Origin of the sequence: Streptomyces yangpuensis, from assembly GCF_001005295.1 — a bacterium.
Classification (GTDB): domain Bacteria; phylum Actinomycetota; class Actinomycetes; order Streptomycetales; family Streptomycetaceae; genus Streptomyces; species Streptomyces yangpuensis.
In genome coordinates, this window is sequence record NZ_LBMK01000002.1 from 1,920,972 (window position 1) to 1,964,893 (window position 43,922).

General features: G+C 72.5%; 45 protein-coding genes and 3 pseudogenes. 22 read left to right on the forward strand and 26 right to left on the reverse strand.

What is annotated here, in order from left to right; translation table 11 throughout:
• The 7 genes and pseudogenes from AAT21_RS13895 to AAT21_RS13915 form a co-directional block, all read right to left on the reverse strand.
• Window positions 1–449, reverse strand: a 449-nt coding sequence (locus AAT21_RS13895; protein WP_046776879.1) for an ABC transporter ATP-binding protein, incomplete at its 3' end; no start/stop codon positions are given.
• A gap of 33 nt (window positions 450–482) precedes the next feature.
• Window positions 483–1,452: aliphatic sulfonate ABC transporter substrate-binding protein (locus AAT21_RS13900; RefSeq protein WP_235438782.1), on the reverse strand; the 970-nt coding region annotated here is incomplete at its 5' end.
• Window position 1,453: 1 nt separating this feature from the next.
• Window positions 1,454–1,677: pseudogene (locus AAT21_RS38915) on the reverse strand (sulfate ABC transporter substrate-binding protein); the annotation flags it as partial.
• A 297-nt stretch (window positions 1,678–1,974) separates the two neighbouring features.
• Window positions 1,975–2,076: a putative leader peptide gene (locus tag AAT21_RS39985; protein ID WP_412180319.1), complete on the reverse strand. Its 102-nt coding sequence runs from the start codon at window positions 2,074–2,076 to the stop codon at window positions 1,975–1,977.
• Window positions 2,077–2,243: 167 nt separating this feature from the next.
• Window positions 2,244–2,702 carry an RrF2 family transcriptional regulator gene (locus AAT21_RS13905; protein WP_046776880.1) on the reverse strand — a complete coding sequence of 153 codons (459 nt, stop codon included), beginning with the start codon at window positions 2,700–2,702 and terminating at the stop codon, window positions 2,244–2,246.
• A gap of 145 nt (window positions 2,703–2,847) precedes the next feature.
• Window positions 2,848–4,047 (reverse strand): acyl-CoA dehydrogenase family protein, encoded by a 1,200-nt coding sequence (locus AAT21_RS13910; RefSeq protein WP_046776881.1) that lies wholly within the window; start codon window positions 4,045–4,047, stop codon window positions 2,848–2,850.
• A 222-nt stretch (window positions 4,048–4,269) separates the two neighbouring features.
• Complete coding sequence (locus AAT21_RS13915) at window positions 4,270–4,620, reverse strand: hypothetical protein (RefSeq protein WP_046776882.1); 351 nt, start codon at window positions 4,618–4,620, stop codon at window positions 4,270–4,272.
• A gap of 155 nt (window positions 4,621–4,775) precedes the next feature.
• On the opposite strand from AAT21_RS13915, the gene AAT21_RS13920 reads away from it, so the two are divergent.
• Complete coding sequence (locus AAT21_RS13920) at window positions 4,776–5,099, forward strand: hypothetical protein (RefSeq protein WP_046776883.1); 324 nt, start codon at window positions 4,776–4,778, stop codon at window positions 5,097–5,099.
• A gap of 448 nt (window positions 5,100–5,547) precedes the next feature.
• Here the strand turns inward: AAT21_RS13920 and AAT21_RS13925 are convergent, their stop codons facing one another.
• Window positions 5,548–5,727: a CsbD family protein gene (locus AAT21_RS13925; protein ID WP_046776884.1), complete on the reverse strand. Its 180-nt coding sequence runs from the start codon at window positions 5,725–5,727 to the stop codon at window positions 5,548–5,550.
• A gap of 489 nt (window positions 5,728–6,216) precedes the next feature.
• Between AAT21_RS13925 and AAT21_RS38015 the strand changes: the two genes are divergently transcribed.
• Both AAT21_RS38015 and AAT21_RS39680 read left to right on the forward strand, forming a co-directional pair.
• Complete coding sequence (locus AAT21_RS38015) at window positions 6,217–6,372, forward strand: DUF6131 family protein (RefSeq protein ID WP_167350577.1); 156 nt, start codon at window positions 6,217–6,219, stop codon at window positions 6,370–6,372.
• Between the two features lie 526 nt (window positions 6,373–6,898).
• Window positions 6,899–7,252: a helix-turn-helix domain-containing protein gene (locus tag AAT21_RS39680; RefSeq protein WP_046776885.1), complete on the forward strand. Its 354-nt coding sequence runs from the start codon at window positions 6,899–6,901 to the stop codon at window positions 7,250–7,252.
• Here AAT21_RS39680 and AAT21_RS13935 read toward each other — a convergent pair.
• Window positions 7,147–8,532, reverse strand: coding sequence for an MFS transporter (locus tag AAT21_RS13935; RefSeq protein ID WP_046776886.1), 1,386 nt, complete (start codon window positions 8,530–8,532; stop codon window positions 7,147–7,149). The genes AAT21_RS39680 and AAT21_RS13935 overlap by 106 nt on opposite strands.
• A gap of 413 nt (window positions 8,533–8,945) precedes the next feature.
• The gene (locus tag AAT21_RS13940) at window positions 8,946–9,410 is read right to left on the reverse strand and encodes an anthrone oxygenase family protein (RefSeq protein ID WP_200904380.1); all 465 of its coding nucleotides are present in this window, start codon (window positions 9,408–9,410) and stop codon (window positions 8,946–8,948) included.
• Window positions 9,411–9,637: 227 nt separating this feature from the next.
• Here AAT21_RS13940 and AAT21_RS13945 point away from each other — a divergent pair, with 227 nt between their 5' ends.
• Both AAT21_RS13945 and AAT21_RS13950 read left to right on the forward strand, forming a co-directional pair.
• Window positions 9,638–11,002, forward strand: coding sequence for an acyl-CoA synthetase (locus tag AAT21_RS13945; RefSeq protein ID WP_046776888.1), 1,365 nt, complete (start codon window positions 9,638–9,640; stop codon window positions 11,000–11,002).
• Between the two features lie 339 nt (window positions 11,003–11,341).
• Entirely contained in the window at window positions 11,342–11,899 is a 558-nt protein-coding gene (locus tag AAT21_RS13950; RefSeq protein ID WP_046776889.1) for a pyridoxamine 5'-phosphate oxidase family protein, read from the forward strand.
• A 24-nt stretch (window positions 11,900–11,923) separates the two neighbouring features.
• Here the strand turns inward: AAT21_RS13950 and AAT21_RS35515 are convergent.
• Window positions 11,924–12,261 (reverse strand): annotated as a pseudogene (locus AAT21_RS35515) (DUF6596 domain-containing protein); the annotation flags it as partial.
• 88 nt (window positions 12,262–12,349) lie between these two features.
• Here AAT21_RS35515 and AAT21_RS13955 point away from each other — a divergent pair.
• A complete protein-coding gene (locus AAT21_RS13955; RefSeq protein WP_046777388.1) occupies window positions 12,350–12,622 on the forward strand; it encodes an SH3 domain-containing protein in 273 nt (90 codons plus the stop codon).
• Between the two features lie 217 nt (window positions 12,623–12,839).
• On the opposite strand, the gene AAT21_RS13960 is transcribed toward AAT21_RS13955, so the two are convergent.
• Window positions 12,840–13,307 carry a hypothetical protein gene (locus AAT21_RS13960; RefSeq protein WP_046776890.1) on the reverse strand — a complete coding sequence of 156 codons (468 nt, stop codon included), beginning with the start codon at window positions 13,305–13,307 and terminating at the stop codon, window positions 12,840–12,842.
• A 54-nt stretch (window positions 13,308–13,361) separates the two neighbouring features.
• Here AAT21_RS13960 and AAT21_RS13965 point away from each other — a divergent pair, with 54 nt between their 5' ends.
• The 4 genes from AAT21_RS13965 (at window position 13,362) to AAT21_RS13980 (ending at window position 19,047) form a co-directional block, all read left to right on the forward strand.
• A complete protein-coding gene (locus AAT21_RS13965; protein ID WP_157879680.1) occupies window positions 13,362–13,796 on the forward strand; it encodes a hypothetical protein in 435 nt (144 codons plus the stop codon).
• 117 nt (window positions 13,797–13,913) lie between these two features.
• Window positions 13,914–15,056: an ALF repeat-containing protein gene (locus tag AAT21_RS13970; RefSeq protein ID WP_157879681.1), complete on the forward strand. Its 1,143-nt coding sequence runs from the start codon at window positions 13,914–13,916 to the stop codon at window positions 15,054–15,056.
• Window positions 15,057–15,777: 721 nt separating this feature from the next.
• A complete protein-coding gene (locus tag AAT21_RS34450) occupies window positions 15,778–17,481 on the forward strand; it encodes a PKD domain-containing protein (RefSeq protein WP_052757768.1) in 1,704 nt (567 codons plus the stop codon).
• 117 nt (window positions 17,482–17,598) lie between these two features.
• Window positions 17,599–19,047 (forward strand): DUF7824 domain-containing protein, encoded by a 1,449-nt coding sequence (locus AAT21_RS13980; RefSeq protein WP_052757769.1) that lies wholly within the window; start codon window positions 17,599–17,601, stop codon window positions 19,045–19,047.
• A 58-nt stretch (window positions 19,048–19,105) separates the two neighbouring features.
• Here AAT21_RS13980 and AAT21_RS38925 read toward each other — a convergent pair.
• Window positions 19,106–19,285 (reverse strand): annotated as a pseudogene (locus tag AAT21_RS38925) (hypothetical protein); the annotation flags it as partial.
• Between the two features lie 468 nt (window positions 19,286–19,753).
• Here AAT21_RS38925 and AAT21_RS13985 point away from each other — a divergent pair.
• Genes AAT21_RS13985 through AAT21_RS37465 form a run of 4 tightly spaced genes read left to right on the forward strand, consistent with a single transcriptional unit; the run spans window position 19,754 to window position 22,655 of the window.
• Window positions 19,754–20,527, forward strand: coding sequence for a CPBP family intramembrane glutamic endopeptidase (locus tag AAT21_RS13985; RefSeq protein ID WP_046776893.1), 774 nt, complete (start codon window positions 19,754–19,756; stop codon window positions 20,525–20,527).
• A 1-nt stretch (window position 20,528) separates the two neighbouring features.
• Window positions 20,529–21,908: a sensor histidine kinase gene (locus AAT21_RS13990; protein ID WP_235438783.1), complete on the forward strand. Its 1,380-nt coding sequence runs from the start codon at window positions 20,529–20,531 to the stop codon at window positions 21,906–21,908.
• On the forward strand, window positions 21,860–22,504 hold the full coding sequence (locus AAT21_RS13995) for a response regulator transcription factor (RefSeq protein ID WP_046776894.1): 645 nt from the start codon (window positions 21,860–21,862) through the stop codon (window positions 22,502–22,504). Before AAT21_RS13990 ends, AAT21_RS13995 begins: the two co-directional genes overlap by 49 nt.
• Before the next feature lie 4 nt (window positions 22,505–22,508).
• Window positions 22,509–22,655 (forward strand): hypothetical protein, encoded by a 147-nt coding sequence (locus AAT21_RS37465; protein WP_157879682.1) that lies wholly within the window; start codon window positions 22,509–22,511, stop codon window positions 22,653–22,655.
• A gap of 24 nt (window positions 22,656–22,679) precedes the next feature.
• Here the strand turns inward: AAT21_RS37465 and AAT21_RS14000 are convergent, their stop codons facing one another.
• Complete coding sequence (locus tag AAT21_RS14000) at window positions 22,680–23,735, reverse strand: serine hydrolase domain-containing protein (protein WP_052757770.1); 1,056 nt, start codon at window positions 23,733–23,735, stop codon at window positions 22,680–22,682.
• A 266-nt stretch (window positions 23,736–24,001) separates the two neighbouring features.
• Window positions 24,002–24,634: a TetR/AcrR family transcriptional regulator gene (locus tag AAT21_RS14005; protein WP_046776895.1), complete on the reverse strand. Its 633-nt coding sequence runs from the start codon at window positions 24,632–24,634 to the stop codon at window positions 24,002–24,004.
• A gap of 107 nt (window positions 24,635–24,741) precedes the next feature.
• Here AAT21_RS14005 and AAT21_RS14010 point away from each other — a divergent pair, with 107 nt between their 5' ends.
• From AAT21_RS14010 to AAT21_RS14025, 4 genes are all read left to right on the forward strand, one after another.
• Entirely contained in the window at window positions 24,742–25,776 is a 1,035-nt protein-coding gene (locus AAT21_RS14010) for an ABC transporter permease (protein ID WP_046776896.1), read from the forward strand.
• Window positions 25,777–25,865: 89 nt separating this feature from the next.
• The gene (locus tag AAT21_RS14015; RefSeq protein ID WP_046776897.1) at window positions 25,866–26,111 is read left to right on the forward strand and encodes a hypothetical protein; all 246 of its coding nucleotides are present in this window, start codon (window positions 25,866–25,868) and stop codon (window positions 26,109–26,111) included.
• A gap of 2 nt (window positions 26,112–26,113) precedes the next feature.
• Window positions 26,114–26,494, forward strand: coding sequence for a hypothetical protein (locus AAT21_RS14020; protein ID WP_046776898.1), 381 nt, complete (start codon window positions 26,114–26,116; stop codon window positions 26,492–26,494).
• Window positions 26,495–26,602: 108 nt separating this feature from the next.
• Window positions 26,603–27,274 (forward strand): VOC family protein, encoded by a 672-nt coding sequence (locus tag AAT21_RS14025; RefSeq protein WP_046777393.1) that lies wholly within the window; start codon window positions 26,603–26,605, stop codon window positions 27,272–27,274.
• A 52-nt stretch (window positions 27,275–27,326) separates the two neighbouring features.
• Here the strand turns inward: AAT21_RS14025 and AAT21_RS14030 are convergent, their stop codons facing one another.
• Window positions 27,327–27,812, reverse strand: coding sequence for a hypothetical protein (locus tag AAT21_RS14030; protein WP_157879683.1), 486 nt, complete (start codon window positions 27,810–27,812; stop codon window positions 27,327–27,329).
• Between the two features lie 106 nt (window positions 27,813–27,918).
• Between AAT21_RS14030 and AAT21_RS14035 the strand changes: the two genes are divergently transcribed.
• From AAT21_RS14035 to AAT21_RS14045, 3 genes are all read left to right on the forward strand, one after another.
• Window positions 27,919–28,350: a GNAT family N-acetyltransferase gene (locus tag AAT21_RS14035; protein WP_046776900.1), complete on the forward strand. Its 432-nt coding sequence runs from the start codon at window positions 27,919–27,921 to the stop codon at window positions 28,348–28,350.
• A gap of 189 nt (window positions 28,351–28,539) precedes the next feature.
• On the forward strand, window positions 28,540–29,031 hold the full coding sequence (locus tag AAT21_RS14040; protein ID WP_046776901.1) for a zinc ribbon domain-containing protein: 492 nt from the start codon (window positions 28,540–28,542) through the stop codon (window positions 29,029–29,031).
• A gap of 471 nt (window positions 29,032–29,502) precedes the next feature.
• Window positions 29,503–29,910, forward strand: coding sequence for a PPOX class F420-dependent oxidoreductase (locus AAT21_RS14045; RefSeq protein ID WP_046776902.1), 408 nt, complete (start codon window positions 29,503–29,505; stop codon window positions 29,908–29,910).
• 75 nt (window positions 29,911–29,985) lie between these two features.
• Here the strand turns inward: AAT21_RS14045 and AAT21_RS34935 are convergent, their stop codons facing one another.
• The 8 genes from AAT21_RS34935 to AAT21_RS14080 form a co-directional block, all read right to left on the reverse strand.
• Entirely contained in the window at window positions 29,986–31,446 is a 1,461-nt protein-coding gene (locus tag AAT21_RS34935; RefSeq protein WP_046777394.1) for an eCIS core domain-containing protein, read from the reverse strand.
• A 355-nt stretch (window positions 31,447–31,801) separates the two neighbouring features.
• Window positions 31,802–34,915: a lantibiotic dehydratase gene (locus AAT21_RS14055; protein WP_046776903.1), complete on the reverse strand. Its 3,114-nt coding sequence runs from the start codon at window positions 34,913–34,915 to the stop codon at window positions 31,802–31,804.
• Complete coding sequence (locus tag AAT21_RS14060) at window positions 34,912–36,219, reverse strand: lanthionine synthetase C family protein (RefSeq protein WP_046776904.1); 1,308 nt, start codon at window positions 36,217–36,219, stop codon at window positions 34,912–34,914. Before AAT21_RS14060 ends, AAT21_RS14055 begins: the two co-directional genes overlap by 4 nt.
• On the reverse strand, window positions 36,219–36,590 hold the full coding sequence (locus AAT21_RS14065; protein WP_046776905.1) for a hypothetical protein: 372 nt from the start codon (window positions 36,588–36,590) through the stop codon (window positions 36,219–36,221). The genes AAT21_RS14060 and AAT21_RS14065 overlap by 1 nt, the downstream gene beginning before the upstream one ends.
• 22 nt (window positions 36,591–36,612) lie before the next feature.
• The gene (locus AAT21_RS36725; RefSeq protein WP_046776906.1) at window positions 36,613–37,413 is read right to left on the reverse strand and encodes a DUF6585 family protein; all 801 of its coding nucleotides are present in this window, start codon (window positions 37,411–37,413) and stop codon (window positions 36,613–36,615) included.
• On the reverse strand, window positions 37,407–37,571 hold the full coding sequence (locus AAT21_RS37470; RefSeq protein ID WP_157879684.1) for a hypothetical protein: 165 nt from the start codon (window positions 37,569–37,571) through the stop codon (window positions 37,407–37,409). Before AAT21_RS37470 ends, AAT21_RS36725 begins: the two co-directional genes overlap by 7 nt.
• 75 nt (window positions 37,572–37,646) lie before the next feature.
• Window positions 37,647–38,774 carry an alpha/beta hydrolase gene (locus tag AAT21_RS14075; protein WP_046776907.1) on the reverse strand — a complete coding sequence of 376 codons (1,128 nt, stop codon included), beginning with the start codon at window positions 38,772–38,774 and terminating at the stop codon, window positions 37,647–37,649.
• A gap of 164 nt (window positions 38,775–38,938) precedes the next feature.
• Window positions 38,939–41,548, reverse strand: coding sequence for a helix-turn-helix domain-containing protein (locus AAT21_RS14080; protein WP_063838091.1), 2,610 nt, complete (start codon window positions 41,546–41,548; stop codon window positions 38,939–38,941).
• A 332-nt stretch (window positions 41,549–41,880) separates the two neighbouring features.
• Between AAT21_RS14080 and AAT21_RS14085 the strand changes: the two genes are divergently transcribed.
• Window positions 41,881–42,297: a hypothetical protein gene (locus tag AAT21_RS14085; RefSeq protein ID WP_157879685.1), complete on the forward strand. Its 417-nt coding sequence runs from the start codon at window positions 41,881–41,883 to the stop codon at window positions 42,295–42,297.
• 60 nt (window positions 42,298–42,357) lie between these two features.
• Here AAT21_RS14085 and AAT21_RS14090 read toward each other — a convergent pair whose 3' ends face one another.
• Both AAT21_RS14090 and AAT21_RS14095 read right to left on the reverse strand, forming a co-directional pair.
• Entirely contained in the window at window positions 42,358–43,449 is a 1,092-nt protein-coding gene (locus AAT21_RS14090; RefSeq protein WP_167350578.1) for a sensor histidine kinase, read from the reverse strand.
• On the reverse strand, window positions 43,442–43,922 hold a 481-nt coding region (locus AAT21_RS14095; protein WP_046776910.1), incomplete at its 5' end, for a winged helix-turn-helix domain-containing protein. The genes AAT21_RS14095 and AAT21_RS14090, both read right to left, overlap by 8 nt.

Below are 43,922 nucleotides of genomic sequence, written 5' to 3' on the forward strand. Positions count from 1 at the left end.
TGGCGCATGCCGCCGGAGAGTTCGTGGACGCGTTTGCCGTGGGCGCCGCCGAGGCGGACCAGTTCCAGGAGGCGTTCGGCCTCGGACCTGCGGTCGGCCTTGGCCACGCCGCGCAGCCGCAGGGCGAGTTCGATGTTCTTGCCCGCGGTCAGCCACGGGAACAGGGCGTGTTCCTGGAACATGAGGGCGGGGCGGCCGCCGGGGGTCTGGATCGATCCGGTGGTGGGCCGGTCGAGGCCGGCGACCAGGTTGAGCAGGGTGGACTTTCCGCAGCCGGAGGCTCCCAGGAGGGTGACGAACTCGCCGGGGGCGACATCGAGGCTGATGTCGTCCAGGACGAGCTGTGTTCCGGCCGGGCCGGGGAAGGACTTCGAGACGTGCTCGATCCGGGCGGCGTGCGTGTGCTGTGCCACCGTGCCGTCGGCAGCCTTGGCAAGGGTCGTGGCCATGGTCGTCACCTCCTGGGTTTGCTGGACGGGGGGTTACTTGGTGCCGAGGCCGGCGTCGGAGACTTCGGGCTTGCCGGCGGCCTTGAGGACCTTGTTCAGGAGCGTCAGGTCGTAGATGCCGGCCAGGTCGGGCTGTTCGATGAGCTGGGCCTTGACGGCGTGGTCGGCCTGGGCCTTGAGGGTGGAGGCGAGCGGGTCGTCGGTGACGAGGATGCTCTGCCAGGCGGGGTCGATGACCTTCGCGTCCAGGGGCTTGCCGCCCTCGGCGGCGAGTTTGGTGTTGGCGGAGGCCTTGGCCCTCTCGGGGTTGGCGTTGATCCACTCGTTGGTCTTCACGGTGCCGCGGAGCACGGCCTCGACGACGTCGGGGTGGGCTGTGAGGAACTTCTGCGACACGATGATGTTCGTGATCACGAACTTCTTGTCGGGCCACAGTGCGGTCTCGTCGAGGAGGACCGCACCGCCGTCGGTGACGAGTTTGGAGGCGGTGGGCTCCGGCACCCAGGCGCCGTCGATGGAGCCCTGCCTGAACGCGTCGGGGGTGACCTTGTTGTCGGTGCGGACGACAAAGACGTCACCCTTGCCGGACTCCGGATCGACCGTCCAGCCTTTCTCCGCGATCCAGTTCAGGAACGCGACGTCCTGGGTGTTCCCCTTCTGCGGGGTGGCGATCCTGCTGCCCTTCAGATCGTCCAGCGTCTTGATCTTCTCCGGGTTCACCACCAGCTTCACGCCGCCCGAGGCGGAGCCGGAGACGATCCGCAGGTTCGAACCCCTGGACTTCACATAGGCGTTGATCGACGGCGAAGGCCCGATGAAACCGATGTCGAGAGAACCGCCGTTGAGCGCCTCGATCTCCGACGGGCCCGCGTTGAAGGACTGCGGCTTGACCTTCGTACCACCGAGCTCCCCCTGGATCAGGCCCTCCTGCAGGCCGACCAGCGCGGTGGCGTGCGTCAGGTTCGGGAAGTACCCGATCCGGACCTCGGACGCCGACAGCTTCNAGGCCCTCCTGCAGGCCGACCAGCGCGGTGGCGTGCGTCAGGTTCGGGAAGTACCCGATCCGGACCTCGGACGCCGACAGCTTCTTGCCGTCCGTTGCCGCGACGTTGGTCTTGTCGTCTTCCTTCTTCGCCTCGGAGCCGTAGCCGCAGGCCGTCAGGAGGAGGGGGAGCGTTGCGGTGACGGCGATGGTGCGCAGGCTGATGAGCGGTCTGGCGGCAGACACGGAGGTGTCCTTTCACGGGGAGGGTCTTCGGGAAGTGCGGAGCTGTTGGTGCTGCGGAGTTGCGAGGATGCGAAGTCGCTGAAGTGCGCGGTGCGCGGTCGTCGGCACGCGTGTGCCCGTCGCCGGCCGGCCGGACCGTCGTCGTGGGCGGGGAGGCGGGCCAGGTGTCGCGGATGCCGACGGGCGGATGTCGAGCCGCCGTCCATCCCACACAGCGCTCGAAGGTGCTGCGGGCGGCGAGGTCAGCCGAGAGCGTCCATCCGGCTGCACGAAGAGCGGACGGCGAAGCGCACCGGGTCAGACAGGCTGACAGATGGCGCTGGAGGTTCGGGCCAGATCGATGTGCCGACGGGTGGTGAGACGGGGCAGGAGGAGGCCCGCGTGATGCGGCATGCGCATGGTCACCTCACCCCTGAATCCCTAGTTTTCCTACCTGGCTGATAGGCATCTTGGCAGAACGGCGTCACTCACCCCAAGGGGTGGCTCATATGCTGGACGCGCGAGTCTCACATAACGAGAAACCGCAGGTGGGGAGGGGTGATGGGTGGTTCGATGGAAGGCCCGACTCAGGGGTTGGTCCAGGCATCCGGAACGTCGGCGAGCGCGGACACGTCGGTCGGCAGGTCGGATGTCGCCACATCGGCGATGGTTACACCGTCGAGGATCTCGCGGACGTTGGACCGCAGGGCGATCCACAGGGGGAGCAGCGACTCGGCGGGACCGGTGTAGGAGAGGTCCGGGGGACGGACCCCGCGTACCGAGACCAGCGGTCCGTCCACGACGCGGATGACGTCCGCGATGCTGATCGACGTGGCGGGCTTGGCCAGCCGGTAGCCGCCGTTGCCGCCCCGCTGGCTGAGGACGAGGCCGCCCCGGCGCATGTCGTTGAGGATGCCCTCGAGGAACTTGTGCGGGATGTCCTGGGCGTCGGCGATGGCTTCGGCCTTCATGGGCCCGTCGTCCTGTGACGCTGCGAGCTGCAGTGCGGCACGTACCGCGTAGTCCGCCCTGGCTGAGATCCGCATGCGCACATTATCCCGCATGGCTTCGGCCCGCGTCGTGCGGGTGGGCGCCGGACCACCGGGCGGACGCGGTACCCGGCGGTCACGGCGCTCGCGGTGGCGCAGGGGCGCACAGCGGCTCGGCCGCAGGCCCCCGCCCATCGGTCCGTCAGCGGAAGGCGGCCGCCACCGCGCGGTGCGAGCCGTTGAGGTAGTGCTCGCCGATGGAGCGCAGGCGGTGCGCGACGGGCCGGTGGGCCGTCAGGACGCGCGCGTTGCGCCAGAAGCGGTCCAGGCCGGGGGCGTCGGCGAGCTCCAGCACCCGCGCGGTGATGTGCAGGGCGGCGCGCGAGGCCACCGTCTCGGCCGTGGCCACCAGCGCGGCGACCCCCGCGGGCTCCTCGGCGTCGAGATGCGTGCCTACGCCGAGCGCCTGCGCCATCGTCTCGGTGGCCCGGTCGACCACGGCCATGGCCGTGTGGGCGGCGGAGGCGAGCTCCCCATAGGTCAGCAGCAGGTCCGGGTCCTCACCGGGCAGCCGGTACGCGCGGCCGCCCCTGCTGAGGTCGCGCGCTTCGGTGAGCGCGCCCTCGACGATGCCGAGGACGACGTGGCACAGGGCGAGCCGGAGGGCCGGCTCGGCCAGCGCGGTGAAAGGCGCGGTGGACTCCTCGTCGTGCGGGCGGCGGCCCAGCACCTGGCCGGGCGTGACGGTGACGCGGTCCAGGACGACCTCGCCCGCGCCGGCGACGCGCTGCCCGAGGCGGTCGTGCGCGGCCTCGACGGTCACGCCCCGCGCGCGGGGCGAGAGCCGCACGACCAGGATGTCACCGGTCACGGCGCAGACGGCGTCCAGCACGATCTGGTCGGCGACGGCCACCGCCGTGTCGACGGCCCGGCGTCCGTCCAGTACGTAACCGGTGTTGCGGGGCCTCAGGGTGAGGTCCGCCCCGTCGTCGCCGTTCTCGGTGGGTGCGGGTGAGGGGGCGGGCGCGCGGACCGCCCCGGTCCACAGCCACTGTTCGCGCACCGACGCCTCCTCAAGTGCGTTCGCCTGGTGCTGACTTGCGTAGAAGCGGCCGCTCCAGGTGTGGACGTAATGACGCGCGAGGACGTCCCCGACGGAGCTGTCCGCCGCGGCGACCTCACGTATGACGGCGCATCCGGTACGCCAGTCCGTGCCGCGGCCGGGCGAGGGCGGGGTGAGGGCCGCGAGCAGCCCGGCCTCGCGCAGCCGGGTCCGTTCGTCGGTCGGCGGCCGGCCTGCCTGCTCACGTACGAGGGCGTCCGCGGCGAGGTCGTCCGCCACGTCGCGGGCGGTACGCAGGAGCGCGCGGGGCTCGTCGGCGGACCGGTCGGCGGTGATCATGCGGGCTGCTCCGGGGCGTTGTCGGGTGGCCGCGGCCGGTTGCCGGGCGATGTGTGGAACGCGGGAGACCGGGCTGGCGCCGCACGGCGAACGCAATCCCACGTTCCCTATCGGATTGATAGGGATACTCGCCGAAGGCCGTCCTCTCGACAAGGTGGCGCCCGTATGGTGGACAGGGTCGTCTCGGGAGAAGAGACGCGCTGGTCGGGTCCTGTCGTGGGGTCAGGCCGGCGGCTGTTCGACCGTGCTGGTGCCGCTGCCCTCCTGGGATTCCCAGGTCCAGCTCTCCTCCATGCGCAGGCGGCCGTCGGGGAGTTCGGTCACGACTGAGGTGCAGTGCCCGGAGGCGGTGGTGCCGTCGAGGCGGAGCTGGACGTACCGGAAGTCGACGGTGTCCTTCGCCCGCGTGCCGATCAGGTGCCCCTTGACCACGTCTCCGCCCTGGTAGTCGGCCCAGACGAGGCCGTCGCGTTCGTGGTACTCGAACCGGGTCAGGCGCCCGACCTGACCGGGGGCCTGGTCGGCCACGGGCACGAAGACGAGGCCGTCGAGCGAGCGAGTCGTGCGGGTCATGGAGGACTCCTGGAGGAGGGCCGTCCCGGGCCCGGGCCGGGACCGCAGGGCTGGGACGGCAAGGGAGGGACCGGAGATGAAACAGGCCGGTACGGGTAGGCGGGAGGGTGAGCGAGGGGCCGGAACGGGCCGGTGACGGAAGGCGAACCAAAGCTATGACGCATGACACCGAGACCGCGACGAACGAACCGCACGAGCCGACCCCAGAGGAGCGCGCGGCCCGCGACAGGGTACGTCGACGGGCCACGGGCATGACGCACCACCAGACCGCGGAGGAACTGGAGGCCGCACAGGACGCGGTGGAGCGATCCGCGGGCGACCTGGCCGCGGCGGACTCGGGCACCCGCGCCGAGGTGGCCGAATGGCGACGCATCACCGACCTGCTCTTCGACCACGGAGGCCCGTACGCGACGGAGACCGACGCCTACGTCCAGGGCCAGCTCACCGCCCGCAGGAACCGCCGGGCCGCAACCTCCTGAACCGGTCGGACGGTCGCGGCCTCCTCAGCCCGGTCGGGCGGTGCCACCACCGATGCCGCCGCGAGGTCCTGGGCCGCCTCCCAGTGCGCGCGGTTGAGGTCCTGGGCTGCCCGCGCGGCGTGCGTGTGCGACGCCGTCCGGGGCGTCCGGGGCGTCGGGGAGGGGCGGGGGATCACACGCAGCATTCCCAGCGAACGGCCGCCCGACAGACGTCAACGGAAAACATTTTCCGTTCCGGCCGTGCGCCAGTCGTGTACCGGCCATGTTGTCGGGGCAGGGGCCGGGCGAGCCCGGCGCCGGGGGATACGGGAGGGAGGGGGGAGCGGGAGAGGGCCGGGACCGTCGGTGTGACGGTCCCGGCCCTCCTCAGCCGGTTCGCGCGGCGCACCGGCGCAGCGTGGCGCCAGTGCAGCGGTGCGTCGGTGCAACGGGTGCGCCGGCGCAGCGGTCAGGACCTGTGCATGCCCTTCTTGGTCCGGTCCGCGGCCTCCGAGGCCATCTCCTCGGCCTTGCCGGTCATCCGCTCGGCGCTGCCTTCCGCCTGCATGCGCTTGTCGTCCATCGCGTCGCCGGCGGTCTCCTTGAGCTTGCCCTTGACCTGCTTGGCCTTGCCCTTTGCCTTGCTCATGACGAAGTGCTCCTTGCCTGTGGGGGAATGCACTGCCCACCATGCGTCCGCCGCGGGTGACCCGCAACGCGCACTGGACCGTCCGGCTCGTCTCCCTAGTCGGGCGGCTCGGTCACCGTCGGCCGTTTGCCGGAAGACGGTGGGCGGGGTACGGGACGGGGGCGCGGTTCACCCGGCCGGGGTGCGCGCTGCGCGTGCGCGGGATCCCGCGGGGTCGGGTCGGGCTTCCTGGGCGTGGGCCCGGAGCCCTCGGGTTCCTCTTCGGATACCTTCCGGTCCATACACCTCTCACCTCACTGTCCGTGTCCTCCAGAGCGGTGCCGCGCCGTCGGCGCGCTCCTGCGTCTGCCCTGCCGAACGCGTTCCAATCCGTTGCGGTGGATCGCGTACAAGCACAGATAAGCGCGGTTTTCGCGGGCACACGCCGTCTGAAGCGCCACGGCGGAACCAACCCTTCCGCCGACACTCCAACACGAGAATGAGGTACTCATGATTGCCGTCGGGTTGATCCTGCTGCTCATCGGATTTCTGACCGGGGTCTCCGTCCTGTGGACCCTCGGAGTCATCCTGCTCGTGGTGGGCGCGGCGCTGTGGATCATGGGATCGGTCGGGCACGCGGTCGGTGGCCGGCGCCACTACTGGTAGTCCGGGACGTGGCCGAATCGGGCCTGCCCGGTTGATCACGACCGGGCAGGCCTCGGCCTGTCGAGGGCCCCGGCCCGCTTCGCCGAGCACGGCGTCCACGCCGCTATGAGCCGTTACCGGCCGTCCCGGGCAAGGTTGTAGACCAGGATCAGGATCGCCGCCGCCATCACGGCCAGGTGGACCCAGACCGGCGCGTTCGCAACGCTCGCACCCAAGCTCGTATTCATCGCAGGGCCCTCCGTTCCCGGAAGGCGCCGAACTGCGGTAACCGTGTTTGATTCGGTGTCTCCATGTAGCGCACCTGCCCGCGCCGGGCCCGACAACGCACCGCGGGCCCGGATTGTCGCCGGGGCCGTCGAGCGGGTCCACCCTGGGGACTGGGCCCTGTCGGCGAAGTCCCGCCTGGCCCGCGACGCCCGGCACGCACCTCGCCGCGTTGTCGGGGCGCCCAAGTACGTCCGGTACTCGGGCGCTTGAGCGAGACCTACCACCCGGTAACGGCGTCGCCGAGGGCGATCTCCCCGGAATGGGACACCATGACGGCCGCGAACGCGACGTCCTGCGCCTCGTGGCCACCGGAGCCGCCCACACGGACATCGCCCGGCGGCTCTTCCCCGGCGAAGCCACCGTGAAGAGCCACCTCAACCGCGCCATGGCCGAGTCCGGCCTCTCCGGCAGCGTCCAGGTCGTCGTCTTCGCGTACGAGGCCGCCCTCGTGACGCCGTCCGGCGCGGCGGCCCGACCGCCCTGCCGGACACCCCGCAGACCCGGTGGTCATGGCCGACGCCCCGTCGGCGCCACCAGCCGGTGGCGTACGGCCATGACCGCCAGCGCCCCCGCGGCGATCACCACCCCGCCCAGGCGCAGGATCACGTCGTAGGCCTCCTCGGGCGGCCGCTGCGGGGTCATGGCAGAGATCGCCGCCGCCGTCCCCGCCAGGGCGATCGCACCCAGCGTGACCAGGAACGTCAGCAGTACGCCCGATGCCTCGCCCGCCCTGGCCGGTGCGACGACCTGCTGCGTGGCCACACTGGAGTAGGTCCAGCCCAGCCCCAGACCGAGGCCGCACCACGCGAACACCGGCACGTACAGCCACCACGCGTCCACCCCGGCCAGCACGAACATCCCCGTACCCGCGAGGGCCCCGGCCAGCGCCATCACCGCGGTCGGCCGCATGCGCCGGGCCAGCCGCACACCGAGCGGCCCGCTGACCGCCACCAGCAGAGCCGGGGCCAGGAACACCGTGCCCGCCAGGAGCGGCGAGAGCCCGCGTACGCCCTGGAGGTAGAGCGTGGCGAGGAAGACGGTGACGCCATAGCCCATGTTCGTGAGCGAGCCCATCCCGGTGACCAGGACGTACGGGACGTTGCGGAACAGCCGCAGATCGACCAGCGGGTGCCGGGCGCGCCGCTCCCGTACGAAGAACAGCGCACCCGCCCCCACGGCCACCGCGAAGCAGGCGAGGGTACGGGCGCTCTCCCAGCCCCAGGCGTCCCCGCGCTCCACGGCCAGCGTCAGGGTCGCCAGCGAGCACACGATCAGGGCGCAGCCGAGGAGGTCGAGCTGGCGCGGCGCCGACGTGTCGCGCGAGTCCGGTACGTACACGAGCGCTATCAGCAGCGAGACCAGGCTCAGCGGTGCCATCAGCCAGAAGATCCAGCGCCAGCCGGGCCCCTCGGTGAGCCCTCCGCCCACGAAGGGACCGAGCGCGGTCCCGATGTTCGCGACGCCGAACACCGCGCCCAGGGCCCGGGCCCGGGTCTGCTCGGGAAAGGTGTTCGTGATCACGGACACGGACACCGGGAAGACGAACGCCGCGCCCACACCCTGCGCGACCCGTGCCGCCACCAGAGGTCCGAGCCCGGGAGCCAGCGCGCAGCCCACGGAACCGGCGGCGAACAGAGCCGTCCCGGCCAGCAGCGTGCCCCGGCGACCGAAGACGTCCCCCACCCGGCCGCCGACGATGAAGAAGCAGCCGATGGCGAGCATGTACGCGGACAGGGTCCACTGCGCGGCCGAAGCCGTGATGCCGAGCTCCGCCGCGATGCCGGGAAGGGCGAGGTTGAGCGCGAAGAAGTCGAGCTGGATGCAGAACAGGGCCAGGGCGACCGCGACGAAGGCCCCCTTCCGTCGCGCGGCCGGCGAAGACTCAGCGCGCATGAGGGCGGTTCCTCTCGGCCGACGAGATCGCGGCTGCACGGCCGACAACGGCCGCACGCACGCCCTCCCCCCATTGTGGGGCGCCCCACGACCGTCCGCAGTTCCGCACGGGGGAGTTCCGCGGCGCGGGGGTCACACCGACTCGGTGATGGCTGAAGAGCGGGACGGAGCGGCGGCCAAAGATTCGCTCACGCGTCTCCCTAACGCGTCTGCGATGCGGGTCGGTTGCTGTCAGGGTCGGGCGTTCGTGCCCGGAGAGCACCACCGTTGGAGAGAGGACGTCCATCATGCCTGCCGGACCGTCGCCGTTCGCGCCGCCCGCACAGCCCGGCCCGCCCGCGCCGCCCACGCCGCCCGTCGTGCGCGCGCCGGGCACCCGGCTCGCCGCCGCCGGCCCCGTCAGCCGCCGTCGGTCACCGCAGGGCCAGGGCCCAGGCGAGGAGGCCGAGGGAGACCGTGCACAGTACGGCCCGCCACACGTTCGCCCGTACCCACGGCGCTTCGAAGGCGCGGCGGACCGCCGCCGGGTCTTCGATCCGGTCGACGGGCCCGGCCTGTTCCAGGGCATTGTTCAGCGGGATGTTGATCCGGGCCGTCACGACCATCGCCGCGAGGTATGCGACGAGCGCGCCGATCAGCGGCCCCAGGGCGTCCCGCCCGCCGCCGCCGACGGCGTGGAGGACGACCGCGGCCGCGCTGAAGACGAGCGCGCCGATGTACCCCAGCAGGAACCAGCCGTTGAGGATCGCCACGTTGATCCGCTGCATCGTCTCGATGGCGGTGCGGTCGGCGGCGACCCGGAGCCCCGGCATGACGGATACGGAGAATCCGTAGAAGAGGCCGCTCATCCAGCCGATGGTGACCGTTGCGGCGATCATGGTCGCCAACCGTGCCGTTTCCACGTGAACCCCCGGGATCGAGAAGCAGGCCGAGCAGGCCGTGCCGGCCGAGCAGGTCAGAACGGTGTCTCCGAACGGTCAAGTCCCGCCGATCATAGGGTGCCGGGAACCGGTCTGCGCCCGCGTAGGCTGACCGAACCGGCACGTCACCTCCCAGCACCTTGCATCCTCACCCTCACCGTCACCGCCGAACGGAGCCGCCCGCCATGCTGACCGCCCTCACCGGTGTCCACGGGGACCGCGCGGACGCCGTCACCGTCGCCGGACGTACCGCCTCCTACGAGGAACTCCTGGGGGCTGCCCGCCAGGTGGCCGTCGATCTCGCCGAGTCGGGGGTGCCGGCCTTCGCGGTGAACGCGACGCCCACCCTGGAGACCGTGGCCGCCGTGGTGGGAGCCCTGCTGGCCGGCGTGCCCTGCGTTCCCCTGCCGCCGGACGCCGGTCCGGCCGAGCGCGGGCGCATCCTGCGCGACTCGGGGGCTCGCACCATCGAGGTCGACTTCGTCCGCCGCTCGGACCGGACTCCCGACCCGGCCGCCGTACGCACACCCGACGACCCCGCCCTGATCCTCTACACCTCCGGCACCACGGGCGCCCCGAAGGGCGTGGTTCTCAGCAGCGCCGCGATCACCGCCGACCTGGACGCGCTCGCCGGGGCCTGGCAGTGGAGCGCCGAGGACACCCTGGTCCACGGACTGCCGTTGTTCCATGTCCATGGACTCGTCCTCGGTGTCCTGGGTGCGCTTCGCACCGGCAGCCGCCTCGTCCACACCGGCCGCCCCACGCCCGAGGCGTACGCTGCCGCCGGCGGCAGCCTGTACTTCGGCGTGCCGACCGTGTGGTCGCGCATCGCCCGCGAGCCGCAGGCCGCGGCGGCCCTGTCGGGGGCCCGGCTCCTGGTGTCGGGCAGCGCCGCGCTTCCCGCGCCCGTCTTCCGGGACATCGAGCGGGCGAGCGGACACCGCATCGTCGAGCGCTACGGGATGACGGAGACGCTGATCACGGTGAGCGGCCGGGCCGGCGGCGACCTCCACCCTGGCACGGTCGGCACCCCGCTCCCCGGTATCACCACCCGTATCGCGGCCGAGGACGGCGCGGAGATCGGGGAACTCCAGCTGACCGGTCCCACGCTCTTCTCCGGCTACCTGGGCCGGCCCGAGGCGACCGCCGCCGCGTACACCGAGGACGGCTGGTTCCGTACGGGTGACATCGCCGCCGCCGACGAGAAGGACGGCGTGCACCGGATCGTGGGCCGCGCGTCCACCGACCTGATCAAGTCGGGCGGGTACCGGATCGGCGCGGGCGAGATCGAGAACGCGCTGCTGGACCATCCCCGGGTGCGGGAGGCTGCCGTCGTCGGGGTGCCCGACGCGGATCTCGGCCAGCGGATCGTCGCGTTCGTCGTCGCCGAGGGAGTCACCGGAGCCGAGCTCACCGACTTCGTCGCGGCCCATCTGTCGGTCCACAAGCGCCCGCGCGAGGTCCGCTTCGTCGAGGCGGTTCCCCGCAACGCGATGGGCAAGCCCCAGAAGCGCCTCCTCCTGGACGGAGCCGCCCCCGACCCCACGTGACCGCCCGCGCGAAAACCCGATTCCGGCGCGGCGCGCGCCTCGTCAGCGTGTTCCCTTGAGTGGCCGACGCCACCCGGCGCCCCGACGGCACATGGCTGAAGGTTTTCGCCGACCGCCGCTGACCCGGGCACGCGGCCGGTCGGCTGACCCGGTTACGCGGCCGGTCGGCTGACCCGGTTACGCGGCCAGCCGGGTGACCCGGTTACGCGGCCGGCCGGGTGACCCCGGCCCGGTCGGCGGTCGCGTACCGCGTCGGCGGGCACGCCCACGGGCGAGGATGCACGAACTCGTTCTCGTTCCCCCTCGGCAGCCGAACGGCGGAGAGGAAGAAGATCCACGATGCCGTCCCAGGGATCCGCGCAGCAGCCCACGGCCGAACTCGACGCCCGCTACAGCTCCGCGCTCAACCCCCGCCCCGGTGCCTCCGAGGTCACCGCCACCGACTGGGCCGAGGCCCGGCGGCTCCTGGAGGCGGCCGAGATCTTCTGGCTGTCCACGGTACGGCCCGACGGCCGCCTGCACGTCACCCCCGTGATCGCCGCCTGGCACGACGGGGCCGTGTACTTCTCCACGGGACCGGGCGAGCAGAAGGCGAAGAACCTGGCCCACGACGGCCACTGCGCGCTGACCACCGGAGGGAATGCGCTCACCGAAGGCCTCGACCTCGTGATCGAGGGCAGGGCGGAACGGGTCGCCGATCCGGCCCGGCTGGAGGAGGTGATCACGGCGTACGAGGCGAAGTACGGCCCGCACGTCACCTCGTCCGAGGGCACCTTCCACGGGATCGACGATGCGCTCCGGCAGGGAGCCGCGGTGGCCTTCGCGGTGACCCCGACCACGGCGTACGGCTTCGGCCGCGACGACGGCGTCTACAGCCACACACGGTGGACCTTCTGAAATCCCACACCCACACCCGATCCCTCAGCCGGACCGGCGGGCGTTCAGCCGGGTGTTGATCCGGGCGGCCTGGCGCGTCAGATGGTCGCGTTCGGCGAGGTTCGGAGCCTTCCGGGCCGCCTCCGCGTACAACCGGGCCGCCGTCGCCGGGTCACCGTTGCGCTCGTGGAGGTACGCCGCCACCGCGGTATGGCCGCCTGCAGCACCACGACGCCCTCGGAGATCATCGCCTTGTCCCACCGGACGCGGTCCTGCTCGGCGAGCGGCACCGGACCGCCGTCGGCGGCGGTCCGGGCGGCCGACACCACCATCGGAATGATGCCCGTGGGCCAGTCGTGCTGCGCCCCCGCACGCCTCCGACGCCCCGGCAGGTGTCGGGACCTACGGTGCCGTCAACCCGTTCAATGCCGGACTCCGTCCCGCCACTCCGGCGTTCCCTTGGAGGTCACGATGACCCGTCCGCCCCAGCCGTTCGGCACCGTCGTCAGTACCGCCGGCGTCAACCTGCGCCAATACCCGAGCACGGACTCCTCCGTCGTGGGCAACCTCAACCACGGCGCCGAGATCGGCCTGCACAGCAAGGTGCACGCCCAGACCATCGACGGCAACAGCATCTGGTACCTGCTGCGCGACAAGGCCGTATGGGTCGCCGCCCGCCACGTCGACAACACCGGAGAGGTACCACTGTCCAAGGACGTCAAACCGTCCTCCCCCCAGGGCTGAAGCCGGTCCTCGAACCGCCCGCGTCCACCTTTGGGGACAAGCCCTGGGCCGCCCGGGGGCAGCCGGTGGCTGCCCCCGGGGCCGGGAACACGGCGACGATCGCCGTGCCGGTCGCCACCTCGACCAGGGCCTGACGGTCGCGGAAGCGCCTGCGTCGGGCCTCGTGGCCCGTGATCCCGCCGGCCCGTTCCTTGCTGCCGATCTGGCGACCGTAGGGTCAACGGGCATGCGGTGAGGCGCTGTTGAGGAACCGGTCGAGCGCAAGGCGCGCCGCCTCGCCCCGCCCCGACCGGTCCTGCTCGTCCCGCGCCCCGTGAATCCGCGCCGTCGCGTCGAGGGCGTCCTGCGCCAGCTCGGCCAGGCCGGAGTCGCCGCAGAGGAGACGCACCCGGCAGAGTGCCGCCGTCGAGTCCGCCCGCCGCTGGTAGGACTCCGCACGAGCGCTGACGAACTGCGGACTGTCCGGGTCGGCCTGCTCCCAGTGCCAGCGGTCGTTCTGGCTCCGGCGGAAGTCGGTGACTGCCGCGGCGAAGGCGCCGTAGGCGCCCAGCCGTTCGTGCCGGAGCTGTTGGTCGCGGGTGAACCGCTCCGCCTGCCGGGCGATGTGCCGTTGGAAGAGGAAGGTCAGGGTGGATCCGGCCAGTGCCGCGAAGACGGCGACGAGGCTCGTGACGGCTGCATCCATGCCACGATGATTCCCGCACCGCCGCGACGCACCCCCGCCCGTACGCTCTGGGCCATGACACGGATGAGCGACGACGGGTTGCGCGGCTATCAGGTGGGAGCGGTGGGAGCGGTGCGGGCCGAGCTTCGCGCGCTCTCGGTAGGTGACGATCGCGAGGGGATGCTGGAGGGGACGCCACACCTGCACCGCCGCTTCCGTCTGCAGGCCGTGGAGAAGGCGATGGCGGCGACCCCGCACCTGTATGTGCACGACCTCGAGAAGATCCGAGCCGACGTTGCCGAGCGGTCCGAGGAGTGGCTGCCGCGGGAGGCGGCCCATGCGCGCCTGACGTCGTGGTGGACACCCGTGGGCCTTGCGCAGCCGGGGCACACGGAGCTCAGGGTGATGTGGTTCCAGACGGCCGCGGACGATCCCTTCGCCCGCCTGGCCGCGATCGTGCGTCCGCTGGACTGGGCTGCGCTCGCCAGGTTCGTCCCCTGGGAGGACTGAACCGCTTTCCGAAAATGCCAGGCGCGGTGATGAAAAACGATGGATCAGGGCAACCATCTGCGCAGGTCGGACGTCTTCTGTGCGAAGAAACGTTTCCAGGGGGTTTTGTCTGTGAAGTTGTCCCGGATTGCCGCAGCGGTCACCACCGCCGCTCTTGCTCCGGCCGTCCTCATCGCGTCACCGGCGTTCGCCGCCGGTTCGGACGCTCCGGCCGCCGGCAACCAGCCGGCTCCGACCACGCCGGACCAGTCCGTTCCCGACCAGGCCGAAGAGGACCGCAAGACCATCCTCGCGATCATCGCTCACCCGATGGCCAGCGAGTACATGAAGGAAGCCGGCCGCAAGGCCATCGCCGACGGCCCGCAGGCCATGAGGAAGTTCATCGAGGTCGACCAGCACAGGATCCGCATCGACGACTATCGTGTGGCGATCCTCCGCCTCTCCCACGATGCCGGGCCCGGCCTGAAGGAAGGCATCGAAAAGCTCTTCCGGGGCGGGGAGACCCTGGAACAGCTCCAGCACTTCTACGAGGTGACCCAGCACGAGCTGCGCGACCAGGACAACGAGGTCGAGATCTCCAGGATCATCAGCACGGGCGGCACCGCGGTCAAGGAGGCCGGCAAGAAGGCGCTCCAGGGCACTCCGGCCGACCGCATCGCCTTCCTGAAGACGGGCCGGTACCTCGCCCAGGCCTCCGACGACCGCGTCGAGCTCGCCCGTATCGACGAGGGCTGGCAGGGCCCGATCCTCAGCGAGGCGATCAGCAAGCTCCTCAACGGATCGCCGACCCCGGCCGAGCTGCGTCACTTCCTGGAGGTGACCCAGCACGAGCTGCGCGACCAGGACAACCGCGTCTCGATCGCCAAGATCATCGACGGTGGCGGTCCCGAACTGGTCAAGGCGGGCCGCGCCGCCCTGGCCGGCACCGCCGCCGACCGGGCCGAATTCCTGAAGACGGGCCAGCACGAGGCCCGTGCCAAGGACCAGGCGGCGAAGGACAAGGAGAAGCCCGACACGGGCAAGGACGACCAGGGGCAGGGCAACGGCTCCGGTGCCGGCGGCAACGGTACGTCGACCGGCAGCGGCTCCGCCTCCGGCAACTCCGCCGTCACCGCCCAGGGCGGCAACGGCGCGCCCCTCGCCGCCACCGGCGCGGGCGACAACACGACCATGATCGCGGGCGGCGCGGGCACCGCGCTCGTCGCCGGCGCGGGGCTGCTGCTCGCAGCCCGGATGCGTCGCGCCGGAGCGGCGGGCTGACCCGGCCCGCCCGCCGCGCGTTCGCGCAGCAGGGGCCGCCACCCAAGCACTTGGGTGGCGGCCCTTCGCCTTTTCCCCCTTCGCGCCGCCACCGCCACCGCCAGCCCGGCCATGTCCCGTGACCCCTTGCTGTTGACCGTCGCAGCCGGCAGACCGGCAGACCGGCAGACCGGCAGACCGGCAGACCGGACACGGCTGCGGCGCCGACCTCGGCCGTGCACCTGTGCGCGCTCACGGAGCGGCACCGCGGCGACGAGGTGGCCGAGGCCGGCATCCTCGCCATCGCCGCCCTGGGGGAGACCTGCGAGGGTGAGATGCCGGCCGCCACCGACGCCACCGAGGGGCCGCCGGACGCGTGGACACCTCGCACTGGTCGCCGTCGCGGCCCGGCTGTACCTCAGGCCGCGGACGGTCGAGTTCCACCTGAGCCGCGTCCACCGCAAGACCGGGGCCGCCGCCCGCGCCGTACTCGGGCCCGCTCGTCCCCGCGCCCGGGGACACGTCCTCCCGCGTGCGTACGGACCGAACGCTTCCGGCGGCGCGCCGCCGGCCCCGGTACCGAGGCCGCCTGTCGATCACAAACCGTACAACCGGCGGGCATTGGCCCCTATGGAGTGAACCGCGCCGGAAGCCCGTGACCTTTGGCCGGAACCTTCCATACGGTGGCCCCTCTTCGCTCATCACCACAACTGGGGGGCCGGTGCGCAATCACCGACTCGTAATGACCGCTGCCTTCGTGGCGGCCGGTCTCGGCATCATCCCGGGCACCGCGCAGGCGGCTGATCCCGTACCCGTCGCGGCCGGCGTGGCCGAGGCGATCAGCAGAGCATCCACGTCCCAGGGCTTCCACAGCCCCGCGGACCGCACGGTCCGTACCACCCTGCCCGCCACCGAGGGGAAAACCAAGGCGAACACCACAACCGCAGCACCGCAGACCGCCCAGGCCGCGTCGACCGAGCAGGCCGCACTCGACGCGGGAGCCAACCCCGCCCTCGCCGTGGACGTCAGCGGCACCAGCTACACCGCGCACGGGATCCAGCTCACCACCCTGATCACGAGCGCCGACTTCGCGCTCGACGTCGTCATCGACTGGGGCGACGGGAAGACCGACACGGTCACCGCCCAGGGCACCGCCGAACTGCACCACTCGCACACGTACGACAAGTCCGGCGAGTACCAGGTGCAGGTGAAGGTGACCGACGCCGCCAACGCCGTCCAGGCCACCAACGGCGGCGCCTTCCTCACCCCGGGCGCCGACTTCACCCCGCACGTCCCGACCCGGCTCCTCGACACCCGCAACGGCACCGGCACCGGCGAGCCCCCGGCCAAGGTCCCCGGGCAGGGCTCCGCCCGCGTGAAGGTGGCCGGGAACGCAGCCATCCCGGCCGGGGTCACCGCGGTCGCCATCAACGTCACCGTCACGGAGACCGTCGACAGCGGCCACATCACCGCCTGGCCCGGCACCGGATACGACCGCCCGGTCACCTCCAACCTGAACTACACGGCAGGACACTCCGTCCCGAACCTGGTCATCGTGCCGGTGGGCGAGGACGGCTACGTGGAGCTCTTCAACGGCGGCTGGAGCGCCGTGGACCTGATCGCCGACGTCACCGGCTACTTCACCCGGGCCTCGGACAGCGGGTACACCTCGATGACGCCCGCCCGGTTCGTGGACACCCGCGAGGGCGTCGGCGCGCCCCCGGGCATGCTGGGCGCCCGCAGCGCCTTCACGACCCTGATCGGCGGTCAGCAGGGCGTGCCGCAGAACATCACGGCCGTGGCCCTGAACGTCACGGTCACCGAACCGCAGGGGCCGGGTCACCTGACCGCCTTCTCCGGCACCGGGGCGGTTCCGACCGCGTCGAACCTGAACTTCGTGCCCGGCCAGACGGTGGCCAACGCCGTGATCGTGCCGGTGGCCGCCGACGGAACGATCAAGATCTTCAACGGGGCCTGGTCGCCGACCCACGTGGTGGTCGACGTCGTCGGCTACTACAGCAAGGAGAGCAAGGCCGCCTTCCTGCCCTTCACCCCCTTCCGGACGCTCGACACGCGCGTGGAGCAGTACGGCTGGACCGGCGGCAGGTTCCGGGCCCGGGAGTACATCACGCAGGGGTTCACCCCCGAGGGCGACGCCCCGGCGGGCGTCGAGGCGTACGTGCTCAACGCCACCGTCACCGAGACCGGCGGCACCGGGTTCCTCTCGGTGACGCCGAGCCCCTCCGCGCTGCCCGCGCCGGGCGAGCCGGCCGCACCCGCCGCGGCGCGACCCGTCTCCTCCACCCTGAACTGGACAGCCGGCGCGACCGTGCCGAACCTGGTGCAGGCGAACGACGGCGACCACGGCGTCATCAACTTCTGGAACCAGGGCCATGAGGACGCCGACCTGGTGCTCGACGTCTTCGGCGTCTACCAGTCGAAGTGACCCCAGGGGGTGACGCGCTCGCGCGTCACCCCCTCCGCCCGTCACCCCCTCCCGCGGGGTCCACAGGGGTGCCCCGGAGCGTCAGTACGTGTCAGTGGGTGCGTCTAGCGTTGCGGCATGATCTGGACCGCCGCTCAGGACACCCTCCCGCCCGTGCCTCCCGCGCGGCGGCTCGGCCCCGCGCCCGAAAAACTCGCGGAAACCGTCGAGCTGACGGCGTCCCACCTCGACTCCCGTGCCCACACCGTGGCGGACTTCGAGCGCTCCCTCGACGGGCTGGTACGCCAGGCACACCGGGACCGCCACCCGCTCGCCCGGGCCCTCTCCTCCGCCCTGGGGCACCGCTACGAGGAACAGGAGACCGAGGCGCACCGGCTCGGCGGGGTGAACGTCGTCGTGGCATCGCTGCTGTGGCTGGTCCCGGGATACAGCCTCAAGCCCGAGTACGTGCGCCGCCATCGGGGACACGAGGAGTGTGCCCAGGAAGGCCTGGAGCTGGTGATCGCCGCCCGGCTGCGGGAGATCGCGTACACCCTCATGTCGAAGGACCCGCTGCCGTTCCTGCTGTCCACGCCCAGCTGGGACACGGGCGCACTGGAGGCGGCCGAACTGGTCGAACGGCTCACCGAGTACCGGCGTACGGGTGTCCGCCCGGGCCCGGCCGACTTCGGGCAGGCGCTGCTGCGCGTGCGGCGCGACGACCCCGCTGCCGGAGAGGCCGCCGACGCCGCGGCCCGCCTCGGCACCGCCGAGGGCGCCCGGCTCGCCGCCTGGCTCGGCCCCGACGGCGCACCGGCCCCGGCGCTGCGCCGGGTCGTCGAACCGGACCCCGCGGCACACCGGGCATGGCGGCGCACCGGAGCCGCCGCCGCGCAGGTCGCCTTCCGTACCGGTGAACGCCCGCAGCTGCAGCGGGAGTTCCCGGAGTCCTTCCACTGGCTGGGCCGTCCGCACGAAGGGTTCACCCAGTGCTACCACTGGCACGAGGGCCACCCCGTCCGGGCGTCGGTACTGCCCGAGGACCGGGAGACCCAGGCCGCGTGGCTCCTGCCGCACGTGACCCTGGCGGCGACGGCCGGCGATCACGGCGGCGCCTGGATGCTGCCGCACCTCGCCCGGCTGGGCGGGCCCGCGGGGCCGGCCCTGCACGCCGCCGTGGCGGCGGGACTCGGCGGCCGGTACGCGGAGAGCCGGCGCCCGGCGGTGGAGGCGCTGCTGGTGCTGGCTGCCCGCGGAGAACTCGACGCCCCGCTGCTGGGCCGCGAACTCGCCGCCATGACGGGCCTGGGCACGGTCAAGCCCAACCGGCTCGCGGACGCCGCCCGCGACGCCGCGGCAGCGGGCGCCCACGCGACCCTCTGGCGCGTGCTCGCCGAGGTACTGCCGGCTCTGCTGCCCTCCGTGCGGGGCGCCGGCGAGGTACTGGCCGTCGCCGCGGACTGCGCGGAGCGTTCCCGAGCCGCGGGCCCGGTCCCCGAGGCGGTGGCCGCGGTCGCGGCCCGCCGAGGCTCCTCCGCCGTCGTGACCGAAGCCCGCCGCCTGACCCTCGCGCTCGTCGGCGGGTGAGCCGGGCCGGAACCGGTGGCCCGGACGACCGCCGGGGCGCCGTACACCGGACGCATCGTCAGAGACCCGGCGGGCCGGAGCCGTCCAACAGCCGGTCGCGGAGCGCACTGCGGCGGCAGAGGACGTGGAGCGCACTGCGGCGGCAGAGGACGTGGCACCCGTCGCGCGTCCGCGTGACCAGGCCCGTCGCGTGCAGCACCCGCAGGTCCTGGGAGACCGCGCTCGGGGTGACCCCGAGGCCCGGCGACGTGACGTGCCGGCTCCCGGGTGGCCTGGCTCGGCGCCCGGATCCACGGCCTGGCCGGCTGGGGTGGGGTCCGTGTCCTGGTCGCGGCCCTCGCCGGGTCGCGCCGGCCCGCCACCTCACGGCCGCCCGCGCGACGGCCGTCGCCCCGCCGGGGCCGGCGACGCCCTCCCGGTACGCGGACCCGGCTGCCCAAGACGAGGGTGTACCTGGATACACCCCCTTCGGTACCCACGTGCAAGGACCGGCCCGCACCGCACAGGCAGCATCGACGAGGGGCGTGACAGGCACGCCCCGAGCGACCCACGGGGGAGGCCGGGCGGCATGCCGGGAACCGAGCAGGTGCAACAGCAGGCACGACGGGCAGGACGAAGCGGTCCGAACGAGCGGAATGGGCGGAACGAGGGGAGAGGGGGGAGCGGGCCGAGTGGGCGGCGGCCCCGATGGGCGGCGGAAGCCGGGGTGTTCCTCGTCGTCGCCTTCGTGGCGGCGGGTTTGCTCGGCGCCGTCCAGCCCGTGACCGGTATCCCGCCCGAGGTGGTGCAACTGACCCAGTTCGGGCCCGCCGTCGCCGTGGCCGCCGTGGCTCTGCTGTGGCCGGGCCGGATCAGGGACCGGCTCGCCGGCACCCTGCCCGCCCGCGAGCGGACCGGCGGCGCGGCCGGCCGCCGGGTGGCCCTGCTGCTCACCCCCGTCCTCATCATCGCCCTGTGCGCGGGCGGCGGCCTGCTCACGTCCGGCTCGCTCCCCGTCACCGGCCCGCAGGCATTCACCCATCCCGTAGTCCTGGTCGTGGCCGCCCAGCTCCTCGGCGCCTGCGCCGAGGAGATCGGCTGGCGCTGCCACCTCCAGCCGCTGCTGCGCACCCGCTTCGGTCCCGTCACCGCCTCCGCGCTGGTCGGAGTCCTCTGGGGCCTGTGGCACGTACCGGTCTTCACGCACGAGCCCGCCTACGCCGCCGGGTTCCTGCTGGCCACCACCGCCATGTCCGTCATCCTCGGCCTGGCCCTGGAGGGTGTACGGAGCAACCGGCTGCTGCTCGCCGGCGGCTTCCACACCCTGGTCAACCTCGGCATGCTGTACGTGACCGACGAGACGGCCGCGGCGACCGCGCCCATGCTGGTCCTCGGGGCCGCCTGCCTGGCCGCGACGCTCCCGTGGCTCGCCGCCACCCGCCGGGCCGTGCACCCGGCGCCGGATAGGATCACCGACGCAACGGCGCACGGAGCGCGCTGACATGACGGGACGACGGGTGGGGATGGCGGCGCAGGGGAGTACGCGGCCCGGCAACAGGGGTACGTGGGCCCGGATCCGGAGTGCCGCGGTCGACCTCGGCCGCTGCCAGCTGCTGTCCCTGGCCGCGTTCGCGGTGACCGGCGCCGGCGGCCTCGTGATCGGGGCACTGCTGCTGCTGCCCGTCGGCGTCGGCTTCCTCCTGCTCCCGCCCGCGGCGACGGCCCTGCGCAACATGTCGGACCGCTACCGCCGATGGGCCGCCGCCTGGACCGAGACCGGGGCCGGGACCGGGCCCCGGGCGGGGGCCGGGGAGCGGGCGGTCATCAGTCCGCCGCAACCCCTTCCGCCCCGGCACACCGGCAGGGGCGGCCTTCGCCGACGGACCCTGGCGATCCTCGGCGACGCCGGATTCTGGCACGACCTGCGCTGGGCCTGGGCGGAGCCCTGGACGGGCGCGCTGCTCGCCGCCGTACCGCTCGCCCTCGTCGAGTACGGACTCTTCGGCGCGGTCGTCCAGCCCTTCGTATGGCGGCTCCTGGGCGACGGCAACTGGTACGCCTTCGTCCTGGTCGACTCCACGCCGTCGATGCTCGCCGCGCTCCTCCTCGGCCTCGCCTTCACCGCCGCCGGACTGCGGCTGGCCCCCGTGGTCCTGCGGCTGCACGCACGCTGGAGCGGGCGGCTGCTGGCCGCCCCGTACACCACCGAACTCGTCCGCCGCATCGAGCACCTCGCCGGTTCCCGCGCCGACGTCCTCGACGTCCAGGCCGCCGAACTGCGGCGCATCGAAAGGGACCTGCACGACGGGGCACAGGCCCGGCTGGTCTCCCTCGGTATGACGCTGGACGAGGCCACCCGCCTCCTCGACCACGACCCGCAGGCCGCCCGCGCCCTGCTGCAGGAGGTACGGGCCACCTCCCAGCGGGCCCTCCAGGACCTGCGCGAGCTGGTCCACGGCGTACTGCCGCCCGTACTGGCCGACCGGGGCCTCGGTGACGCGGTGCGCTCGCTCGCCCTCGACAGCCACCTCGACGTGCACGTGGAGGCGGCCCTGCCCGGACGGCTCCCCGCCCCCGTCGAATCGGCCGGCTACTTCGCCGTCGCGGAACTGCTCGCCAACGCAGCCAAGCACTCCGGTGCACCCGAGGTCCGCATCCACCTGAGCCACACTGGTGGCGCCCTGCGCGTCACGGTCGCCGACGACGGCCGCGGCGGCGCGGACCCCGGCGGAAGCGGTCTGCGAGGTCTGCGCCGCCGCCTGGAACCCTTCGACGGAACCCTCGTCCTGCACAGCCCGCGGGGCGGCCCGACCACCGCGACCTTGGAGATACCGTGCGCGTCGTCCTTGCCGAAGACCTCTGCCTCCTCCGGGACGGGCTGACGCGCACCCTCCAGGACCACGGCTTCGACGTGATCGCCGCGGTCGACAACGGCCCCGCCCTGCTCCGAACCCTCATCGAGGAGGAGCCGGACGTGGCCGTCGTCGACATCCGACTGCCGCCCACCTTCACCGACGAGGGCCTCCAGGCGGCCCTCGCGGCGCGCCGGTCCCGGCCGGCTCTGCCCGTCCTCGTACTGTCGCAGTACGTGGACCAGCTCTACGCCCACGAACTCCTCGCCGGCGGCCAGGGAGCCATCGGCTACCTCCTCAAGGACCGGATCACGCACACCATCCAGTTCGTCGACGCGGTACGCACCGTCGCGGCGGGCGGCACAGTGATGGACCCGCAGGTCATCGCCCGGCTGCTGGCCCGCAGCGACGCCCGCGGCACCACGGCGGAACTGACACCGCGCGAGCTGGACGTCCTGCGCCTGATGGCCGAGGGACGCTCCAACGCGGCCGTGGCACAGACCCTGTTCATCAGCGAGAGCGCGGTCGCCAAGCACACGGCGGCCATCTTCACCAAGCTGCGGATCGAACCGTCCGCGGACGACAACCGGCGCGTGCTGGCCGTCCTCGCCTACCTGAAGCGGTAGCGGGATGGGCACGTGCGGGTCCGCCGCGGCCTTCGACGCCATCGGCCCGCTACGGGCGGCGCCCACCCGAACGGATCTGGCCGACCGCGAGCGGGACCTGCAGGACGCCCTTGACGCCTTTGTCACCGCGGCCACGGCCCAGATCCACTGACGGGGCTTCACGCACGGGTGCGTTTCAGGTCGTGCCGGACGCGCACTGCTGCTGGAGCGTGCGCAGGAGGTCGAAGGCGGGGCGGTCCACCGGGTGGCGGGCGGTGTTACCGAGGGCGACGACGGCGAGGCGCTTCTCCGGGTCGAAGCCCACGAAAGAGGTGAAGCCCCCGGTCCCGCCGTTGTGCCAGATCTGGAGGTGGGCGCCCTGCCGGGGGTGGAGGCGGTGGGCCATCCAGCCGAGGTGCACCCGGGCGAAGGAGCTCGTGCGGTGCTCCACCGCACGACTCAGGCGGATCGCCTCGGCCAGTTCTGCGGGCCCGCCGTCCAGTTGGGCCCGTACGTAGGCCACCAGGTCGGTCGCGGTCGACCGCAGGGCGCCGGCGCCCGCCAGGTCGGCGAGATGCCACGGGGCGACGGGCCGCCCCGGGCGGGCGTGGCCCTGCGCGCAGCGGTCCGACCGGGCGGCGTCCACCGTGACGAGGGTGTCGGTCATGCCCAACGGGGCGCAGATCTCGCGGGTGATGAGGGACTCGTAGTCCGTTCCGGCCCGCAGGGCGAGGGCGAGGCCCAGCAGCCCGGATCCGAGGTTCGAGTAGCGGAACCGCTTCCCCGGCACGGCCCGCAGCCGCGTCCTGGCCAGCCCGGACAGCAGGGCCTCGGCCGTGCAGGTGGCGTACGGGTCCGACCTCGACCGGTTCAGGAGGACCGGGAGCAGGATGCCCCGGGGCAGCCGCGGCAACCCGGAGGTGTGGGTGGCCAGATGCTGCAGGGAGATGGGCCGGCCGTCGCGTGACGGTACGGCCGTTCCCGCGGGCAGCAGGTCGGCGAGCGGCTCGTCCAGCGCTGCCGTGCCGACGGATGCCATGCGCGCCAGGGCGAGGGCGGTGAACGTCTTCGTCACCGAGCCGATCTCGAACAGGGTGTCCGGCCCGGGGACGCCCCCGTCGTCCGCGCCGGTGCTCCCGGCGCCGCGGATCTCCACGGTGTCTTCCGCAACCGCGGCCACGACCACGCCGACGTGCTTCTCGGCCAGCCGGTCGGCGGTCCGCTGGGCGAGGGTGCCGAGTTCTTGTGCCATGACCAACATCATTGCGGCGCCCCGCTCGCGCCCGGTGCGCCTTGATGATGATTTCCCGTACCCGTCCCTGCGACCTGAGCAGTACGGCCCGGAATTGCGTGTGCCCGTCCGGCCGCACGGACGAAGGTCGCCCATGACCACACACGTGGTCGTGCGCCCGGCCCGGCCGGGCGATGCCGGGGGCCGGCTCGGCCCTCCTCGTTCCGCTCGACACATGAGAGACCCACGGGCCGACAGGGCCTCCGGCGGGAGCTTCGCGGGCCGGGTCACCGTCCTGTCGGGGAAGCGTCGGTCATGGACATCAGGCCGCGCAGGCCGTCGCGGAGCATGGCGGGGTCGATCCCGCCGAACAGAGCCTGCTGGGTGATGTATCCCTGGGCCGCTGCGATGAGGGTGCGCGCGATGTGTTCGGCGGGGACGTCGGAGGGGAGCATGCCCGCCTCGCGGTAGCTTTCCACGAGCCCCACCCACGACCCCACGACCTCCTTGTACCCGCGGCGCAGCAGCGCGGCGAGTTCCTCGTTGCGCAGGGTTTCGGTCCAGACCTGGAGCATCAGGCGGGGGAAGTCCCGGGGGTCGGCTCCGGGCTCGCCGGCCCGTACGTCCAGGATCGTCCCGAGGACCTCGGAGATCAGGAGGTCCGGAGGGGGCGGCGGGCTCTGCTTTGCCGCCTGCTCGAACGCGCCGCGGATCGACACGAAGGTCTCCTCGGCGATCGCGACGATGAGCTCCTCCTTGCTGCGGAAATAGCGGTAGACGGCTCCGGCGGACAGGTCCGCCTCCTTCAGCACGTCCTGCATGGACGTGGCGTGGAAGCCGTTGCGCGTGAAGCAGCGGGTTGCGCCGTCGAGGATCTGCCGGCGGCGGGCGTCGAGGTGCGCCTGGGATACACGTGCCATGGCCCCAAGCTAAAACGAACATTCATTCTTGACAAGGCGAGGAGGTCGTCCCACAGTGGGTCCAGGACGTAAAACGAACGATCCTTCTCTTTGAAACGAGTCCCGTCATGGCAGTGACATCCGCCTCCGGCCCCACGGTCCCGGCCTCCCGCCGCGTCCTGGCCGTGATGGTCATGGTCCCGCTCCTCGCCGCACTGGCCCTCTGGGCCTTCGCCTGGCCGGCCACCCGAACGGCCCCGCGCGACCTGCCCCTCGGCGTCGCCGGACCCGCCGCCGCGGCCGCCCCGCTGGAGCAGCGGCTCGCCTCCCGCGAGGGGGCCTTCGAGATCCACCGGTACGCCGACGAGGCCGCCGCCCGCACCGCCGTCCGCAACCGCGAGGTGTACGGCGCGGTCGTCGTCACCCCGCAGGGCCCGCAGCTGCTCACCGCCTCGGCCGCGAGCCCCGTCGTCGCGCAACTGCTGACACAGGCCGTCGCGATGCAGTCGCCGCCCGGAGCTCCGGGCATGCCCGTCACCGACGTGGTGCCCACACCCGCCGCCGACGCCCGCGGCGCCGCCTTCGGCGCGAGTGTCCTGCCCCTCGCTCTCGCCGGGGTCGCGGCCGGAGCCCTGGTCTCCCTCAGCGGCCTGCGCGGCGGCCGTGCCGTCACGGCGGTCCTCGGTGCCGCCGCCCTCGTGGGCCTGACCGGGGCCGCCCTCGCCCACAGCTGGCTGGGCGTCCTCACCGGCAACTGGTGGGCCGAGGCGGGGGTCCTGGCCCTCACCGTCGCGGCCGTCGCCGGCGGTGTCGCCGGGCTCCACGCCCTCCTCGGCAAGCCCGGCATCGGTCTCGGTGTCCTCCTTGTCGTCCTCCTCGGCAACCCCTTCTCCGGCGCCGCGGGCGCGCCGCACCTGTTGCCCGAGCCCGCCGGACTCGTCGGCCAGTGGCTGCCGCCCGGCGCGGGCAGCTCGCTGCTCCGCTCGGTCGCCTTCTTCGACGGCGCCGGCGCGGCCGGACCCGCGCTCGTCCTGTCCCTGTGGGCCGTGCTCGGAGTGACCGCGGTCCTGGTCGCCGACGGCCGCCGCCCCGCCCCGGCCGCCCACACCCCCGCGGCCCCGGTCCCGCCCCAGGCGGCTGCGGCCCCGGCTCCCCGGCCGTAGGGGGTCCCCGGTGCGCCGGTCGCCCGTGTGGGGCGCCGGGATCCTCCGTACCGTATTCACAAAGGTATTCACCGGTGCATACTCGGGGCATGGCAGACACGACTGTGAAGATCGACTCGGCGACGCGGGACCGGTTCGCCGCGGTGGCCGCCGCCCGTGGCATGAGCGTCCGCGCCTACCTGGCGGAGCTGGCCATCGAGGAGGAGAACCAGCTCGCTCTGGGCAGGGCGACCGCCGCGTTCCGCGAAGTCGTCGGCCGGCCGGGCATCGCCGAGGCGTTCGACCGTGAGTTCGGCGGGCCGCCCGCGTCCGCCCGCCCGGGCCGGGCGGCCTGATCTTGGACCTGCACATCGACATCCGATGGCTCCTGGACCGGCAGGAGGAACTCCTGGGCCAGGACCTGGGCGTCCTGGACTACTCCGGCCTGGTCGCCGCCGTCGCCCGGCACCGCGTGAACACCCCGGCGCTGGTGGCCGACGCACCCGACGCGTACTGGCGGGCGGCGGCACTGCTGGAGCAGATCGTCCTGCTGCGCCCGCTGCCCGCCAGGAACGAGTACTTCGGCTACGGCGTCGCCGTGGCCTACATCAGGGCCTCCGGCAAGGACGTCGACACGGCATTCGAACCGTGGCGCGACCTGATCACCGACATCCGCGCCCTGCGCCTGAACGTGTACGACGTGGCCGAGCGGCTGCGCTCGATGCGCCCGCCTTCCTGACCGTTGCCCGACCGTCCGAAGGGCGCCGCCGGCCCGGCGGCGGCGTTGCCCGGGACCGGTCAGGAATGGAGAAGCCCCGGCGACGGTGGGGCGCCTAGCGTGGTCGACATGGCAACCACCACGCACACCACAGCCCACACGTCCGTCACGTCCCTCACGTCGGTCACCCTTGAGGTGGCCGACCCGGACGCCGCCCGCCGCTTCTACGCCGCCTTCGGAGTGGAGCCGTACGTACGACTGCGGGCCTCCGAGGCGCACTCCACAGGCTTCCGCGGCTTCACCCTGGCGCTCACCGTCTCCGGACCCGCCACCGTCGACGGCTTCGTCACCGCCGCGGTGGACGCCGGCGCCACCGTCCTGAAGCCCGCCGCGAAGTCCCTGTGGGGGTACGGCGGCGTCGTCCAGGCACCCGACGGGACGATCTGGAAGATCGCGACTTCGGCCAGGAAGGACACCGGGCCCGCCACCCGCGAGATCGACGAGGTCGTCCTGCTGCTGGGCGTCGAAGACGTCAAGGCCACCAAGCAGTTCTACGTCGGCCGCGGTCTGGGCGTGGCCAAGAGCTTCGGCGGCAAGTACGTCGAGTTCGCCGCCGGAGGGGCCGGCTCCGTCAAGCTGGCCCTGTACAAGCGCCGCGCCCTGGCCAAGGACCTCGGCGTTCCCGCCGACGGCACCGGCTCGCACCGCGTCGTCCTCGGCAGCGCCTCCGACGCCTTCACCGACCCCGACGGATTCGCCTGGGGAGGCCCCGAGTCGCACACCCCCGCGATGCAGCCCTGATTCCCCGCCCCCGAGCCCCGGCGGCGGGGCGGCGGGTTGGCGGGTTGGCGGGTTACGCCGCGTACGGAACCACGCGTGCGTCGTCGATGTACAGACACAGCGCGCCGTCCACCGGGCACCTCAGGCCGACCGAGATGCCCCGTACCTCCCCCTCCGCAGTGAAGGAGAGCGCGACCGCGACCTGGAAGACGTCGTGCCCCGCGGGGCAGCGGGGCAGGTCCGCCGGTTCGAACCCCGGGCCCGGCGAAGAGGGCGGCAACGGTACCTCGGACGGCTCCAGCCGCCACCGGCTTGGGGAGCGACACACGTCCCCGTCCGTGACTCCGAGGGGTATGCAGCAACCCACGCAGAAGCACTCGCCCTTGGCGACCTCGAACTCGTCCTCCCCGGCACCGCACATCATGCACTCGGCGACCAGGGTCTCGACCCGCCCGCCCGGCTCGACACGGACGGCGCCGCGCACCATGCGCAGTACGTCCTCGGGCCCGGCGGCGGGAGATCCCACCGCTCCGTTCGTCCAGACGATTCCATGATCCATAAGAGGGATCCTCGCACGCCGCTCCCGTTCGATGATCACGCAAAGGATCGGGCGGCGGAACGAAAATCAGCGGTCGGGGAGCGGTGGCAACTGCTTGGATGCAGCCATGACGACTGTTCTCCCCGCTGAATACGAGATATCCGCCGACTCCGCGCGGATCGATCCCGCCCTGGTCCACAAGTGGCTGTCGGAAGACGCGTACTGGGCCCACGACCGGTCCCGGGAGAAGCAGGACCGGGCCATCGCCGGCTCCCTGAACTTCGGCGTCTACGAGCGGGCGTCCGGCCTCCAGGTCGGCTATGCCCGCGTGGTGACCGACCGGGCCGACTTCGCCTGGCTGTGCGACGTCTACATCTCCCGGGAGGTGCGCGGCAAGGGGCTCGGAACCGCGCTCGTCGCCGCGGTGCGCGACCATCTCGCCCCGTACAACCTGCGCCGAGTCCTGCTGGCCACCGCGGACGCCCACGAGATCTACGCCAAGTTCGGCTTCGCCCCGCTGGAGGCGCCCGAGCGGTGGATGACCCTCGGCAGCCAGTGAGCCGCCCACCCCGGTTGCGGGACCGGCGCTTCACGCCCTGCTCCACCGCCCGCGCCCACCGCGCCGAGCCGACAGCCGGGGCCCGCGGATGTTGTGGGCTTCCTGCTCGCTGCCGGGGCGACGCGTGGGAGATCATGAGGGTGGTGTGGCGCAGTGCAGGGCATTGCGGTTCGGCTCGGTGCGAAGGATATGCAGGCTGTGCGGGAGGCGGAGTTCGTCACGGTCGCGGGACTGGTCGCGGCGGTGGCACAGGGGGAAAGCGGCGCGCTGTGGCGGCTGGAGGCCGCCGACCGGCAACTGGACGCCAACCTGGTGCGCCACCTGCCCGGGACGGGCGGGGCGGCGTACGTCGAGGACGAGGTCGACGTGATGCTGGTCGTCGTCGGGGGCGGTGGCACCCTCACCGTCGACGGAGCCAAGTCCCGGCTCTCTCCCGGCTTTCTCGGCCTGCTGCCGCGCGGTACCTCCCGGGCGCTGCTGGCCGGCCCCGAGGGGCTCCTCGTGCTGACCGTGCACAACAGGCGCCGCGGAATGAGCATCGGACGCAGCACCCCTGCCGCCCCGCCGGAGCCGTGCGCGCTGCACCTGGTGTGCGTCCGGTGCCACCGGCACGCGATCGAGGCGGAGGCCCGCTACTGCAGCGGCTGCGGCACGGCATTGCCGGAACGCCGTACCTCCTAGTGCTGTGGCCGGAAGGGTTCACCGGGTGACCGCTGTGACCCGGGCGGCGCGGTCGGCGGTGGCGATGATGACCGTCGGGTTGCCGGAGCCGCCGGGTAAGTGCCGGCCCAGGTTCTACTGCGCGGCGACCTCGCGGCGTGGACGACCAGGGTTCCGGGTCCGCGGGGGAGCGCTTCCAGCAGGTCGGCGGTGACCTTCGGGTGCTGTGCCACGCCGGACCGTAGAAACGATCCCCCGCAGGCCGCGAGCCGCCGCAGCTCCGGTACGGGCAGGTCGGTGCGCCATGGGCAGCCCACGCCCCGCCACCGCGGGGCCGGGGTCCGGCGAGCGGCTTTGATCCGCCAGATCGGCCGTCGGGAGCCGCGCCATCACCCTCAGTGGCGCTGCGGCAGGGCTATGGTGACACAGGGTCAGATGTTGTCGGGTTCCGTGCCGCGGGTACGGGACGCCCTTCCGGAAAGGCTTGCACCCGTGTCTGCTGAACTCTCCGATGATCTGAAGCGCCTCATCGACGACGCTCCCCTGTTCGCGACGGTGGCGACGATCCAGCCCGACGGCAGCCCGCAACTGTCCGTGACCTGGCTCATGCGCGACGGCGACGCCCTGCTCATCTCCACGACAGAGGGCCGCAGGAAGGAACAGAACCTGCGCCGGGACCCGCGCATCACCGTGATGATCAACCCGCCCGACGCGCCATACACCTACGCCGAGGTGCGGGGTACGGCCGAGCTGAGCACGGAGGGCGGCCAGGAGCTGATCAACGAGCTCTCGCGGAAGTACACGGGCAAGGACTACCGGGACTTCAACCCCGCCTCCGTCGACGACGCCCCGCGCGTCGTGGTGCGGGTCGTTCCCCGCAAGGTCGTCGGCTCGATCTAGTGCGGCGCGGCAGCCGTGGGCGCCCCGGCCGGACCGGCCCGGAGCGCCCACGGCGGGCTTGCGGCAGGACAAATCCTAGGCGACCAGTTCCTGCTCGGCCACTGCGGTACCGGGCAGTTCTTTCCCGGACCTGTTCTTCACGAGCTCGACCTTCTCGACGAACAGTTCGAAGAGCAGCTGGCTCGGGCCGACCTCCCTGCCCTTCTTGCCGTTGTTGCCCTGCGCGATGCCCAGGCTGTAGGGCTCCTTGTCCTCGGCCTTCACGCCGATGTACCCGCCCAGGGTGCCCTCGTTCGGGCTCGCGTTCTGGTAGTCCCCGTCGTCCTTGTTCGCCTTGCGGATCAGGTCGTTCTTGTAACCGGGTCCGAGTGCCATGTGGTTCGGGTGGAACAGGAGGGTGTGGGCGCCGGGCTTCAGCGTGAACCTCAGCTGGACCGCGTACGGCTCCCCTTGGGTGTCGTAGTACCCGTCGGCCTGGCCCTGGTCGCCGAGGTGGGCCCCGATCGTCATACCGGAGTACCCCTTCCCCCTGAACTCCTTCGCCGTGCCCCCGCCGGCGGCGATGTATTGCGTCATCTCGTTCCGCGAGGCCTCGTCGCCCCAGTAGGTCAGGGCACTGTGGGCCTCTTCGAAGCTCATGGAGCGGTACAGCTCCATCTGTCCGGCGGGTTCCTTCATCTTCGACAGGTCGCTCAGCAACTGGGGGCCGACGGTCGCGATGATGTCCTCCATGCGGCGTGGAGACTTGCTGGCCTTGAACTTGCCCGCGGCCTTCTTGGAATCGGCCATCTGCTTGGCCCTGGCCTTGGCGGCCGTGCTGCTGGATTCGCCCAGTCCGGCCTTCCCCTCCCAGTGCTCGACCGTCAGCAGGTCCTGGGGGTTCGCCACGCGCTGCACCGCGGGGTGGGAACTGGCCGCTGCCGAGGGCGCCGCCTGCCGCTGTACGTCCGTGGCGGCCCGGTGGCCGGGGGCCATGACCCGGCTGGCGTTCGCCTCGGCCTCCCGCTCGAACCTGTCCGACGGGTCGGAGACCTTCAGCCCCGCACCGTTGTCGGTACCGGCGACCGGCCCCTGGCGCTGCTGGATGACGTGGGTGAGCTCGTGGGCGAGGGTGTGCTTGTCGTTGCCGCCCGCGCCGATGACGACATGGCTGCCCGAGGTGTAGGCGCGGGCCCCCACCTCGGCGGCGGAGGCCTTGGCGGCGCTGTTGTCATGGATGCGTACGTCGGAGAAGTCCGCGCCGAGCCGGGATTCCATGTCGGTGCGGGTGGCGTTGTCCAGGGGGCGTCCGGGGGCGCGCAGGACGTCGTGCACGGCGGACCGCTGTACCGCGTGCTGCCCGGTCTGCTGGTGTCCGCATCCGTCGGTGTGCCGGTGCTGTTCGCGGTCCTGGTTCTGTTCCTGGTCCTGGAGGCGACCGCTCCGCCGGAGCATCTGCACGACCGCGGCATTGCCCGCACCGGCCTGCAGCGCCATCAACCCGACCGGCGGCGCGGCCTCCTCCTGCGGAGCCGCGGAACGGCGGGAGGACAGCATCAGTCGGTCGTCGGTCTTCTGCGTCGGCCGGGGGTGCTTGGGACTCACGCGATCGCCCTTTCAGTATGTCGGGGAAGCCGCTTCGCGCGGCTGCAGGGCCACACCCCGAGGGTCGGTCACCCGTCATGACCAGGGGTTCTGAAGCATTATCAGCTCACCTTCCGATGCGAAGCCAACGATCGACGCCCGGCCGTCCGCTCTCTGCCCGGACGGCCACCGAGCCGTGCAACCGAGGTGCCCTTTGAGGCAGACCCACCGCCCCCGACCAGTCGGCCCGGACGGCCCGTGCCCCCGCGTACCCCGCGGCGCACGCCCCCGGCCTGCCCCTCTCCGTCCCGCCGCCGCCAAACGGGTGTCAGGCTCCTGACGCCAGGCTGTGGCGGGTGCGGTAGAGCAGTTCCAACGCTGTGTTCTCTGCAGCGCGGTCCGCGCCCAGGAGGCGGTTGCAGTGCAGGTGAACGTAGCTGTGGCAGAGCTCGGGCAGCGTGTTGCCGAGTTGCCGGCGGCGATCCAGCTCGGCGAGCCGGCGGGCTGCGTCCGCCAGATGAGGTCGGCGCTGGGCGAGGATGCCGCTGATGAGGCGGGAAGGTGGCCCGCGTAGCAGGTCACAGAATTCCGCCTTGCGGGTGCGGTACTCCGCGCCTGCCAGCCGTCGCTGGGGAGTGTCCCGGTGGTAGAAGCGGAGCCTCTCGGCTTCGCTGAGACCGAGCCCGGTCAGCAGGTCGTCGATGGTGAGCAGGGCCAGGCCCGTCCTGTCGAGCCGAGACGTGCCGGCGAGGTCCAGGGAGAGCAGGTCGAGAACGGCGCAGCTGTCGGCTGAGTACAGCTGTTCGGCGACATCCATCCCCATGAGGCCGCCGTAGCGTTCGATCTCACGATCGTAGACGTCGAAGGTGAACCGCGAGAGGTGGCCGTCGGAGAGGAGGGCGCCGGCCCAGTCGCTGACTGCGGGGACGAGCACGGAGGGGTTGCCGCGCAGGCGTAGCCGCAGGTGGGGTTCGGGGTCCGCGTAGCGCAGGAAGACGCGGCGGTCGCAATGGCGGTCCAGCGAGCGGACGAGCTCGCGGACCGCGCCGACGAGCAGGGATTCCTCTTCCTGCCGGTCGCCGTAGAGCTTGACGAAGGTCCAGTCGCTGCCCGGGGGCCGTAGCCGGTCCTCCCTCGTCACCGCGGCGCGGGCGCCGGACGTACGCAAGGGAACGGAGCGCGGAGCAGAGGCATTGCGGGTCATGGACACGACGATTTCGACGGCGTGGCGGCCGTTCGGCCCACTGACCCAGGCGTCGTCGAGGCCGGGTACGGCCTCCTGGAGGACCACGCTGCCGCCGGGCCCCAGACGACTCAGGGCTCGCCGTATCTCGTCGGCGTGGGACTGCGCGGTGACGTCGATGAGGAGCCGGTGGTCCGCCGCCGCGTCGCTGCTCGTGAGGTACGTGTAGCGGGGTACCCGCCACTGTCGGCGCCAGTCGTCGAACCCGGCCGGGAACCGGTCCGGCTGACCGGCCAGCTCGTGCGCCGCGGTGTCGTCGATGCGCCACTGGGCCGGGTGCAGGATGACACGGCCGGAGGTGACGCGTGGAAGGTAGGGGAAGCCGCGGGCCGGGCCCCAGTCGAAGCCGATGAGCTGTGCACTGCAGTCGCGGCTCACCTCGGCGAGGAACTGGCAGGCTGCGGGGGCTCGGCTGTGGTTGAGCATGTGTCCTGAGCAGACGCTGATCTCCCGGCGTTCCCCCGTCCCGTCGTCCCAGATCAGTGCGAACCTGCCGTTCGTGATGCGGACCGAGAGTTGGTCAAGGGGGATGTAGCGGGCGGGCCCGTCCGCGGCGCTGGTGCGAATGCCGACCTCGTGGTCGCGGATCGCGGGCCGGACGACGACGTTCGCCGAGCGGGTCTTCTCGGGGAGGTAGACCAGTTCGGCCAGAGTGCGGCCGGAGTCCACGGCTTGTTCGGCTGCGGCGATGTCGCCGAGGGCGGGCACGGCGCCGGGAAGCATGCCGGCGAAGCGGCCGAGGTTGCGTCCGGCGGCCCCGGCGCCGACGTTGGGGCCCACGACCAGGTGGAAGTCGCCGGCGTCGATGGCGGCGGGTGACGGGGCGGAGACCATCGCGTAGAGATCGAGCGACGTCGGCAGCCGCTCGGGAGCCACATCCCAGAGGGCGAGTCGGTCGATGGTCTCCTGGTCGAGGTCGATGCTGGTGAGGTGGTCGTGGAGGGCGCCGGTGGCGAGGCGGAGCAAGGTGTCGGCCCGGGCGGCCTTGGCGGGAATGACCGGAGGGAGGAGGGAGGGTGAGCCGAGGCCTGCGACGGGATCGAGGAGTTCGAGGACGGATACTTCGCGGTCGGTGCCGTAGCGGACCTCGAACGCGCCCCGATACGCGCTGATCTGCGGCAGACCGAAGGGGAACGGGGTGAGTTTCAGCAGCAGTTCGGCCGCTCGGACCGCTTCGTCGGCAACTTTGCGGGACACCTGGCGGGCGGCCAGGGGCTGAACGGCGTCGACCTGGAGCGGTGTGGCGGTGTCGAAGCCCGTGACGCGGCGGGCGTGGTCGGCGAGCGCGGGGAAAGTGGCGGCGCCGGTGCAGGCCGGCTGCCGCTCCCAGTCCTGGATCGCGGCCAGCAGTTCGCCGAGGTCCGCGGCGGCGGTGCCGGCTGCGGGTATCCGGCCGAGGTGGTCGAGGACGTGTCCCGCGGGGTCGAGGTGGGTCAGCGGCGGGCGGAGGTCCGTCAGGAGGAATGCGTGCCGCCACAGCCGGTACAGCAGATCGTGGACCTTGCCGGGGGTGGCTCCGGGGACGGTTTCCAGGAGGTCGTCGGCAAGGTCGGCGTAGGCCGTGGGCATGCGGGCGAGTGCGAGGGCGCGGGTGACGGCGCCGGTGGCGCGGAGGGTGACGTTCTCGCCGCCGTTCGCCCCGAGGACCGCCTCGACACCGCTCAACGTGATCCGGCCGGCGCGGTGCAGCACGGCCGGATTGGCGATGACCGTGGTCGCCTCCCGGATCTCCGTCCGCGATTCGAGGTCGGTGACGAAGTGTACGAGGGCGTGCATGTCGACACGGGCGTGGACCTCGGGAGGCCGGTCGGCGAGACGGACGTCGGTCACCGGGCCCCACCGCCCCAGAGCGACGCCGGCGTTCAGCCCGAAGGGAGTGGGCCGGGTACTGAGGCGAATGAGATAGCGCAGGATGCTCGACTCCAGCCGCCGCCGGTCGCGTTCGGTGCGTACCGGCCCGAGCAATGAGGCGGCGAGGGGCAGGGACGACACGACAACGGCACGCCGTGCGTGTTCGTCGTCCCGAATGCGAGCGGTGGGGGGCACGCGCACGAGGTCCTCGGCCGCGGGATAGTCCGTGACGGGCAGGATCGGGGTGCGGATCACGAAGTGGTCCAGGCAGCGGTACAGCCCCGACGCCCGGGGCGCGGCGCGTCGCCGGGTGCCGGGGCCGGGACCACTGGAGGCGTCGGCTCTCATGACAGCAGGAAGAACCGGTCCCAGGCGGGTGGTTCGAGGGTGACGGCGGCAAGAAGGGCGAGGGCGACCCCTGCGGCGCCTTCGAGGAGACCGGACCGGTCCTCCCGGGTGCCGTCGGGCTCGATACTGCGGTAGCCGAAGGGCGCCTGCGGCTGGTATTCGCCGAGCAGCTGGTCGACCAGGCGTCGCGCGCCGTCGCTGATCTCCTCGTCTCCGGTGTCGACGGCGAATCGAAGGGTGACCTGCAGAAGCCCGGCGATGCCGTGGCAGAATCCGGGCGAGTCGATGCGCCGCCGGGCGACGGGTCGCCGCAGTACGGCCCGCATGGCCGCGACGGCCGTACGGGTCAGGCCGGGGTCGCCGAGAGCGGTGCCGGCCAGCCAGAGGGCGCGTGCCACACCGGGGCTGCCGTAGCACCAGGCGTCGCGGCCCGCCGACGGTATGCCGGTGTCCTCACCGAGCGGGACGACCGATGGGTACGACCCTCCTCGGGCGTCGTCGACGTGGTGCGAGGCGAGCCAGGACGCCGTGCGACGGATCGCCTCGGTGTGCCCCGCGCGGATCGGGCCGTCGGCGTGGGCGAGGGCGAGCATGGCGAGGGGGCCGGTGATGCCGTGGGCGAGACCGCAGTTGGCGACCGCGGTCCGGTACCGGTCGCGGATGCTCTCGTCTGCGATGAGGGCATGGGGGGTGTGCCAGGCGGGGACCCCTTCGACGGCACGGGACAGGTCCACGAGCCAGGCGAGCACGGTGTGGAGAGCACGGTCCCGGGCTGGGCCGGTCGGCCGGGAGTGGAGGTACGCGGCCACGCCGGTCCACCCCGACACGAGGTCGAACGTGCCGACGGCGAGGCCCTCCCCGGTGACGGCGGGAAGTCGTCGGGGAATCCTGGTGTACAGGCTGTCGTCGATGTCCCCGAGCAGGTCCCGGTACCTCTGCCCGCCGTGTGCCAGATACGAGGTGGTGAAGGCCACTCCGGTCAGGCCGGCGAAAAGTCCCAGGGCGCTCACCGGGTTCGACGCGGTGCCGTCGACGGCGCGGCTGAGGTGGTGGTGGGCCACGAGGTCCCAGCCCTCGCCGGGCAGGCACCGGTCGAGGTGTCCGAAGGCGAGTGCGAGGCCACACGTTCCTTGGGCGGCGCTGTGGGCCGTCCACCGAGGACGTCCCTGGAGCGGTGCCGTACGGGCCACTTCCTCGACGATGTCGGGGTCACGCAGCCGCGAGAGCACGTCCACAGAGACGGCACGCACCATGGCGACGGTCTGCGGATCGCCGATGGCCGGCTGCCAGACGGAAGGGACCATCAGGCTTCCTGCCGGGGGTGCTCGACGACTCGGCGGATGACATGCTCACCGGCGACCTTGCGAGTGACCCCGTCGGCCCGGACCTGGCTGACCTCCAGCACGTAGTGATCCTCGTAGAGACTGCGGGCACACTCCGAAGTGCAGGAACCGCAGGTCTCACAGGTCTCGGTCTCGCTGCGGGCTTCGAGCGCCGGGCAACTGCCCGCACAGGTGCTGGCACAGCTGTTCGTGCATTCATCGCCACAGGTACTGGCACAGCTATGGGTGTCCTGGACGACGAACCTGTCCACTTCCCGCGTCGTCATCTTGACCCGGATGTCCAGGTCGAACTGGTCACCGTTGTACGTAACGTATGCTTGCTCGTCGTTCATGACTCGACCCTCGACATTGTGGTCACCGAGCAATGCCCCTACTTCTACGATGGCACCTCGGGCGAAGGTCGCAACCCGCCGGCCCGGGCCCCGCCGGCCCGGGCCCCGCCGGCCCGGGCCCCGCCGGCCCGGGCCCCGCCGGCCCGGGCGTGCCGGGCCGGCGTTCCTGGGCGTCGCGCGCCTCACACCGCGCGCTTGACGAGTTCGGTGATCCGTGTCTCGACCTCGGGTGTGACTTCGGTGAGGGCGGAGAACACCACGCACCCACGACCCGGTGCCGACCCCGGTGGTGCGTACGGGCCCGCCCCATCAGGTGCCGGCACAGCCGCAGGAACAGATCCGGATTGGCGATGCTCTGCAGGTCCGCGCTGTCCACCGTGGTGCGCTTCAGGCTCCCGTTGAAGATCAGCGTGCCGCTGTACGAGGAGATCTCCGTGATCTGCGACCAGGGGGCGGAGTGCTTGCGGCCCGACAGGACGTGCTGGTCGACCTTGTAGGCCCCGAAGTCCACGGTCCCGCCCCGTTCGAGGGCCGCGAGCACCTTCGGCAGCTGGGCGCGCGTGACCGTTCGCAGGATGTGCTCACCCCAGACGTCCGGCCACAGGAAGAGGGCACCCTGCACCAGCGAGGTGATGCCCAGCGCCCGCTTCTCGTCCTTGAGGAACACCCGGGTGCCCGGACCGATGTTCACCGCCGCGCCCTGCGGGTCCAGCAAGGTGTACCGGGCGTCCCACGGGACGCCGTTGCGGGTGCTCAGGTACCGCAGCACCCGCACCGTGTCCCAGACGTACGCGGCCGCGAACCCCTCGGGGCCCGTCACCACCGTGCGCCGTCGTAGAGGTAGAGCCGCGACGCGTTGTGCTTGCCGAACAAGCGGCTCTGCTTCATCCGGAAGGTCCGCTGCCACTGCCCGAGGCCGCGGTCCGCCGCCAGCGCGGCTGCCTCGCCGGTCGGCTGCTCGTAGGTGTCCCGTTCGTTCATGCTCGTCATCCCCTCACTTCGCGCCGTCCGTTCCCCGACCCGGGCCCGGGCCCTCCCCGGGGCCCTGGTCCCGGGTCAGCCCGCTGAGGCGAAGGCGGCTTCCAGACGCGGCACGTAATCGGTGAGCGCGGGGGCCCAACAGCCGTAGTTGTGACCGCCGTTGCAGCTCGGCGAGAGGGAGGTGCCGTTGCCGTAGTCGACGAGCCGGCTGGGGATGCCCAGTCGGTCCAGGCGGCCCTTGACCGTGTGCGAGGCGGCTGCGGTGTGGACGTCGATGACGTCGTTGTTGCCGGTGTAGAGCGTGATGGCGGTGCCCGACAGCCGGGCGAGGTTGGCCGGTGCGGCCGGGTCGACCGCGTTCCACACCCGGTCGGCCCCGAACACCGGGTACGGGGAGCCGAAGATCGCGTCGCTGTCCACGATCGGGCCGTAGCCGGTGCACCGGCCGGAGCCGGCCGAACCGGACGTGGTGCTCGCGCACCAGGCTCCCGTCAGGTTGAGTTCGGTGGCCAGGACGGCCGCGCGGACCTGCCACATGCCGAAGTCGATGCCTCCCGAGAGGGCGGCCACGTGTCCGAACAGGTCGGGGCGGGCCTGTGCGTAGTGGAGGGCGCCGAAGCCCCCCATCGACAGCCCGACCACCGCCCGGTGGGCCGGGCCGGTACGGGTGCGCAGGTTCGCGTCGATGAACGGGACGACCTGGGAGAGGTGGAAGGTCTGCCAGTTCGCGGCCCCTTCGGCGGTGTTCTGCATCACCCAGTCGGCGTACCAGCCCTTGAGCCCGCCGTCCGGCACCACCGTGATCATCGAGTCCGAACGCAGCGCGGGCGCGGCCGCGACGTCGTCCACGGTGCCGCCACCGCCGTGCAGGAAGTACGTCACCGGCCAGCGCCGGTCGGGGTCGGCGCCGTAGGCCGAGGGCAGCAGGATGCGGATCCGGTGCTTCCCGGAGACCTGCGGGGTGGTGACGGTGAGGGTGAAGTCGGTGGGGCTGTGCACCTGTGTGTCCTCGGGGACCAGCCTCAGACCGTGGCCGTCGGTGAAGACGGGGATCTCGGCGTCCAGGGGAGCGGCGGCGGTGACCGACGGCGCGGCGGTCAAACCTGCGGCGGTCGGCGCCGCGGCGGCGAGTGCCGCGCCGGGGCCGAGCAGAGCGGAGAGCGCGAAGGCCGCGCCCAGTGCGGTGATGCGATGGGACGTCATGACGAACCCTTCATCGTGGACGGAAGCTCGCACCGCGGGGACGACCCGCCGCGAGCCGGAGTCCCGATGCTGGCCCCCCGAGCCACGCGGTCACCAGGCCATTCGACCGGCCATCGATGACCGGCCGCCGGACGAGGGGCCGGCGGCCAGGTGCTCGCCCCCGGTCAGCCGTTCTCCCCGTCCCCGGCCACAGGACTCCCGGCCACAGGACGTCCGGCGGCAGGAAGCCCTGTGGCAGGACGCCCGTCGCCGGGACGTCCGGCGTCAGGGCGCCCGTCGGGGGAGGCCGGCCCGAACGCCGCCGGCGTGAAGTCCCGGTGCGCGCCGCGGAAGGCACGGCCGAGGTGGTGTTGCAGCCGCTCGTGACGGAACTGGTAGACGGCCCCGGTCTGGCGCAGCACCCCGCGCCGGTAGGCGTCGTCCAGGAACGCGGCCGGGTCCGCGGGCAGCCGCCCGGCCAGTGGGAGCCAGATGCGCGCCAGGACGATCCACTGGCCCCAGGCCGTGAAGGCCAGCACATAGGCCGCCGTCCCGCCCAGGCCGCAGACCGTCCCGATGAACAGGCTGTCCTGGACACCCCAGTTGAGCGGACCGATCACCGTGCGCAGCACCGCGACCACCAGATACCCGCCGAAGGCGATGGCCAGGGTGAGCGCCACGGCCAGGACGAGGAACTGGCGGCCCGCCGTCGCACGGTTCGAAGCCAGCAGACTGACCGGGGTGGCCGCCGTGGAGACGTCCACGGGCGCTTCGAGCGCGGCCATCAGCCCGAAGACGAGACCGGCGGCCGGCCCGAAGATCAGCACGAACACCAACATGTTGATCAAGGTGCCCAGGATGACGTCCGGGTGGGCCAGCGGCGTGCCGGCGGCCAGGGCACGCTGAAGGGTGAGGGCACACGCGCACCCGATGCCCATGACGGTGCCGCCGATCAGGCCCTGCCCGAGCCGCGCGAAGAAGGTACGCGACGACCGGCGGCCGAGACCGGCGTGGGAGGCGCGCAGCGTCAGCCGGACCCGGGTCGGCTCGAAGGCCGCCGCGCCACCGGACCGGTCGACCATCGCGTAGACCGCTCCGAAACCGAGACCCGCGGCCGGCCCCATCAGAGCACCCTGCAACAGGAGTTCCCCGGCCGGCAGCGGCACGAGCAGCAGACCCACCGACCAGTCGGCCAGCGCGACGACCACGGCGGTCGCCAGCACGAGGGCCACGGTCCGTGCCGTACGGGACAGCTCATGGCCCAGCTGCCACCACGCGAGGTCGTGGCGCTCACGGTCCGTGCGGACAAGATGGTGGGCGAGGCGGCCGAGCCAGCGCTCGGCTCGGACGGCGTCCGCGTACCGGGCCCCGGACCGCGTACCGCCCGTGTCCCGCTCCGGGGCGCGGCGGCGGTATACCGCGGGCACGAAGCCCGCCAGCAGGTGCTCGCTCAGACTCCGCACGGAGGGGAACCGCTCACCGTCCAGGAGTTCGGCCGGATCGCGGTCGCCGGACTCGCTGTAGAGCGTACGGGCGAGGACGACCATGAGCGGGGTGGTCAGGACCGCGGCCAGGTTCCGGTGCGCGGGGCCGGGGCAGGTACGCAGCTCCGCGAGGACCGTGTCCCACGCGGAGCCGGGGGGTACGGCGTCGTCGCCCGCCCGGGCGGACGGGACACCGCGGTCGGTGCGTGGCAGGTAGTCGGCGAGGTCCTCGGGCGTCAGGTCGGCCAGCTCGATGCAGCCCGCCCAGACCAGCGGTGCGTGCGCCGCCCGGACGGCCTCGGCGTACTCGTCGCGCCGGCTCGTCAGCACGAGCGGCGCGGCGGTCGCGTTGAGAGCGTCCAGGGCGTCGCGCCGCAGCCCCTCGCCCATCTCGTCGAACCCGTCCAGCACCGGAAGCACGAGGTCCCCGTCGACCAGCGCGGCGGCCAGGGTCGCCCCGCCCGGGCCCCGGCGGGCCAGATGCGGATGGTCGCGCAGCAGCCGGCCGACCAGCCAGTCCCGCAGCGCGGTCGTCGACGGGTCCCACGACCCGACGCTGAAGACCACCGGCACGCGGCGGTGCGCGGCCGACGCCCGGGTCTCCAGGAGGTCCAGCGCCAGCCTGATCGTGAGGACGGACTTCCCCGAACCCGCCCGCCCCAGGACGACCAGCCGCCCGGAGGGGATCCTGAGGTACACCTCGGCAAGGCTGCGCAGATCCCCGTCCAGGTCCACCGCACGCGGCGGCTCACCCGGTCCGAGGCGCTGGATGTTCTCCGCCCGGTCGGTCAGCGCGGCGGGCGCCGGCGTCCACCGTACGGGCAGCGGGAACGGGTCGTGCACGCGCCGCTGCGCCTCCTCCCGGCGCCAGCGGCGCCGGACCTCCACGGCCAGTTCCTCCGCCGCCTCGGCCAGCCTCCCGTGGACGGGAAGCCGGTCGGGCACTCGCTCCGGCACCCGGTCGGGCGCCGGACCGGGCGGGGCGGCCGCCTCCGCTGGCACCGCCGGCGCCTGCGCCTGCGCCGGCTCGCGGCCGGGACGGGGGTCCGCGTCGGGACCGGCGGCCGGCTCGGCGGTGGCAGCGGCGGGTGAGCCGGCGAGGGCGGCCGCCAGCAGCAGACGGTCCCTCTCCTCCAGGCCGAGCGCGTCCGCGAGCAGGTTGAGCGTTGCCACCCGGTGGTTGGTGGACCGGTCGTTCTCCAGCCGGCGAATGGTACGGACGCTGACCCCGGACCGTTCGGCGACCTGCTCCTGCGTCAGGCCCGCCCGCTCGCGCAGCCGTCGTAACAGCGTGCCGACGTCCTCTGCCATCCCACATCCCCCTGGCTCACCGGTAAGAACGGCGGTGAGCCTACCCGTGGCCACCGGTCACCAATGGCCGGGTCCCTGACCTGTGCGGCCGCGGCCGCCCGGGACACCATCGTCAGCGGCGCCACCCCGACGGAAGGCGAGGAGCCCACGTGCCCCACCGCTGCTGGTGGGCCGAGTGCAGCTTCAAGACCCCCTGGCTCGCCGAGCCCGAGGGACTCGGCCGCCTCGCCGAGCACTACGCCCTCAGACACCCCGGCACCGCCCCCGGCGGCCACATCGAGACACGCAGGGGCGCCCGGGCCACACGAACGACACTCCAAGGAGTACGAGCCATGAACGATTCCCCTCACATGCCGCGGCCGGCAGCGGCGACCGGCGCGGGCGCCCTGGGCATCGCCGCCGGTGCCGTCATCGCCGGCTTCGCGGTGCTCCTCCTGCTGCTCCTCACGGACGGCAACGGCTTCGGCCTCTTCGGCCTGCCCGTCCTGGCCCTCGGCGTAGGCCTGCTGCGGGGCGGTGGCCGGGTGCTCGCCGGCAGGACCGACGCGGGCGACCGCCTGAGCCGGCTGGCCCTGATCCCGGCGACCGTCTCCGGCCTGGCCATCGGCGGCATGGTCGCCGGAGCCGACTGGGACCGCGACGGCACCCTCACCCAACTTGCCGGATTCATCATCACCTTCCTCCTCTCCGCCGTCCTCATCACCCTGTGCGGCCGCCCGGAGACGAAGACCTACCTGGGCGAGTACTGAGAAGCGGCCCGCCTGCCTGCAAGGGTGCTTGCCCGCGGCCGCGGTCCGGCAGCCGGCCTTCTACGGTTCGGCTGGCAGACGGACCGTGACGCGGAGGCCGCCGGCCGGGCGGGGGGACAGGTCGAGGGTGCCGTCGTGCGCGCGGACGATGCTGTGCACGATGGCCAGACCGAGGCCGACGCCGGCGTGCTCGTCGGTGCGTACGCGGTCCGTTCCGCGCCGGAACGGCTCGGTGAGGGTCGCCACCAGATCCGCGGGCAGCACACTGCCCGTGTTCTCGACGCGCAGCACGCTCATGCCGCCGCACGCCCCGGTGTGGACGGTCACGGTGCCGCCGGCCGGGAGGTTGTGGACGACGGCGTTCTGGACGAGGTTCGTCACCATCCGCAGCAGGAGCTCCGGGGAGCCGGTGGTCCGGGGCGCGCCGCCGGTCACGCCACCGGTCACGTCGAGGGTGATCCGGCGCTGCTCGGCCAGGGGCAGCAGCGTTTCGGCGGCCTCCTCGGCGAGGAGGGAGAGGTCGACGCTCTCGCGGGTGAAGTTCCCGCGGTCGCCGCGGGAGAGCAGCAGGAGGGCCTCGGTCAGGTCGATCGCCCGGGCGTTCACGACGGACAGGCGTTCGAGGAGTTCGGGGTGGTCCCGCGCCGGGTCCTTGAGGGCGACGTCGAGGAGCGTCCGCGAGATCGCCAGCGGGGTGCGCAGTTCGTGGGAGGCGTTCGCGGCGAAGCGCTGCTGCTCGGCGACGTGGGACTCAAGCTGTTCGAGCATCGAGTCGAAGGTGTCGGCGAGTTCACGGAACTCGTCCTGGCGGCCCTCCATCCGGATCCGGTGGGACAGTGAGCCCTCTCCGGCCGTACGCGCGGCGTCCGCGATCCGCGTGAGCGGTCTGAGCATCCGGCCGGCGAGGACCCATCCTCCCAGCAGACCGAACACGAGCAGGAAGAGCATCGCTGCGGCCGCGGCGGGGGCGAAGGTGCGTACGAGGAGGTAGCGGTTGGGTGAGACCCCGAGGAGGCCCTGGGAGTTGTCCGGTACGTAGCGCAGCAGGAACATCCACACCACGGCCAGCAGCAGAGCGCCGGCGACGAAGAGGAATCCGGCGTAGCTGAGGGCGAGTTTCAGCCGGGCACTGGGCCCCGGCCGTCTACGCACCGGTGGCACCGCCGGCACCGGGCGCGGACGCGGGAGCGGCGGGGTCCGTACCGGTGTCGATCCGGTAGCCGACCCCGGGCACGGTGGCGATGACCCATGGCTCTCCGAGCCGCTTGCGCAGGGCGGACACGGTGATCCGTACGGCGTTGGTGAGCGGGTCGACGTTCTCGTCCCAGGCGCGCTCCAGCAGCTCCTCCGCGCTGACGACCCCGCCCTCGGCGGCGACGAGGACCTCCAGCACGGCGAACTGTTTGCGGGTGAGCGCCACGTACCGCCCGTCGCGGAACACCTCCCGCCGGAACGGGTCGACCCGCAGGCCCGCGATCTCGCGGACCGGGGGCCGGGTGTACGCGCGCCTGCGGTCGAGCGCCCTCAGCCGCAGGACCAGATCCCGCAGCTCGAAGGGCTTCGTCAGATAGTCGTCGGCGCCCAGCCCGAACCCGGAGGCCTTGTCGTCGATCCGGTCGGCAGCG

Bases quoted from the DNA above. Each gene is read 5' to 3' on its own strand.
- AAT21_RS14075 (WP_046776907.1), bottom strand. From the start codon at position 38,774: ATGACGTCCCATCGCATCACCGCACTGGGCGCGGCCTTCGCGCTCTCC.
- AAT21_RS14035 (WP_046776900.1), top strand. From the start codon at position 27,919: ATGACGACTGTTCTCCCCGCTGAATACGAGATATCCGCCGACTCCGCG.
- AAT21_RS39985 (WP_412180319.1), bottom strand. From the start codon at position 2,076: ATGCGCATGCCGCATCACGCGGGCCTCCTCCTGCCCCGTCTCACCACC.
- AAT21_RS14025 (WP_046777393.1), top strand. From the start codon at position 26,603: ATGGCAACCACCACGCACACCACAGCCCACACGTCCGTCACGTCCCTC.
- AAT21_RS14015 (WP_046776897.1), top strand. From the start codon at position 25,866: ATGGCAGACACGACTGTGAAGATCGACTCGGCGACGCGGGACCGGTTC.
- AAT21_RS13940 (WP_200904380.1), bottom strand. From the start codon at position 9,410: ATGATCGCCGCAACGGTCACCATCGGCTGGATGAGCGGCCTCTTCTAC.
- AAT21_RS13950 (WP_046776889.1), top strand. From the start codon at position 11,342: ATGCCGTCCCAGGGATCCGCGCAGCAGCCCACGGCCGAACTCGACGCC.
- AAT21_RS14060 (WP_046776904.1), bottom strand. From the start codon at position 36,219: ATGGTCCCTTCCGTCTGGCAGCCGGCCATCGGCGATCCGCAGACCGTC.
- AAT21_RS34935 (WP_046777394.1), bottom strand. From the start codon at position 31,446: ATGCTGTCCTCCCGCCGTTCCGCGGCTCCGCAGGAGGAGGCCGCGCCG.
- AAT21_RS14005 (WP_046776895.1), bottom strand. From the start codon at position 24,634: ATGGCACGTGTATCCCAGGCGCACCTCGACGCCCGCCGCCGGCAGATC.
- AAT21_RS13955 (WP_046777388.1), top strand. From the start codon at position 12,350: ATGACCCGTCCGCCCCAGCCGTTCGGCACCGTCGTCAGTACCGCCGGC.
- AAT21_RS14000 (WP_052757770.1), bottom strand. From the start codon at position 23,735: ATGGCACAAGAACTCGGCACCCTCGCCCAGCGGACCGCCGACCGGCTG.
- AAT21_RS13905 (WP_046776880.1), bottom strand. From the start codon at position 2,702: ATGCGGATCTCAGCCAGGGCGGACTACGCGGTACGTGCCGCACTGCAG.
- AAT21_RS39680 (WP_046776885.1), top strand. From the start codon at position 6,899: ATGGGACACCATGACGGCCGCGAACGCGACGTCCTGCGCCTCGTGGCC.
- AAT21_RS13915 (WP_046776882.1), bottom strand. From the start codon at position 4,620: ATGACCCGCACGACTCGCTCGCTCGACGGCCTCGTCTTCGTGCCCGTG.
- AAT21_RS34450 (WP_052757768.1), top strand. From the start codon at position 15,778: ATGACCGCTGCCTTCGTGGCGGCCGGTCTCGGCATCATCCCGGGCACC.
- AAT21_RS14040 (WP_046776901.1), top strand. From the start codon at position 28,540: ATGCAGGCTGTGCGGGAGGCGGAGTTCGTCACGGTCGCGGGACTGGTC.
- AAT21_RS13910 (WP_046776881.1), bottom strand. From the start codon at position 4,047: ATGATCACCGCCGACCGGTCCGCCGACGAGCCCCGCGCGCTCCTGCGT.
- AAT21_RS14080 (WP_063838091.1), bottom strand. From the start codon at position 41,548: ATGGCAGAGGACGTCGGCACGCTGTTACGACGGCTGCGCGAGCGGGCG.
- AAT21_RS13965 (WP_157879680.1), top strand. From the start codon at position 13,362: ATGACACGGATGAGCGACGACGGGTTGCGCGGCTATCAGGTGGGAGCG.
- AAT21_RS13920 (WP_046776883.1), top strand. From the start codon at position 4,776: ATGACGCATGACACCGAGACCGCGACGAACGAACCGCACGAGCCGACC.
- AAT21_RS13935 (WP_046776886.1), bottom strand. From the start codon at position 8,532: ATGCGCGCTGAGTCTTCGCCGGCCGCGCGACGGAAGGGGGCCTTCGTC.
- AAT21_RS13945 (WP_046776888.1), top strand. From the start codon at position 9,638: ATGCTGACCGCCCTCACCGGTGTCCACGGGGACCGCGCGGACGCCGTC.
- AAT21_RS13980 (WP_052757769.1), top strand. From the start codon at position 17,599: ATGATCTGGACCGCCGCTCAGGACACCCTCCCGCCCGTGCCTCCCGCG.
- AAT21_RS14065 (WP_046776905.1), bottom strand. From the start codon at position 36,590: ATGAACGACGAGCAAGCATACGTTACGTACAACGGTGACCAGTTCGAC.
- AAT21_RS14010 (WP_046776896.1), top strand. From the start codon at position 24,742: ATGGCAGTGACATCCGCCTCCGGCCCCACGGTCCCGGCCTCCCGCCGC.
- AAT21_RS13990 (WP_235438783.1), top strand. From the start codon at position 20,529: ATGACGGGACGACGGGTGGGGATGGCGGCGCAGGGGAGTACGCGGCCC.
- AAT21_RS13925 (WP_046776884.1), bottom strand. From the start codon at position 5,727: ATGAGCAAGGCAAAGGGCAAGGCCAAGCAGGTCAAGGGCAAGCTCAAG.
- AAT21_RS14030 (WP_157879683.1), bottom strand. From the start codon at position 27,812: ATGGATCATGGAATCGTCTGGACGAACGGAGCGGTGGGATCTCCCGCC.
- AAT21_RS14055 (WP_046776903.1), bottom strand. From the start codon at position 34,915: ATGAGAGCCGACGCCTCCAGTGGTCCCGGCCCCGGCACCCGGCGACGC.
- AAT21_RS37465 (WP_157879682.1), top strand. From the start codon at position 22,509: ATGGGCACGTGCGGGTCCGCCGCGGCCTTCGACGCCATCGGCCCGCTA.
- AAT21_RS38015 (WP_167350577.1), top strand. From the start codon at position 6,217: ATGATTGCCGTCGGGTTGATCCTGCTGCTCATCGGATTTCTGACCGGG.
- AAT21_RS14085 (WP_157879685.1), top strand. From the start codon at position 41,881: ATGAACGATTCCCCTCACATGCCGCGGCCGGCAGCGGCGACCGGCGCG.
- AAT21_RS37470 (WP_157879684.1), bottom strand. From the start codon at position 37,571: ATGAACGAACGGGACACCTACGAGCAGCCGACCGGCGAGGCAGCCGCG.
- AAT21_RS13960 (WP_046776890.1), bottom strand. From the start codon at position 13,307: ATGGATGCAGCCGTCACGAGCCTCGTCGCCGTCTTCGCGGCACTGGCC.